Annotated in this window: 53 protein-coding genes, 10 tRNA genes and 1 riboswitch (2 of these 64 only partly in view); of the genes, 53 read left to right on the forward strand and 10 right to left on the reverse strand. The window is 42.7% G+C overall.

Features of this window, described 5'->3' with window-relative positions; genetic code table 11:
* The 11 genes from IGJ15_RS04600 to IGJ15_RS04650 form a co-directional block, all read left to right on the forward strand.
* Nucleotides 1-56: transfer RNA gene (locus tag IGJ15_RS04600), tRNA-Glu, on the forward strand (it extends 16 nt beyond the left edge of the window).
* Between the two features lie 23 nt (nt 57-79).
* Nucleotides 80-152 (forward strand) — tRNA-Val (locus IGJ15_RS04605).
* A gap of 4 nt (nt 153-156) precedes the next feature.
* Nucleotides 157-230 (forward strand) — tRNA-Asp (locus IGJ15_RS04610).
* Between the two features lie 36 nt (nt 231-266).
* Nucleotides 267-342, forward strand: a tRNA-Phe gene (locus IGJ15_RS04615).
* Between the two features lies 1 nt (nt 343).
* A tRNA-Tyr gene (locus IGJ15_RS04620) sits at nt 344-424 on the forward strand.
* A 5-nt stretch (nt 425-429) separates the two neighbouring features.
* Nucleotides 430-503: transfer RNA gene (locus IGJ15_RS04625), tRNA-Trp, on the forward strand.
* Between the two features lie 28 nt (nt 504-531).
* Nucleotides 532-604 (forward strand) — tRNA-His (locus IGJ15_RS04630).
* 10 nt (nt 605-614) lie between these two features.
* Nucleotides 615-686, forward strand: a tRNA-Gln gene (locus IGJ15_RS04635).
* A gap of 41 nt (nt 687-727) precedes the next feature.
* A tRNA-Cys gene (locus IGJ15_RS04640) sits at nt 728-798 on the forward strand.
* A gap of 27 nt (nt 799-825) precedes the next feature.
* A tRNA-Leu gene (locus IGJ15_RS04645) sits at nt 826-910 on the forward strand.
* Nucleotides 911-1,096: 186 nt separating this feature from the next.
* Entirely contained in the window at nt 1,097-1,549 is a 453-nt protein-coding gene (locus IGJ15_RS04650; RefSeq protein ID WP_015510095.1) for an HIT family protein, read from the forward strand.
* A gap of 84 nt (nt 1,550-1,633) precedes the next feature.
* Here the strand turns inward: IGJ15_RS04650 and IGJ15_RS04655 are convergent, their stop codons facing one another.
* Nucleotides 1,634-3,631 carry a beta-galactosidase gene (locus tag IGJ15_RS04655; protein ID WP_311902651.1) on the reverse strand — a complete coding sequence of 666 codons (1,998 nt, stop codon included), beginning with the start codon at nt 3,629-3,631 and terminating at the stop codon, nt 1,634-1,636.
* 433 nt (nt 3,632-4,064) lie between these two features.
* On the opposite strand from IGJ15_RS04655, the gene arcA reads away from it, so the two are divergent.
* From arcA to IGJ15_RS04705, 10 genes are all read left to right on the forward strand, one after another.
* Complete coding sequence (gene arcA / locus IGJ15_RS04660) at nt 4,065-5,282, forward strand: arginine deiminase (RefSeq protein ID WP_010749205.1); 1,218 nt, start codon at nt 4,065-4,067, stop codon at nt 5,280-5,282.
* Between the two features lie 384 nt (nt 5,283-5,666).
* Nucleotides 5,667-5,978 carry a hypothetical protein gene (locus IGJ15_RS04665; protein WP_231435169.1) on the forward strand — a complete coding sequence of 104 codons (312 nt, stop codon included), beginning with the start codon at nt 5,667-5,669 and terminating at the stop codon, nt 5,976-5,978.
* Nucleotides 5,979-7,970, forward strand: a complete 1,992-nt coding sequence (locus IGJ15_RS04670) for a V-type ATP synthase subunit I (protein ID WP_015510091.1) — start codon at nt 5,979-5,981, stop codon at nt 7,968-7,970.
* Entirely contained in the window at nt 7,954-8,427 is a 474-nt protein-coding gene (locus IGJ15_RS04675; protein WP_430599313.1) for a V-type ATP synthase subunit K, read from the forward strand. The genes IGJ15_RS04670 and IGJ15_RS04675 overlap by 17 nt, the downstream gene beginning before the upstream one ends.
* A 16-nt stretch (nt 8,428-8,443) precedes the next feature.
* Nucleotides 8,444-9,034, forward strand: a complete 591-nt coding sequence (locus IGJ15_RS04680) for a V-type ATP synthase subunit E (RefSeq protein WP_005229237.1) — start codon at nt 8,444-8,446, stop codon at nt 9,032-9,034.
* Between the two features lie 14 nt (nt 9,035-9,048).
* Nucleotides 9,049-10,050 (forward strand): V-type ATP synthase subunit C, encoded by a 1,002-nt coding sequence (locus IGJ15_RS04685; RefSeq protein WP_005229238.1) that lies wholly within the window; start codon nt 9,049-9,051, stop codon nt 10,048-10,050.
* On the forward strand, nt 10,043-10,357 hold the full coding sequence (locus IGJ15_RS04690; protein ID WP_016613063.1) for a V-type ATP synthase subunit F: 315 nt from the start codon (nt 10,043-10,045) through the stop codon (nt 10,355-10,357). Before IGJ15_RS04685 ends, IGJ15_RS04690 begins: the two co-directional genes overlap by 8 nt.
* Nucleotides 10,358-10,388: 31 nt before the next feature.
* Nucleotides 10,389-12,164, forward strand: coding sequence for a V-type ATP synthase subunit A (locus IGJ15_RS04695; RefSeq protein ID WP_231435168.1), 1,776 nt, complete (start codon nt 10,389-10,391; stop codon nt 12,162-12,164).
* Complete coding sequence (locus IGJ15_RS04700; protein ID WP_005237151.1) at nt 12,164-13,552, forward strand: V-type ATP synthase subunit B; 1,389 nt, start codon at nt 12,164-12,166, stop codon at nt 13,550-13,552. Before IGJ15_RS04695 ends, IGJ15_RS04700 begins: the two co-directional genes overlap by 1 nt.
* Nucleotides 13,552-14,196 carry a V-type ATP synthase subunit D gene (locus IGJ15_RS04705; RefSeq protein ID WP_005229243.1) on the forward strand — a complete coding sequence of 215 codons (645 nt, stop codon included), beginning with the start codon at nt 13,552-13,554 and terminating at the stop codon, nt 14,194-14,196. Before IGJ15_RS04700 ends, IGJ15_RS04705 begins: the two co-directional genes overlap by 1 nt.
* Nucleotides 14,197-14,271: 75 nt before the next feature.
* On the opposite strand, the gene IGJ15_RS04710 is transcribed toward IGJ15_RS04705, so the two are convergent.
* The 4 genes from IGJ15_RS04710 to IGJ15_RS04725 all read right to left on the reverse strand — a co-directional run bounded on the left by IGJ15_RS04710 (nt 14,272) and on the right by IGJ15_RS04725 (nt 18,664).
* On the reverse strand, nt 14,272-15,078 hold the full coding sequence (locus tag IGJ15_RS04710; protein WP_005237149.1) for an ABC transporter ATP-binding protein: 807 nt from the start codon (nt 15,076-15,078) through the stop codon (nt 14,272-14,274).
* Nucleotides 15,078-15,998 (reverse strand): ABC transporter permease, encoded by a 921-nt coding sequence (locus IGJ15_RS04715; RefSeq protein WP_005229245.1) that lies wholly within the window; start codon nt 15,996-15,998, stop codon nt 15,078-15,080. The genes IGJ15_RS04710 and IGJ15_RS04715 overlap by 1 nt, the downstream gene beginning before the upstream one ends.
* Before the next feature lie 29 nt (nt 15,999-16,027).
* Nucleotides 16,028-17,005 carry an ABC transporter substrate-binding protein gene (locus IGJ15_RS04720; RefSeq protein WP_151195644.1) on the reverse strand — a complete coding sequence of 326 codons (978 nt, stop codon included), beginning with the start codon at nt 17,003-17,005 and terminating at the stop codon, nt 16,028-16,030.
* A gap of 498 nt (nt 17,006-17,503) precedes the next feature.
* Complete coding sequence (locus IGJ15_RS04725; RefSeq protein WP_074536687.1) at nt 17,504-18,664, reverse strand: hydroxymethylglutaryl-CoA synthase; 1,161 nt, start codon at nt 18,662-18,664, stop codon at nt 17,504-17,506.
* A 192-nt stretch (nt 18,665-18,856) separates the two neighbouring features.
* Here IGJ15_RS04725 and IGJ15_RS04730 point away from each other — a divergent pair, with 192 nt between their 5' ends.
* The 8 genes from IGJ15_RS04730 (at nt 18,857) to IGJ15_RS04765 (ending at nt 28,144) form a co-directional block, all read left to right on the forward strand.
* Entirely contained in the window at nt 18,857-21,331 is a 2,475-nt protein-coding gene (locus IGJ15_RS04730) for a hydroxymethylglutaryl-CoA reductase, degradative (protein WP_231473489.1), read from the forward strand.
* Between the two features lie 298 nt (nt 21,332-21,629).
* On the forward strand, nt 21,630-23,678 hold the full coding sequence (locus IGJ15_RS04735) for a BglG family transcription antiterminator (protein ID WP_231435165.1): 2,049 nt from the start codon (nt 21,630-21,632) through the stop codon (nt 23,676-23,678).
* Nucleotides 23,679-23,688: 10 nt separating this feature from the next.
* On the forward strand, nt 23,689-24,306 hold the full coding sequence (locus IGJ15_RS04740) for a bifunctional 4-hydroxy-2-oxoglutarate aldolase/2-dehydro-3-deoxy-phosphogluconate aldolase (RefSeq protein ID WP_060792350.1): 618 nt from the start codon (nt 23,689-23,691) through the stop codon (nt 24,304-24,306).
* A gap of 12 nt (nt 24,307-24,318) precedes the next feature.
* The gene (locus IGJ15_RS04745; RefSeq protein ID WP_005229265.1) at nt 24,319-24,777 is read left to right on the forward strand and encodes a PTS sugar transporter subunit IIA; all 459 of its coding nucleotides are present in this window, start codon (nt 24,319-24,321) and stop codon (nt 24,775-24,777) included.
* Between the two features lie 19 nt (nt 24,778-24,796).
* Entirely contained in the window at nt 24,797-25,075 is a 279-nt protein-coding gene (locus IGJ15_RS04750) for a PTS sugar transporter subunit IIB (protein ID WP_005229267.1), read from the forward strand.
* A 21-nt stretch (nt 25,076-25,096) separates the two neighbouring features.
* A complete protein-coding gene (locus tag IGJ15_RS04755) occupies nt 25,097-26,452 on the forward strand; it encodes a PTS galactitol transporter subunit IIC (RefSeq protein ID WP_231435164.1) in 1,356 nt (451 codons plus the stop codon).
* A gap of 30 nt (nt 26,453-26,482) precedes the next feature.
* Nucleotides 26,483-27,631, forward strand: coding sequence for a galactonate dehydratase (gene dgoD, locus IGJ15_RS04760; protein ID WP_060792348.1), 1,149 nt, complete (start codon nt 26,483-26,485; stop codon nt 27,629-27,631).
* 66 nt (nt 27,632-27,697) lie between these two features.
* The gene (locus IGJ15_RS04765) at nt 27,698-28,144 is read left to right on the forward strand and encodes a hypothetical protein (protein ID WP_270792503.1); all 447 of its coding nucleotides are present in this window, start codon (nt 27,698-27,700) and stop codon (nt 28,142-28,144) included.
* Between the two features lie 143 nt (nt 28,145-28,287).
* Here IGJ15_RS04765 and IGJ15_RS04770 read toward each other — a convergent pair whose 3' ends face one another.
* From IGJ15_RS04770 to IGJ15_RS04780, 3 genes are all read right to left on the reverse strand, one after another.
* Entirely contained in the window at nt 28,288-29,007 is a 720-nt protein-coding gene (locus IGJ15_RS04770; RefSeq protein ID WP_231435162.1) for a hypothetical protein, read from the reverse strand.
* A gap of 114 nt (nt 29,008-29,121) precedes the next feature.
* Entirely contained in the window at nt 29,122-29,403 is a 282-nt protein-coding gene (locus tag IGJ15_RS04775; RefSeq protein WP_015510084.1) for a hypothetical protein, read from the reverse strand.
* Nucleotides 29,404-29,429: 26 nt separating this feature from the next.
* On the reverse strand, nt 29,430-30,275 hold the full coding sequence (locus IGJ15_RS04780; protein ID WP_376717225.1) for an aldo/keto reductase: 846 nt from the start codon (nt 30,273-30,275) through the stop codon (nt 29,430-29,432).
* A 163-nt stretch (nt 30,276-30,438) separates the two neighbouring features.
* On the opposite strand from IGJ15_RS04780, the gene IGJ15_RS04785 reads away from it, so the two are divergent.
* Complete coding sequence (locus IGJ15_RS04785) at nt 30,439-31,443, forward strand: nucleoid-associated protein (protein WP_231435160.1); 1,005 nt, start codon at nt 30,439-30,441, stop codon at nt 31,441-31,443.
* 195 nt (nt 31,444-31,638) lie between these two features.
* On the opposite strand, the gene IGJ15_RS04790 is transcribed toward IGJ15_RS04785, so the two are convergent.
* Nucleotides 31,639-31,998, reverse strand: a complete 360-nt coding sequence (locus tag IGJ15_RS04790) for a YxeA family protein (RefSeq protein ID WP_231435159.1) — start codon at nt 31,996-31,998, stop codon at nt 31,639-31,641.
* A gap of 246 nt (nt 31,999-32,244) precedes the next feature.
* On the opposite strand from IGJ15_RS04790, the gene tuf reads away from it, so the two are divergent.
* The 14 genes from tuf to IGJ15_RS04860 all read left to right on the forward strand — a co-directional run bounded on the left by tuf (nt 32,245) and on the right by IGJ15_RS04860 (nt 46,334).
* Entirely contained in the window at nt 32,245-33,432 is a 1,188-nt protein-coding gene (tuf, locus tag IGJ15_RS04795; protein ID WP_231435158.1) for an elongation factor Tu, read from the forward strand.
* 216 nt (nt 33,433-33,648) lie between these two features.
* Nucleotides 33,649-34,278 carry a lysozyme family protein gene (locus IGJ15_RS04800; RefSeq protein ID WP_231435157.1) on the forward strand — a complete coding sequence of 210 codons (630 nt, stop codon included), beginning with the start codon at nt 33,649-33,651 and terminating at the stop codon, nt 34,276-34,278.
* A gap of 158 nt (nt 34,279-34,436) precedes the next feature.
* Nucleotides 34,437-36,275, forward strand: coding sequence for a DNA primase (gene dnaG / locus IGJ15_RS04805; protein WP_015510081.1), 1,839 nt, complete (start codon nt 34,437-34,439; stop codon nt 36,273-36,275).
* A gap of 23 nt (nt 36,276-36,298) precedes the next feature.
* On the forward strand, nt 36,299-37,405 hold the full coding sequence (gene rpoD / locus IGJ15_RS04810; protein ID WP_005229298.1) for an RNA polymerase sigma factor RpoD: 1,107 nt from the start codon (nt 36,299-36,301) through the stop codon (nt 37,403-37,405).
* A 308-nt stretch (nt 37,406-37,713) separates the two neighbouring features.
* On the forward strand, nt 37,714-39,609 hold the full coding sequence (locus IGJ15_RS04815; RefSeq protein ID WP_231435156.1) for a cell division site-positioning protein MapZ family protein: 1,896 nt from the start codon (nt 37,714-37,716) through the stop codon (nt 39,607-39,609).
* A gap of 118 nt (nt 39,610-39,727) precedes the next feature.
* Nucleotides 39,728-40,435: an AzlC family ABC transporter permease gene (locus tag IGJ15_RS04820; protein WP_231435155.1), complete on the forward strand. Its 708-nt coding sequence runs from the start codon at nt 39,728-39,730 to the stop codon at nt 40,433-40,435.
* Nucleotides 40,428-40,745: an AzlD domain-containing protein gene (locus tag IGJ15_RS04825; RefSeq protein ID WP_010749225.1), complete on the forward strand. Its 318-nt coding sequence runs from the start codon at nt 40,428-40,430 to the stop codon at nt 40,743-40,745. Before IGJ15_RS04820 ends, IGJ15_RS04825 begins: the two co-directional genes overlap by 8 nt.
* A gap of 34 nt (nt 40,746-40,779) precedes the next feature.
* Complete coding sequence (locus tag IGJ15_RS04830; protein WP_231435154.1) at nt 40,780-41,643, forward strand: CvfB family protein; 864 nt, start codon at nt 40,780-40,782, stop codon at nt 41,641-41,643.
* A 109-nt stretch (nt 41,644-41,752) separates the two neighbouring features.
* Nucleotides 41,753-42,202: a Fur family transcriptional regulator gene (locus IGJ15_RS04835; RefSeq protein ID WP_010749227.1), complete on the forward strand. Its 450-nt coding sequence runs from the start codon at nt 41,753-41,755 to the stop codon at nt 42,200-42,202.
* A gap of 233 nt (nt 42,203-42,435) precedes the next feature.
* Nucleotides 42,436-43,326 carry a site-specific tyrosine recombinase XerD gene (gene xerD, locus IGJ15_RS04840; RefSeq protein WP_128488653.1) on the forward strand — a complete coding sequence of 297 codons (891 nt, stop codon included), beginning with the start codon at nt 42,436-42,438 and terminating at the stop codon, nt 43,324-43,326.
* A 14-nt stretch (nt 43,327-43,340) separates the two neighbouring features.
* Nucleotides 43,341-44,090, forward strand: a complete 750-nt coding sequence (locus tag IGJ15_RS04845) for a segregation/condensation protein A (RefSeq protein WP_005229314.1) — start codon at nt 43,341-43,343, stop codon at nt 44,088-44,090.
* A complete protein-coding gene (gene scpB, locus IGJ15_RS04850) occupies nt 44,083-44,667 on the forward strand; it encodes an SMC-Scp complex subunit ScpB (protein WP_005229316.1) in 585 nt (194 codons plus the stop codon). Before IGJ15_RS04845 ends, scpB begins: the two co-directional genes overlap by 8 nt.
* Before the next feature lie 2 nt (nt 44,668-44,669).
* On the forward strand, nt 44,670-45,386 hold the full coding sequence (locus IGJ15_RS04855; RefSeq protein WP_010749231.1) for a pseudouridine synthase: 717 nt from the start codon (nt 44,670-44,672) through the stop codon (nt 45,384-45,386).
* A 79-nt stretch (nt 45,387-45,465) separates the two neighbouring features.
* Nucleotides 45,466-45,590: riboswitch (FMN riboswitch) on the forward strand.
* A gap of 150 nt (nt 45,591-45,740) precedes the next feature.
* The gene (locus IGJ15_RS04860; RefSeq protein ID WP_010749232.1) at nt 45,741-46,334 is read left to right on the forward strand and encodes an ECF transporter S component; all 594 of its coding nucleotides are present in this window, start codon (nt 45,741-45,743) and stop codon (nt 46,332-46,334) included.
* A gap of 59 nt (nt 46,335-46,393) precedes the next feature.
* Here the strand turns inward: IGJ15_RS04860 and IGJ15_RS04865 are convergent, their stop codons facing one another.
* The gene (locus IGJ15_RS04865; RefSeq protein ID WP_231435153.1) at nt 46,394-46,609 is read right to left on the reverse strand and encodes a ferredoxin; all 216 of its coding nucleotides are present in this window, start codon (nt 46,607-46,609) and stop codon (nt 46,394-46,396) included.
* A gap of 26 nt (nt 46,610-46,635) precedes the next feature.
* Between IGJ15_RS04865 and IGJ15_RS04870 the strand changes: the two genes are divergently transcribed.
* The 9 genes from IGJ15_RS04870 to ilvB form a co-directional block, all read left to right on the forward strand.
* Nucleotides 46,636-47,631, forward strand: a complete 996-nt coding sequence (locus tag IGJ15_RS04870) for a helix-turn-helix domain-containing protein (protein ID WP_194194029.1) — start codon at nt 46,636-46,638, stop codon at nt 47,629-47,631.
* Nucleotides 47,625-49,007, forward strand: a complete 1,383-nt coding sequence (locus IGJ15_RS04875; RefSeq protein WP_010749234.1) for a RecQ family ATP-dependent DNA helicase — start codon at nt 47,625-47,627, stop codon at nt 49,005-49,007. The genes IGJ15_RS04870 and IGJ15_RS04875 overlap by 7 nt, the downstream gene beginning before the upstream one ends.
* 72 nt (nt 49,008-49,079) lie before the next feature.
* Nucleotides 49,080-49,697 carry a LysM peptidoglycan-binding domain-containing protein gene (locus tag IGJ15_RS04880; protein ID WP_010749235.1) on the forward strand — a complete coding sequence of 206 codons (618 nt, stop codon included), beginning with the start codon at nt 49,080-49,082 and terminating at the stop codon, nt 49,695-49,697.
* A 105-nt stretch (nt 49,698-49,802) separates the two neighbouring features.
* Nucleotides 49,803-50,474 (forward strand): (d)CMP kinase, encoded by a 672-nt coding sequence (cmk, locus tag IGJ15_RS04885; RefSeq protein WP_010749236.1) that lies wholly within the window; start codon nt 49,803-49,805, stop codon nt 50,472-50,474.
* Nucleotides 50,475-50,686: 212 nt separating this feature from the next.
* Nucleotides 50,687-51,901, forward strand: a complete 1,215-nt coding sequence (gene rpsA / locus IGJ15_RS04890) for a 30S ribosomal protein S1 (protein ID WP_005229333.1) — start codon at nt 50,687-50,689, stop codon at nt 51,899-51,901.
* Between the two features lie 163 nt (nt 51,902-52,064).
* Nucleotides 52,065-53,378 carry a ribosome biogenesis GTPase Der gene (gene der, locus IGJ15_RS04895; RefSeq protein WP_128488657.1) on the forward strand — a complete coding sequence of 438 codons (1,314 nt, stop codon included), beginning with the start codon at nt 52,065-52,067 and terminating at the stop codon, nt 53,376-53,378.
* A gap of 235 nt (nt 53,379-53,613) precedes the next feature.
* Nucleotides 53,614-53,889, forward strand: coding sequence for an HU family DNA-binding protein (locus IGJ15_RS04900; RefSeq protein WP_003126821.1), 276 nt, complete (start codon nt 53,614-53,616; stop codon nt 53,887-53,889).
* 568 nt (nt 53,890-54,457) lie between these two features.
* Nucleotides 54,458-56,146, forward strand: a complete 1,689-nt coding sequence (gene ilvD / locus IGJ15_RS04905; protein WP_010749291.1) for a dihydroxy-acid dehydratase — start codon at nt 54,458-54,460, stop codon at nt 56,144-56,146.
* A 2-nt stretch (nt 56,147-56,148) separates the two neighbouring features.
* Nucleotides 56,149-57,671, forward strand: partial view of a biosynthetic-type acetolactate synthase large subunit gene (ilvB, locus tag IGJ15_RS04910; RefSeq protein ID WP_430599319.1) — the 5' portion only. 178 nt of this gene lie beyond the right edge of the window; only the first 1,523 of its 1,701 coding nucleotides appear in the window; its start codon is at nt 56,149-56,151; the stop codon falls past the right edge of the window.

Here is a 57,671-nt window from a genome sequence, read left to right on the forward strand (position 1 = left end):
GGTTAAGACACCGCCCTTTCACGGCGGTAACACGGGTTCGAATCCCGTACGGATCATTACAATTTAATGAACAACCTTCGGGGGTTTAGCTCAGCTGGGAGAGCATCTGCCTTACAAGCAGAGGGTCAGCGGTTCGATCCCGTTAACCCCCATTACGGTTTGGTAGTTCAGTTGGTTAGAATGCCTGCCTGTCACGCAGGAGGTCGCGGGTTCGAGTCCCGTCCAGACCGTTTCATTATTTTTGTAAAACTTATATTTTCTTATATGGCTCGGTAGCTCAGTTGGTAGAGCAATGGATTGAAGCTCCATGTGTCGGCAGTTCGATTCTGTCCCGCGCCACCATGGAGGAGTAGCGAAGTGGCTAAACGCGACGGACTGTAAATCCGTTCCTTAGGGTTCAGTGGTTCGAATCCACTCTCCTCCATTCATAGGGGCATAGTTTAAAGGTAGAACAGCGGTCTCCAAAACCGTTAGTGTGGGTTCAATTCCTGCTGCCCCTGCCATTATATATTTCAACAGTTTCTTATCACGGCGGGTGTGGCGAAGTGGTTAACGCACCGGATTGTGGCTCCGGCATTCGTGGGTTCGATTCCCATCACTCGCCCTTTCATTTTTGGGGTATAGCCAAGCGGTAAGGCAACGGACTTTGACTCCGTCATGCGTTGGTTCGAATCCAGCTACCCCAGTACAATCTTCACTTGATTGTAGATTGCAACAATAGTATAATGGCGGTATAGCCAAGTGGTAAGGCAGAGGTCTGCAAAACCTTCATCACCGGTTCAAATCCGGTTACCGCCTTAGTACTAAATACTAACCTTTCAACATGCCGGCGTGGCGGAATTGGCAGACGCGCTGGACTCAAAATCCAGTGCCCGTTGAGGGCGTGCCGGTTCGACCCCGGCCGCCGGTATCATTGATGTATCAGTCTTTTATAAGATTGATACATTTTTTTTGTTTATAAAAGTCTAAAAATACGATTTTGAAGGACCACTCATATAGCAAAGATTTTTTGTTTTGTTACTATTGAAAGCCTTCCCTTAATCTTGTATAGTTTTTACATGAATAGCTGCAAGGAACAGGAAAGAGGGGGATCAAATTGAAATGGTATGAGAATAGAATCAAATCAGCGATAGATGGGACAAATCCAATGGTGATCAAAGAATTGTCTGGCAGTTTTGCTGTTTATGGCGATGTCCAATTTCTTCCCGGATACTGTGTATTATTACCTAAAAGAGAGGTGGCTTCTTTAAATGATCTAGATTTAAGCGAGCGACAGATTTTCTTAACTGATATGACTCTTTTAGGAGATGCTATAATACAAGCTTGTTCTCCATTGAGAATCAATTATGAACTATTGGGAAATACTGATAACTTTCTTCATGCACATTTGTTTCCCCGTTATGAATGGGAAACCGACGAAGCGAAAAAAATGCCTGTTTGGTTGTACGACAAATCCCATTGGACTAATCCAGAGTATCACTATTCAGAAAAAAGAGATGGAGAGCGAAGACAAAAGATAGCCTCTTATTTAGAAAATGCCTATCGCTAGTCTAATGACTCTCCCTGAATCTAGTAACGTCTATTAAAGAACCTCCATGAGGCGATCGCTTCATGGAGGTTCTTTTTCCTTAGATCAATCAACATACTTAAGAACTGCGACTTCTTTTGGTTTCAGAACTACCAACTGTCTGGTTTCTTTGATTAGAAGGTCTGCTCCAGGGGCTTTCAGCTTCACTTTGGTTGTCTGCTCCGTATGGTTTAAGAGAAAGACGAGTGTATAGCCAGCACCTTTGCGACAGGTAACGGAGACTTCAGTAGGAGCAGCCAAGAAGTGCTGGGCATGAGTCGCTAATTTATGATTTTCCAGAATGGTCGCTAAAAATGTAGTTAGCCCTTCAAGAGACAATTCTGTTCCCACGTAATACGCATACCCATCGTCGATCTGATTCATAGTAATGGCTGGCTTATCGGACAAATAACCGGATTGGAAGGTTGCCAAAGCTTTCGCACCATTTAGATGAATGACTTCCTCCCATAGAGAATTGTCGTACCGACGACCTTGGAAGTCAATTTGGTGATGGATAGCTGCTTTCATTGGGTAAAACTCTTCTACAATGATCCCTAAGGTGTCCCTAAACAGTCCTGGATAGCCCCCAAGATAGACTTGGTCATATTCATTGACGATCCCACTAAAGAAATTCGTCAAGAAGATGCCACCTTGTCGCACGTAATCATTGATTTTCTTACCGAAGGCTTCTGGTGCTGAATAGAGATTTGGGGCGATCACTAAAGGATAGCCGTCTAGGGATTCGGAAGGATGGACAAAGTTTACGCTCAGATTTAACGCCCTTAGCGCGCCATACAGGCTGCGTAACTGATGAATGTACTTTAAGGTGCTTGGTTTGGCATCCAATTCCAGCGCCCACCAATTTTCCCAGTCAAAGACAACCGCGACATCAGCCAAGAAGCGCGTCCCAACAATTTCCGACAGTTGCGAAAATTCGTTGCCTAATTGCGCACATTCACGAAAGATACGGCTTGAATGAGGATCTCCGTGAGGCACCATCGCACTATGAAATTTTTCCGCACCGCCACGAGACTGCCGCCATTGGAAGAACATGATGCCATCAGCGCCATGAGCGAGCGCTTCATAACTCCAAAGACGCAGCTGGTTGGGTGTCTTGGCACCATTGATTTGCCGCCAATTAACGGCGCTGGTGGCTTGTTCCATGATCAAAAAAGGTTTTTTCTTTAAACTACGAGTTAGATCGTTAGCAAGAAATTGCGGGTAAGGGATCTTTTCAAAGGGATTCGGGTACGAATTCCAGCTGACTACATCCATTTCGGGTGCCCATTTAAACCCATCCACGTATTTGTGCAAGCCCATAAGATTGGTCATGTAAGGGATGCCTTGTGAATATTTTGCGATCGCCGCCTTTTCGAGTTGATAGAGCTCCAGATTCATGTCGGAAAGAAAACGGCGATAGTCTAACTGCTGCGCAGGATTTTTGAAGGTCGGCATCGCTTCAGGTAGAAAAATTTCGTCCCAGCTACCATAGGATTGACTCCAAAACTTAGTTGACCACGCATCATTCAATCCAGCGATGGTCTGATATTTCTCTGCTAACCATGTCTGAAATCTTTTCCGACAATGATCGCAATAACACTCGTGGATGTGACAGGTATATTCGTTATTGATATGCCACATGACTAGCCCTGGATGATTGGCATAACGGTTTGCGACTGCTTCTGACAAATCGGTGGCATATTGACGATAGATAGGGGAAGTCGGACAGTAGTGCTGGCGCGACCCATGAACCAGTCGATTGCCATGAATGGTCACAGGCAGCATCTCAGGATGTTTTTGAACAAGCCAAGCGGGAGGAGATGCCGTTCCATTGGCTAGGTCGATCATGATATTGTTTTCATATAAAAGATCCATCAACCAGTCTAGAAAGTCAAAATCATAGGTGGATTCATCTGGCTGCAGATTGACCCAGCCAAAAATATTGATACTCACATAGTTCACACCTGCTTCTTTCATTAAGCGCATATCTTCAAGAATGACTTCTTTAGACCATTGTTCAGGATTGTAGTCGGCACCATAGTAAAGTTGACGTTGCGTTTTCATCAAATCGCTCCTTTATAGACGTTTCTTTAGCATCAAGATACTTGAATCATAGCAAATATTTATCTGTTTGATAGCGGTACCATTTGAAAATCATGAAATGATCCAAAAAAACAAAGATAGTTCAATCTGGTTTCGCAGCTAGGTCTATTGTCCATCAGTTCTTTTGCCTTGCTGTTTTTTTAACAAAAATATACAATTGAAAAAGGCGGTAAATTACAGTATCTAGAATTTATAATCTTAGATAGTTGTTTTTTTATCGGAGGTTTCTTTTTGCTGAAATGCATGTTTATAACTATATGATCCAGAAAAACTTTGAATCACGAGTAGAAAAAACACGATGAGTCAAAGAAATGAATAATTATGTGTTGAGGAATCATAAAAAATGAATGACATAAGTTATTCAAAAAAATTGCCAAGAAGGAGAGACAAGTTCATGAACCAGCCAATACAGATTTTTTCTGAGATTGCCCCTTTAAAACGGGTGCTGCTGCATCGTCCAGGCGCAGAATTAGAAAACTTGATGCCGGATTATCTTGATCGATTGTTATTTGATGATATTCCTTTTTTAACCCAAGCGCAAAAAGAACATGATTTTTTTGCGGATACGTTAAGAAGCAAAGGGGTGGAAGTCCTTTATTTGGAGGATCTAGCTGCTGAAACATTGACAACAACTGGTGCCAAAGAGGCCTTTTTAGAAGACTATTTAAATGAAACAACGATCCTTGATGAAGAGATTCGCAACGAAGTGCGCAACTTTTTCCTGTCGATTAAAGACAATCGCGCCTTTATCGATCATACGATGGCGGGCTTGAAAAAAAGTGAGGTAGAAATTTCAAAAGCCAGTAACTTAACGGCAATCGTTGAAACAGAATATCCTTTCTTGATCGATCCAATGCCAAACTTGTATTTCACGCGAGATCCGTTTGCTACGATTGGTCACAGTGTTTCCTTGAATAGAATGTATTCTGCAACAAGAAGACGGGAAACCCTCTACGGAAAACAAATTTTTACGCACCATCCGATGTTTGCCCGCAATGAGACGAACTTTTTGTATCATCGGGACGAAACGACGCGGATGGAAGGCGGCGATCAGCTGATTTTATCTGATAAAATCGTGGCGATCGGGATCTCTCAACGAACAGAAGTTGCCTCAATTGAAAAAATTGCCGAAACGATTTTTGCCACAGAACCGAGTTTCGAACATATCTTGGCATTTAATATCGGCGAGGAACGAAAATTTATGCATTTAGATACGGTCTTCACGATGGTGGATCATGATAAGTTCACAATCCATCCAGAAATCGAGGGAGAACTTTCGCTGTATTCAATCACTAAACATAAGGACGGTGTGCGAGTATATGAGGAAAAAGATACGTTGGAAAACATTCTTTGCCGTTATTTAGATTTGCCTGAAGTACACTTGATCCGCTGTGGTGGCGACGATTTAGCAGCGGCAGCTAGAGAGCAATGGAATGATGGGTCTAATACCTTGGCGATTGCACCTGGAGAAGTCGTGGTCTATGACCGCAACACCATTACCAATGGGCTGTTAAAAGAGGCAGGAGTCATTTTGAATGAAATCTCGGGCAGCGAATTGGTTCGCGGACGTGGGGGTCCTCGCTGTATGAGTATGCCGTTTATACGTGAGTAGGTCGATGCTTTGTTATTTTAAATACTTGTTTTTTCTTTAGAAGCATTTAAGTTAAGAAAAAGACGAGAAAAAACTAAAAGAAAGATTTGAAACATTATTTTGTTTCTAATCTTTCTTTTTTGTCATCATTTAACCCCCAATAAAATGAAAAGGATTTCTTTTTGTGAAAATGTGTAATTTTTGTGACTTTTATATGTAAAGACTATAAAAAAACGCTAGGAACCTTGTTCTATCGCAAAATTTATGTTACGGTTATATTAGAAAACGGAAATAGGTGAAGGTATTTGCCACTTATTGATTTTTGACACCCTACGATCAGCGAATGCCATATGCTTGATTTGTAGTGGTTTTTTTTGCGGAAAAAAAGTGAAAGCAGGTGAGAAAATGATAGTAGATGCCATTCGATTATTACAAGAAGCAGAGCAATTTGCGGAAAATAAAAATAAAGAAGCAGAAGCAGAAAAAAAACAATTGGCACAAGCAAGAGAAGAACGGTTGAAGGCGTTTAAAAAAGAGTTGGCAGAAAAAGAAGCCCAACAAAAAGAAGCAATCAACCAAAAAATCGCAGCTGAGTTGGTACAGTCTAAGGAACCACTCTTGGCTAAGACCAAAGCAGAAGTGGAAACACTGCGAACGATCCCTAATGAATTGAAAGAAGAAGCATTAGCAATAATAATAAATAAGGTTGTGACATAAATGGCAATTGCAAAAATGCAAAAGTTCAGTCTGTTGACCTTTTACGATCAGAAAGAAGCTGTTTTAGAGCAGCTGCAAGACTTTCAAGGCGTAGAACTGCTTTCTTCGGAAAAATATTATGATTCTGAAGAAACGACGGGTGTTTTGACACCGGTTCGCGAGGAACAGTCTGAAGAAGAAATGGAGAACCAGTTTGGTCAAGTCAACTGGAGCTTAAATTTTTTAGAAGAATATGTACCCAAAAAAGGAATGCTGGCACAACTGCGGCAACCAATCAAAAAATATACCCTTCAAGAATTAGCTGAAACAGCCCACACCTATCCTTGGCAAGAATTATGCCAAACCCTTCGTAAACAAGACAAACGTCTTCGCTTGATTGATCAAGAAAAACGCGATGTATTAGCACAAGAAGCAGAACTGTCGATCTGGAAGTATTTCAAAGAACGACCAGCTGTTTTAAAAGAATTAAAAAAATCAGGTGGCTTGTTAGGATCGATTCCTACTTCTGAAATGGCTGACTTTACGACCAACAGTGAAAAGCTGCCGCTTGTCTATGTCGAAACCATTTATCAATCACAAACGACAACTTACTTATTGGTACTTTTCCATAAAGATGTAAAAGAAAAAGTAACTACTCTTCTAAAGAAAGCAGCCTTCGAGCAATACATCTACCCTTATGAGGGCATTCCAGAAGAAGATCTGCAAACGATGAAAGAAAAATCCCAACGTCTAATTGATGAAGAAAAAGAAATCAAAGCTTCTCTTGGTGCGATGACAAAAGAGCAAGAAACCTTGCGAATCGTTGCCGAGTATTTAGATGGAGCGATCACTCGCTTAAAAAGCAGTAAAATGCTTTTGCGTTCGACTCATGCGGTCTCGATTTCTGGCTGGGTTCCTGTTGATGGGGCGGCCGAATTAGAAAAACGTATCAAAAAAGGGACCACGGATAACTATTACCTCGAATACCAAGAAGTGACGGAAAAAGAGCTGGCTGATGTGCCGATTTTATTAGAAAACGCACGTTGGATCAAGCCTTTTGAAGGACTTGTTCGGATGTACAGCTTGCCGCAATATGACGAGTTAGATCCGACACCATTTATGGCGCCTTTTTACATGGTGGCATTCGGGATGATGGTTGCCGATTTTGGCTATGGATTGCTCTTGTTTCTGGCGACATTTCTGGGGAAAAAGCTGTTCCACCTCAGCAAAGGCCTGGAACAAAATTTGACCCTCTTTCAGTTGTGCTCGATCCCTACGATTATTTGGGGCTTGATCTATGGCAACTTCTTTGGATTTGAATTCTCATTCCAACTGTTGTCTGCCCAGGATGATGTCAATCAGATCTTAGTCTTATCCGTGATCTTTGGGTACATTCAGATCATGTTTGGCTTGGCGCTGAAATTCTATATTTTATGGAAGAAAAAAGACCAGAAACTGGCTGCGATGTTCCAAGCCGGTTCGTGGATCGTCTTTTTGATCAGTGTCGTTTTTGTCGCCGCAGGAATGCTGCTTTTCCCTGACACCCCGTTACAAACGATTGGGATCGTAATGATCGCTGCCAGTCTTTTAGCAGTGGCAATCGGAGGCAGTTTAGAAGGAAAAACGTTGGCAGGAAAAATCGGTTCTGGATTGTACGGATTGATGGATGTGACCAATTATGTTGGTGACTTGATCAGTTACACCCGTCTGATGGCGTTAGGGGTTGCCGGCGGAAGTATCGCCTCAGCCTTCAACTTGATCATTAGCTACTTGCCGCCAGCAGCCCGGTTCACCGTCGGTATCTTATTATTTGTGGCGCTACATGGCCTGAATATTTTCTTAAGTTACCTTAGTGCGTATGTTCATGGTATCCGCTTGCAGTATTTAGAGTATTTCGGAAAATTCTTTACGGGGGGCGGACGTGCCTTTGACCCGTTCAAATCAAATGAAAATTATGTAGAGATCATCTCAGAAGAAAAGTTACAGGAGGATAATAATGGAAAATTGGATTAGTTTCTTTTACGTAAATGGTGGAATTGTTTTTGCAGCTTTAGGTGTAGCGACCGCAACGATTTGTGGTGGTATCGGATCAACGATCGGTGTGGGGATGACCAGTGAAGCAGCATCAGGCTTGATCTCAGAGCAGCCAGAGAAATTCGGGCAAGCGTTGATTTTGGAATTGCTTTCTAGTACCCAGGGGCTATACGGCTTTGTAATCTCCTTTATGATTTTTGGTCAGATCAGTGGTTCGATCTCATTCGATCGCGGGTTGTATTTGTTTATCGCTTCATTACCGATCGCGTTAACAGCAATTATCGCCGGTAAGTGGCAAGGACGTGCCGCAAGTGCTGCGATGCAGATTTTAGCAAAAAAACCAGAACATGTGACCAAAGGAATTATCTTGGTAGCGATGATGGAAACGTATTGTATTTTAGGGTTCGTTATTTCCTTCTTGCTTGTCTTGAATTAAGAGGAGGGAAAAGTGAATGTCTGATATTACACGTTTAACTGACAAAATAACCGCTGATGCGGAAAAGAAATACCAGCTTCAAATCAAAGAAGCACAAAAAGAAAGTGAAAACCAAGAAAATTTAAAACGAGCACAGTTAGAAAAAGAGCTTAATGAACGGTTAGCTTTTTATGAAAAAGAAAAACGTGCTGCGATGTATTTGGAAATCTCAGATGTGCATATCCAATCAAGAAACAAGGTCTTGGCAGCAAAGCAGTCCGTCTTAGATGAGCTGTTTTCTGAGGCTCTGACCCGTTTGAACACGATGGATCAGGCAGCATTTTATACGTTTATCGCGAAAGGCTTGGCGAATGCACGGTTAACTGGTGAGGTCGAGTTGCTTTTAGGCGAGAAGTCCCGTCATTTCGTTGATGAGGAATTCCTTACTAAGTTGCAAGCATCGGTCCCAGAAGTTCAGCTGAAACTGGTAAATAAAACGATCCCTCGCAAGGGTGGCTTTTTGTTGCGACAAGAAGCAATTGAGTTGAATTTTACCTTTGATGCGCTACTAGAAGCCAACAAAGAAGAGTTAAGCAATACGTTACTGCAATTGATTTTTGAACAGTAAGCAGGTGCAAACAGATGAATGACATCAAATATAATACGTTGAATACGAGAATTCGGACGTATGAATCGCAATTATTCGATCGTAGTCGCTATGAGCGAATGCTCTCAGCTGCCAGCGCAGAGGAAATCTATGGGATGCTGCAAGAAACGGTTTATGGTGACTTCATCAATGAAGATGATCGTGTACACGACTTTGAACAAGTCCTGATGGCTGAGTTGAAACGGGTATACGAAACGATGTATCAGTTGACACCAGAAAAAGCGATCGTTGATTTCTTTGCTTTGAAATATGACTATCAAAATCTGAAAGTTTTAGTAAAAGCGGCATATATGCAAGAAGATTTTTCGGCGTATCTCGTCCCAATCGGCACCCAGCCACTTTCCGTCCTTAAAGATCTGGTCAAGACCAGAAAAAGTACTCAGGTCGCGCAAGAGATGGTTGCCTGTGTGGAAGAAGTCTTTTCTTATATTGAGAACTATCATGAAGTCCAGTCCATCGATATCATCTTTGACAACCATTATTGGGAGCAATTATGGACGATCGGTAAAGAATACCAAGACGAGTTGCTGCAAAGCTTGATTCGCCGTCAAATCGATATCTTCAATATTTCAACAACGTTGCGCAGTTACGCGATGAAACGCAAGCGCGGCTTTATCAGCGCAGTTTTAGCCGACCATGGGAATTTACCTGCAAGTGAGTTGTTAGCAGAAATCACGACTTCTCTTGAGGCGTTTGTGGGATACTTGCAAGGAACCCCTTATAAAGAGCTGATCAATCATAGTTATGAAGAATTGGTAGAAAAGAAGACCTTGAATACCTTTGATATACGTAAAGACAATTTTCTAATGGCGAAGCTCAAAGAACAAAAAATCGTGCCTTTTGGGCCGTCAGCATTGGCAGGGTATCTGTATGCCAAGGAAATTGAAAGCAAGAATTTGCGTATTCTCTTGATTGGTAAAATCAATAAGGTGCCAGAAGAGATTTTAAGAAGTCGGGTGCGTGATAGTTATGCATAAAAAAATAGCAATGATGGGTGGTAAGAACTCGATCTTGCCTTTCAAAGGGCTGGGGATCGATATCTTTCCAGTCAGCGATTTGGATGAAGCCGCCCAACAATTAGAAGAGATAGCTGAAGCGTATGGTGTGATCTTTTTGACCGAGCGGTTGATCGAACAATTAGAACCGATCGTTCGTCGTTACGAAGAAGTACCGACACCAGCGATCATTCCGATTCCAAGTAGTACGGGTAGTTTAGGGATCGGCATGGCACGCATTCAGCAAAATGTGGAAAAAGCGGTAGGAATGAATATATTAGATTCATAACAGACAAGTCAGCCAGCTAGGAGGAATAAATGTGGCATTTGGCACAATTGAAAAAGTATCGGGACCACTGGTCACCGCCTCAGGATTAAGTGGCGCAAAAATCCACGAAATCTGCAAAGTCAGTGACAAGGGCCTTATCGGTGAGATCATTGAGATCAAAAAAGGGCTGGTTTCGATCCAAGTATACGAAGAAACAGCGGGGATCGGACCAGGCGAGCCCGTAGAAACGACAGGCGCACCATTGTCTGTCGAACTAGCACCAGGTTTGTTGACTCAGATGTTTGATGGGATCCAACGACCATTAGATACATTTATGTCGCAAACAGAGAGTGATTTTTTGGAGCGGGGGGTCACCATCGATCCACTGAATCGCCAAAAGAAATGGACCTTCGTCCCACAAGTACAAGTCGGCGATACTGTACAAGCCGGTGATATTTTAGGTTCAGTACAAGAAACTTCGGTGATCGAGCATAAGATCATGGTGCCACCAAACTATGAAGGAACCGTCAAAGAAATCATGGTGGGAAATTTTGCGATTACTGAAGTCATCTGTGTTCTAGAAACCATCGAGGGTGAAAAATCCTTGACAATGGTACAGAAATGGCCGGTTCGTCAACCACGTCCCGTTACTGCTAAATTAAATCCAGGCGAACCGCTAGTCACTGGACAGCGAGTCATCGACACCTATTTTCCAGTGGCAAAAGGCGGATCAGCTGCTGTTCCTGGACCTTTTGGTGCTGGAAAAACAGTCGTTCAGCATCAGATCGCTAAATGGTCAGATGTGGATATCGTGGTCTATGTCGGTTGCGGTGAGCGGGGCAACGAAATGCGGGATGTCATGAACGAATTTCCTGAGTTGATCGATCCGAATACCGGCAAGTCGATCATGGAACGAACGGTATTGATCGCCAATACGTCGAATATGCCAGTTGCTGCTCGGGAAGCCTCGATCTATACAGGAATCACGATCGCGGAATATTACCGCGACATGGGCTATAGTGTTGCCATCATGGCAGATTCAACTTCTCGTTGGGCAGAAGCACTGCGGGAAATGAGTGGCCGATTGCAAGAGATCCCAGGAGATGAAGGCTATCCGGCTTACCTTGGAAGTCGAATTGCGGAATACTATGAGCGAGCAGGGCGTTTCCATTCATTAGGCACGCAGCCTCGAGAAGGAAGCATTACCGCAATTGGTGCGGTTTCACCTGCTGGAGGAGACATCTCAGAACCGGTCACTCAAAATACCTTGCGAATCGTGAAAGTCTTTTGGGCATTGGATAGCATGCTGGCGCAAAAACGGCATTTTCCATCCATCAACTGGATGAATTCCTATTCCCTTTATGAGGATCAAATCAATTCTTATTTGGATCAATTATTAGGTGATCGCTGGTCGGAGCTAGTCAATGAATCAATGGCGATTCTCCAAGAGGAAAGCCGATTAGAAGAAATCGTTCAGCTGGTAGGGATGGATTCTCTTTCCCAAAAAGACCGCTTGACGATGATGACTGCTCGTTCTTTAAGACAAGACTACTTGCAGCAAAACGCCTTTGATGACGTTGACACGTATACATCTCGTAATAAGCAGTTCAAAATGCTGGAAAACATTCTCTACTTTAATGAACAAGCACAGCGTGCATTGCAGCTAGGTGCTTACTTAGATGAGATCGCCAAAGGAACGGTTGATCTGCGTGAGCGCATCGCCCGCAGCAAATACATTCCTGAAGAAGAATTGACTCGCTTGGATACGATCAAGCATGACATCAAAGAAATGTTACAACGAATCATTGAAACTGGAGGTGTTCATTGATGTTAAAAGAATATCGTACAGTTTCCGAAATTGCTGGCCCCTTAATGGTGGTCGAAAATGTTCGAGGCGTGAAATTTGACGAACTCGTTGAGGTCCGCATGGACACAGGTGAGATCCGTCAAGGACAAGTACTGGAAGTCAGTGATGACAATGCTGTTGTCCAAGTCTTTGAAGGTACCAGTAATTTGAGTGCAGAAGAAAGCAAAGCAAGGTTTCTAGGGACTGGTTTGACCCTAGGGGTTTCTCTAGATATGATGGGTCGGGTGTTTGACGGTTTAGGAAAACCAAAAGATAACGGCCCGAGAATCTTGCCAGAAAAACGCATCGATGTAAACGGTGAAGCCATCAATCCGATGGCGCGAGACTTCCCAGATGAATTTATCCAAACGGGGATCTCAACGATCGATCATTTAAATACATTAGTTCGTGGACAAAAACTACCAATCTTTTCTGCGTCTGGTTTGCCTCATAAAGAGATCGCTGCTCAAATCGCACGACAAGCAACAGTACCTAGCCAAGAAGGCAATTTCGCGATCGTCTTCGCAGCAATTGGGATCCCTTTTGAAGAAGCTGAATTTTTCGTGGATGAATTCCGCAAAACCGGTGCGTTAGATCGTTCTGTTTTGTTTATGAACCTTGCCAATGATCCAGCAATCGAACGGATCGCTACACCTAAGATGGCATTGACCGCAGCAGAGTATTTGGCTTTTGAAAAAGGCATGCACGTCTTAGTGATCATGACCGATATGACGAATTACTGTGAAGCGTTGCGAGAAATCTCCGCTGCCCGCCGAGAAGTTCCAGGACGTCGCGGCTATCCAGGGTATCTGTACACCAATTTAGCGACGCTGTATGAACGGGCAGGACGTTTAATGGGCAAAGAAGGATCGGTCACACAAATACCGATCTTAACGATGCCAGATGGCGATAAAACCCACCCGATTCCTGATTTGACCGGCTATATCACGGAAGGACAAATTATTTTGTCGCGGGACCTTTACAAGCGCAATATCAACCCGCCAGTGGATATTTTACCAAGTCTTTCACGGTTGAAGGACAAAGGAACGGGAGAAGGTAAGACCCGTGCCGATCATGCGGCAACGATGAATCAAATCTATGCCGCCTATTCCGATGGGAAAGCTGCCAAAGAGCTATCGATCGTTTTAGGGGAGTCTGCCTTATCTGATCTTGATAAAAAGTACGCGCGCTTTGCTGATCTTTTCGAAAAAGAGTACGTCAATCAAGGATTTGAAACCAATCGGACGATTGAAGAAACGTTAGATTTAGGCTGGAAGTTATTAGCTACCTTGCCAAAACAAGAGTTGAGCCGTATCAAAGAAGAATTTATCGACGCCTATTACCCAACGGACGAGGATGTGAGTTCTTAATGGCGATCTTAAATGTCAATCCGACGCGGATGGAACTAAGTCGTTTGAAAAAACGGCTCACGACGGCAACCCGTGGTCACAAATTATTGAAAGACAAGCAAGATGAGCTGGTGCGCCAGTTCATTCAGCTAGTAAAGAAAAATCAGGAACTTCGTAAAAAGATGGAGACCGCATTGCAAGCAGGAATGGAAGAGTATGTGCTAGCTTCTAGTAGTATTCCCGATGTCGTTTTGCAAGAAGCATTTATGATCCCTTTGAATAAAGTGACCTTAGATGTGCAAAGCCGAACCATCATGAATATGGATGTGCCAGTGTTGAACCCTGTTTACGAAGAAGAAAGCTCGGATGATGATTTTTCCTACGGTTTTGTGAGTACCACCAGTGAGCTGGATCTCTCGTTGTCCCATCTGGATCAAATGCTGCCAGTGATGCTGCAGTTGGCCGAGATCGAGAAAACCTGTCAACTGATGGCCAATGAGATCGAACGGACGAGGCGAAGAGTCAATGCGTTAGAGTATATGACGATTCCCAAGCTGACAGAAACCATTCAATACATCGAAAGCAATCTGGCAGAAGACGAACGAGCAACATTGACTCGCTTGATGAAGGTAACGGACATCATTGCAGAAAACGAAGCGAAGTAAGGCTTTTGCAAGCAGTGTGATTACAGCAAAAAGGCACGTAGAAAGGAGATTCCTTCTACGTGCCTTTTTTGCTTATTAAGAGCGTAAGAGCAGTTGGTCATCTTTCAACTCAGCACCACTATTTTGATGGAACATTTCCATCAATTCAGGGACCGTCAAATGCTGCTTTTGCTCACCGGCAATGTCTACGACGATCTTGCCTTGATGAAGCATGATCAGGCGATTGCCGTAACGAATGGCATCTTCCATGTCATGAGTGACCATGAAAGCCGTCAACTGTTGGGACCGAATCAACTGATCAGTCAATGCCATGACCGTCAATGAGGTCTTAGGATCAAGGGCCGCGGTATGTTCATCTAATAAAATCAATTTAGGCTGTTGCAATGTCGCCATCAAGAGGGTAATCGCTTGACGCTGTCCGCCTGATAACAAACCGATCTCGGCAGAAAGTCGATTTTCTAAGCCTAAGTTTAGGCTGGCTAACTTCTCTTGGAAAAACGCGCGGTTTTTCGCTTTGACGCCTGTCGCAAATCCGCGGACTTGGCCGCGCTTGTAAGCCAATGCTAAATTTTCTTCAACGGTCAAACGAACCGCGGTCCCCATACGTGGATCTTGAAAGACTCGGCTAATATCCTTTGACCGTTTTGTCACGGATAAACGGGTAATGTCTTTCCCATCTAAGGTGATTTTTCCTTGTTCTGTTGGGATCGTTCCTGCAATACTGTTTAAGAGGGTCGATTTTCCAGCACCATTGCCACCGATGATCGTAATAAAATCTCCGGCGTTCATCGTCAGGTCAATGCCTCGCAAGACATGGTTTTCATTGATTGTTCCTTTTTCAAAGGTTTGGTGTAGATTCTCGATTGTTAAGACTGAAGTCATTAGGATTGGCCTCCTTTGGTTTTTGGCAGCATCTTTTTAAGTCCTAGTTTTGAACGAAGCTGCGGTAAGGAGAGGCAGATGACTAAGACGATTGCAGATGCCAATTTGATATCGTTGGCCTCGACATTGAATTCGAATACGACGGCCAAGATAAAGCGATAAACGATTGCCCCGATCACGATGGTGATCAATCGCAAAAGCAAAGATTTATTGGCAAATAAAACTTCTGCAATAATGATTGATGCTAAACCGATCACGATCGTACCGATCCCTGAGTTCAAATCAGCGAAGCCGTTGTTTTGGGCTAAGAGGGCACCAGAGAGGGCGATACAGCCGTTAGAGATCATATAGCCGATAATCTTCATGTTATCAGTGTTGATGCCGTTGGCCTCGCTCATAGCTAAATTGTCGCCCGTCGCTCGCAACGCTAAGCCGATCTCTGTACGGAAAAAGAGGAACAAGCACAAAATGACGATTGCCGCGAAGAGAAAGCCTGCAAGAATCACGGCATTGTTTTTGGTCAGTCCCATGGCTTGAAATTGGGTGAAGACCGTGTCTTGCCCCAGCAAGGCGATGTTGGGAGCACCCATCACACGATTTGTGATGGAATACAGTCCAGTCATCGTGATGATCCCCGCCAATAAGGCAGGGATTTTTAGTTTTGTGTGCAGCAGACCAGATACTAAGCCGGCTACCATGCCGCCGCCAAAGCCCATCAGACTCGCTAAAATAGGCGAGAGACCATTCGTAATACTGATTGCTGCGATCCCAGCGCCTAAGGGGAAACTCCCTTCTGCAGTTAAATCAGCGATATCTAAAATACGGAAGGTTAAAAATACACCAATCGCCAGCAATGCCCAAAGGATCCCTTGAGAGGTGGCAGATTGTAGTAAGAGCAAGAATGTGTCGACTAAATTCATATGATTTCCTCAAATCTAAGTTAGTATGGTTATTCTGGTGCAGTGATGCTGGTAGGATCAATCCCTAAAGCAGCAGCCATCTCTTCATTGACGACTAACTCTAAATTATCCGCTGTTTCAACGGGCGTCGTTGCTGGCTCTGCATCGCCATCCAAAATTTTCGCTGCTAGTTTCCCTGTTTGAATGCCAAGGGATTTATAATCAATACCGTAAGTTGCTAGGGCACCATCATCGACTTGTTCTACGGAACCAGCGACGATCGGTGTTTTGGTTTCTTTGGCAACTTCGCCGACGATTGCAGCAGCAGAGGCAAAGGTATTATCTGTTGGAACATAAATGCCGTCAACATCTTTTGCAAGGCTGGTGGTTACTTGTTGCACATCATTGGTTGTATTGGCGGTCAATACTTTTACATCAACGCCCGCAGCTTTTAAGGCTTCTTCTGCCAAGTCAGCTTGGATTTTTGAATTGGCTTCACCTGCGTTATACATAATGCCGATCGTTTTGGCATCAGGCACGATGCTTAACAGCAAGTTGATCTGTTGCTCAATCGGCACCATGTCTGAAGTACCGGTGATGTTGCGACCAGGTTCTTCATTTGAATCGGCCAATTTCGCTCCAACTAAGTCAGTGACTGCGGTAACTACGATTGGGGTATCGGTGGTTTCATTTGCTAAAGATACAGCAGCAGGGGTGGCAATACCTAATAAAAGATCTGGTGAGGCATTCACTAGGCGTTCGCTCATACTTTTTAAATTATCTTGGCTGTTTTGCGCATTTTGGTATTCGATCGTCAGGTTTTCACCTTCTGTGTAGCCCGCTTCTGCTAAGCCTTCTTTGAACCCTTCATAGGCGGCATTCAAGGAGCCGTGTTCCACGAGTTGTAAAACACCGACTGTTTTTGTTCCATCGTTTTCCTCCGAAGCATTGTTTGATTCGCCACAAGCTGCTAATGCCAGCAAGGAAGCCGTAAGTAACCCAGTTGTGATCCATTTTTTCATTTTCATTGTAACTCCTCCTATAAACGTTTCTTTTTTAATTGGGGTTTACCTGAACAAAAAAATCCATTCAGACAATCGTCTAAATGGATTCGATCCTATACCAAGCGTAAACGTATATTGGCAACCATTTAGAAGATTTTCTACATGGCTGCAAGTTCAAGTTAAAATGCTTTAGCCATCATAGATACAAACAAAACTCGTTTTTGGTTTGCATCCATAATGTGATATGAATACAAACTATCTAAAGTAGCTAAAGTAAAAGGTATTCAGTTGTGGGGATACGGTCGTGTTTAACATAAAAAGTTCCTCCAAACTTGAATTGATTTTAGTATAGACAAAAAAAAGCGGACTGTCAAATGTTTTTCCTGAATTATCTGAAAATTTTTGAATAACACGCAGAAAATATTTGGAAAACAAGTTTTGTTTCAATCATTTTCAAAGAAAGAAAAAAACTTTGTTCCTTCAAGCTTTTTAGCTAAAAAAGAAGCAAAGTTTTTTTCAGGGTCATTCGTTTTCTTCTTTATAATAACGAATGGTATTTTTGATTTCACGAATACTATAAAGCAGATCATCTTCGAAGGATTGATCTTGATCGATATCGATCGTCTCATTGAACATCGCTTCGTATTCAGCGATCGTTAGCTTTTGACGGTCATCGAGCAACGCTTGGTGTGCCGCTTGCGCCAACTGTTTTTCATAGCCAGGTACCAACAAGCCGCTGAAAAATTCAGCAACCGCTCCTGATCCGTAGCTAAATAATCCGATTCGATCATTTGCTTGGAGGCTAGAGGAATTTTCCAATAAAGAGATCAAGCCCAGATACAGTGAACCCGTATACAAGTTGCCGGTACGACGGCTGTAAACGATCGATTCTTCATAGCGAGCCATCAGGCGTTTTTGTTCTGTTTCATCTTCTTCGGCAAAAACAGCCAACAAGGCTTTTTTACCCATTTTTGTATAAGGGATATGGAAGCTCAAAGCCGCATAATCTTTTGCTGTCCGCTGATTTTTTTCGCAATGGGCTTGCCAAACTTGTTTGAAAGAATCGATATAAACGGCATTTGACAAATGACCATCTACCATTGGATATTGATGTCCTACTGGACGCCAAAAATCATAAATATCTTGCGTCAACATCAAATTATCATTTTCAAGCTGCAAAATTGCTGGATCCGCCGAGATCAACATAGCAACAGCGCCCACACCTTGAGTCGGCTCGCCACCAGAAGCTAAGCCATAACGGGCGATATCTGAAGCCACGACCAAAACTTTGCTTTGTGGATTGGCTTGTACATGGGCTTTGGCAAATTGTAAGCCCGCCGTTGCGCCGTAACACGCCTCTTTGATTTCAAAGGACCGTGCAAATGGCTGGATACCTAATAGGCGATGCAAAACCACTGCCGAAGCTTTTGATTCATCGATGCCAGATTCTGTTCCGACGATCACCATATCAATTGCTTGTAAATCTTCTTTCGTAAGGATATCTTTTGCCGCGTGCATGGCAAAGGTGACGATATCTTGTGTTTTTTTATTGACCGCCATTTGATCTTGACCGATCCCGATCGTAAATTTATTCGGGTCTACCTCTCGGGCGTGAGCTAGATCAACCATATCTATAAAATAGGGGGGGACAAAAAAATTTATTTTATCAATACCAACGTTCATTCCGTCGCTCCTTTATGTTCTACATACTTAGTAGGCTACACGTTCTAAGGTATCATATTTTTTGAAAAAAATGAAAAAGAATTGATTAGAATTTAAACTTTATTAAAGAAAGTAGAAAAGGGTGCGACAACCGAATGTGGGGTATTCTTTTTTGGAGGATTTAATGATATATTTCAAGAGGAGGTGACGTACGTGGAAGAAGTTGTCATTATCGACGCACTAAGAACGCCAATTGGCAAATACTATGGGTCATTAAAAGAATATACAGCGGTAGAATTAGGAACAGTCGCTGCAAAAGCCTTGTTGGCAAGAAACCAACAAGCAAAAGAACATATCGCACAAGTGATTATCGGAAATGTGCTACAAGCAGGCAGTGGTCAAAATCCAGGACGCCAAGTTTCCTTGCAAAGTGGGCTTTCCTCAGATATTCCAGCCTCAACGATCAACGAAGTATGTGGTTCGGGAATGAAAGCGATTCTAATGGGGATGGAGCAAATTCAATTGAACAAGGCATCCGTCGTATTGACTGGTGGGATTGAAAGTATGACGAATGCGCCGCTCTTTAGTTATTATAACAAGGCGGAAGATCAGTATTCAGCTCCGGTGTCAACAATGATGCATGACGGATTAACAGATGCATTCAGTAGCAAGCCGATGGGACTGACGGCTGAGACGGTAGCAGAAAGATACGGGATCACTCGCAAAGAGCAAGATGAGTTTGCCTACCACTCCCAAATGAAAGCTGCCAAAGCGCAAGCAGCAAAGAAATTTGATCAAGAGATCGTGCCGTTGACTGAAAAATCGGCGACCGTTCTTCAGGACGAAGGCATTCGCGCCGCTACGACAGTCGAAAAATTAGCTGAATTAAAAACAGTTTTCAAAAAAGACGGTACGGTGACTGCTGGGAACGCCTCAACCATCAATGATGGGGCGGCCATGGTCTTGATCGCGTCAAAAAGCTATTGTGAAGAGCATCAGATTCCTTATCTGGCAGTGATCAAAGAGATCGTCGAAGTCGGTTTCGCCCCAGAGATCATGGGAATCTCACCAATCAAAGCAATCGATACGTTACTGAAAAAGCAAGCACTGACGATTGAAGATATCGGTATTTTTGAGATCAATGAAGCCTTTGCAGCTTCTTCGATCGTAGTAGAACGTGAACTTGGTTTGGATCCGAAGAAAGTCAACCGATACGGCGGGGGCATTTCACTGGGACATGCCATTGGAGCGACTGGCGCGCGGATCGCAACGACCGTCGCTTATCAGCTAAAAGACACCCAAGAGCGCTATGGAATCGCCTCTTTGTGTGTCGGTGGCGGATTAGGGCTAGCGATGCTGTTAGAAAATCCTTCGGCGACAGCAAGTCAAACGAATTTTGATGAAGAGTCGGCATCAGAAAAAACAGAAAAAAAAAAGTTCTACGCCCTCGCGCCTAATGAACGATTAGCCTTTCTTGAAGCACAAGGAGCGATCACAGCAGCAGAATCCTTGGTTTTTCAAGAAATGACGCTAAACAAGGAAACTGCTAATCACTTGATCGAAAACCAAATCAGTGAAGTAGAGATCCCGTTAGGCGTAGGGCTGAACCTGCAAGTGAATGGCAAAGCATACAATGTCCCGTTAGCCACAGAAGAACCCTCGGTGATCGCAGCGATGAGCAATGGAGCAAAAATGGCTGGGCCCATTACGACGACCAGTCAAGAACGTTTGCTTCGAGGCCAGATCGTCTTTATGGATGTTCAGGATCCGGAAGCGATTTTGGCAAAAGTTGAATCCGAGCAAGCAACGATCTTTGCAGTGGCGAATGAGACGTATCCTTCCATCGTGAAACGCGGCGGTGGATTGCGAAGAGTGATCGGTCGGAACTTCTCGCCAGCAGAATCTGACTTAGCAACCGCTTATGTGTCGATCGATTTAATGGTTGATGTCAAAGATGCGATGGGCGCCAATATCATCAATTCGATTTTAGAAGGAGTGGCAGAGCTTTTTCGCAAATGGTTCCCAGAAGTAGAAATTCTCTTTAGTATTTTAAGCAATCTCGCTACGGAATCGTTAGTAACAGCCACTTGCTCGGTGCCTTTTGACAAATTGTGCAAGAACGGGAATGGCAGACAAGTTGCCGAAAAAATTGTTCATGCAGCTGATTTTGCCAAGATCGATCCATATCGTGCCGCTACCCATAACAAAGGGATCATGAATGGCGTTGAAGCGCTGATTTTGGCTACCGGAAACGACACTCGCGCCGTTTCTGCCGCTTGTCATGGCTATGCTGCCCGTAATGGCCGCATGCAAGGGTTGACTTCCTGGGCAATCGTAGAAGACCGTTTGATTGGTAGTATCACACTGCCGTTGGCGATCGCCACAGTCGGGGGTGCCACAAAAGTATTGCCAAAAGCCCAAGCGGCGTTGGCATTGACTGGTGTTGAAACGGCGAGTGAGTTAGCTTCGCTGGCGGCAAGTGTCGGGTTGGTTCAGAATCTGGCAGCGTTGCGGGCATTGGTTTCAGAAGGTATCCAGCAAGGCCATATGAGCATGCAAGCTCGTTCATTAGCTATTTCAGTTGGGGCAAAAGGAACCGAGATTGAACAGCTGGCAGCTAAGCTACGAGCTGCGACTCAAATGAACCAAGAGCAAGCCCGTAAATTTTTAACCGAAATACGCAATTAAAAAAGGTTCTCTAGTTTTTAAAACTTTTTATCCTAAACAATAAATGGAAAGGTCGAATCCCCTTATTAAAGGGAGTTCGTCCTTTTTTTGTTTTGGAGATAATAATGCAATAGATAAAAAATCTTGCTGTACTTTTGCTGATAGAGGACTTTTTTTATTTGTCGGTTCCAAGCAGCGATTTATCAAACATAGTTTTACTAGGACAAAAAGAAAAAACAACTATGACAAAAAACGCTTTCAATTATACATCTTTTTACGAAGAATCAAAGCTATAATGATTTCATCAGGAGGGAATCAAATGAATGAACGGATCCGAAGAATTCTCACACGATTGGTAAAAAAACCCGAGACAAAGATGGCAGAGTTAACCACATCACTTTCTTTAACAAGAAGACAGATTAATTATTCCATTAAGCAATTTAATGAGGAGTTACTTGAAAACGGTTTGCCTCAAATCAGGCGTAACCATATGGGAGATTTTATTATTCCTTTAGAAGTGTTACGAATGATTTCTCTTGAACAAAATAAAGAAGATTCTTCTGCCATGGTTACTATTTTCTCTGAATATGAGCGGATTGCCATCATGTTAAGTTATTTATGTACTAATACCGATTACATTGGTATGGATCATTTTACACAGCTCTTATCGGTAAGTCGCAATACGATTCAAGAAGATTTAAAGAAAGCGAAGCAGTTTGTTAGCAAATACGCCCTGTCCATTCACTATGATCGTCAAAGCGGTTATCAACTGCAAGGATTGGAAAGGAGAATCTTACAACTGCTCTCTGATTTAATTAATCAGCATTCATTATTTCGTCTTGATGATATTAAAGGAAAATTGGCACCGACTATTCCCGAAGAAGAGGTTGTTCATTTGATACACAACATGGAGCAATTGCTTCATTTAAGGTACTCAGATGAATCTATTGATTATCTGCAATCAGCTGTAAGAATGACCTTGCAACGTGCAACTTCACCGATTGCTTCAAAAGATGAAATGGTACAAATAGAGATTCGAAAAACTCCAGAATATAAAGTTCTGACTATTTTGCTTCAAGATACACCTTGGTCCAGCATGTCTCCTAACTATCTTTCTTGGCTAGCTCTGCTATTTTTAACATCTAATATTTTTGAACGTAAGACGACTCAAGTATTTGATTCAGATAGTGAATTAAGATGTTTGATCAGTGAAATGGTTACAAGTTTTCAAAACCAAACACTAATTATGATTGAAGATAGAGAGGCATTTGAACGTCGGATTTTGGGCCATCTGCGTCCAGCGTGTTTTCGTATAAAATACAATTTGAGCTTGGGCATGTACTCCCTTGATAGCTTAGTTCAAGATAGCAACCATGCAATTTTGAAGGATCTTATGAAGGAGCTGATTGTTCCCACAGAAAACTGGTTAGGCCGAGCGTTTCCAAATGATGAGTTGGCACTTCTATCTTATTACTTTGGTTTTCAATTAATGAGTCCTCGTCAAATAGCAGCGCAATTACCAAGGGCAGTAGTTGTCTGTGCAAATGGGGTTATGGTTTCAAAACTGATGCGAGAAAATTTAAAAAAACTATTTCCCGAGTTACATTTTTTAGCTTCATTTTCAGTAAGAGATTTTTATAAATTTGGAACGGATTATGACTTGGTTTTTACAACTACTGCATTAAACAGTGAATTACCGCAATTTATTATTGATCCTATCATGACTTATAAGCAGCAGATCAGTCTGCGATACCGTGTGTTAAAAGAGTTAGGATTAAATGAAGTAGACCGCTCAGTTGATGAGTTGTTTTCGGTGATTCGCACATATGCTCAAGTAAATGATACGAAGCAACTAAGGGAAGAGTTAGAGTACTTTTTATTGAAGCAAAAGCAAGATTCACCTTCAGAAAATTTTAAAGCGTTACCATCATTGACTGATTATTTAAAACCCGATTTTATAAGAAGAACGTCAGAGAAGCTAACTTGGCAACAAGCAGTGAAATTTGCTTGCCATCCTTTGTTAGAAAATCAGATGATTACAGAGCTGTTTATTCAAGATTGTTTGGATCAAATCGAAGAACAAGGATACGCTGGGTATTTAGGGAGTCAAACGTGTATCCCGCATACAGCACCACAAAATGGCGTGTTAAAAGATGGGATAAGTCTATTGATTGCTGCTGAGCCAATCGCTTTTCCAAACGGTAAAAAAATCCATTTTATTTATCCATTATCGTTTTATGATTTGACGAAACATTTGAAAGCTGTGAATCAGTTAGCAGATATTAGTAATGATTCTACGTTTTTAAATCGTTTGAAGGAAAGCTCAGATACGAAAACAGCTTATCAGCTAATTAGACAAGTGACTTAGGAGGAAAACGATGAAAGTAGAAGATTACCCACGCTTTACAATTATTATGAGGGGTTACACATATGAACAAGCTTATGCAGTTTTAACGGCAATGAGTGGGCTTGAGAAAGAGTTTGCAGTTGAAATCACATTAAACACTTTAGGGGCTCTAGAACATATCAACAAGTTAAGCAAATTATTTGGTGAAACTATTCTCATTGGGGCAGGAACAGTAAGAACGTTACCTGACGCCCAAAAAGCCGTCGCAGCTGGGGCTCGTTTTTTATTAGGTCCCCATCGTTTTACGAAGCAAATAATGGATTTTGCAAGGAAAGAGCAAGTGCTCTCAGTACCGGCGGCAATGAGCCCTTCTGAGATCAATGAGATGTTTACAGATGGAGCGGATATCGTTAAAGTTTTCCCCGCTGCAGTTGTGACACCACGCTTTTTCACAGATGTGCAAGCTCCATTGGGCAAGCTACCTTTGATGGGTGTTGGTGGAATTTCGATTTCTAACGCCAAGGAATATTTTGACCATGGAGCGAGTTATCTTGGTTTAGGTTCCAATCTTTTTCAATCGCAAGACTTGCAAGCTGCTGACCCAGCAAAACTAGCGCTATCACTACAGAAATTAGCGACAGAGATTTAAGGAGGAAAACAAATGGAATTGCAACTGAACGAAGAACTAGTATTTCGAAATATAAAAGCAGGCAGTGATAAAGAAGTCCTTGCTTTTTTAGCGAATGAACTATACCAACGAGGCTATGTCAAAGAAGATTATATCGAAGCAATACAGTTACGCGAGTCCGAATATCCAACCGGTTTACCTTCGACACAGCCCGGCGTAGCAATTCCTCATGCAAATTTTGATTTGGTCAATCAAACAACTTTGGCGATTGCAACCTTAGAAACAGCTGTAGGGTTTCGCAATATGGAAGATAATCAAGTCATTTTACCTACTAAAATCGTTATCATGATGGCCATCGGTGAACCGCACGGCCAAGTGGAGATGTTACAAAAGATTGTCAGTATTATTCAAGATGAGCCACTTCGTGAACAAATGACGGCGGCGAATTCGGATCTAAAATTGCTGACATTATTAAAAAAGGCGATAGCCTAAAAAATAGGAGGAAATGAAAATGAAAAGAATTTTAATTGCTTGTGGGAATGGGATTGCGACTTCAACCGTAGTAGCATCAAAAGTGAAGGATTATCTGAATGAACATGGAGTTGAGGCTTCCACAACCCAAACCAAACTGATGGAAGTACCTAGTAAAGTTCAAGACTATGACTTGTTAGTGACAACTGGTCAATTTGAAGGTCAGACTGGTGAAGTTCCTGTGGTAAAGGGAATGCCTATTTTAACGGGAATTGGTTCTGAACAAACTATGGAAGAAATTTTGAATTATTTAAAATAAAAAATTTAAGGAGAAAAAAGAATGAATTATGTAATGAATGTATTCAATTTCTTTATTGACGCTGGTCCTACAGTGATGCTTCCTGTCATTATTACAATTATCGGCATGATTTTCGGTTTGAAAATCTCAAGAGCATTTAAGTCTGGGCTAACACTAGGAATCGGATTTGCAGGGATTCGTCTGATTCTGGATTTTATGACAACCAATGTCGGACCAGCAGCCCGTGCTATGGTAGAGCGGACCGGCGTACAGCTGGATGCCTTGGACGTAGGATGGGGCTCAATCGCGGCGGTTACTTGGGCATCTCCAATTATTGCACTGCTTATATTTGCTATATTGATCGTTAATATCATCTTGTTGGTTCTCATAAGAACTCAAACGTTGGATGTTGATATTTGGAATTATCATCATATGGCTATTGTTGGTGTAATGGTTTATTTTGTGACTAAGAACGTAGCGTTAGGTGTGGGCGCATCAGTTGTAATGGCAATTGTCACATTTAAAATGTCTGATTGGTCACAGCCTTTGGTTGAAGATTTTTTTGGAATTCCAGGGGTTTCATTACCCACGGTTTCAGCCTTATCTTCTTTAGTAATTGCATGGCCGTTAAACTGGCTTTTAGACCGCATTCCTCTTTTTCGAAATTCCAAGTTTACCATTAAGGATGCACAAAAATATTTGGGCTTCTTTGGGGACTCTATGATTATGGGCGGTGTCATAGGTATCGCAATCGGCTTTTTAGCTGGCTATGATATCACTCAGATTCTTCAATTAGGGGTTATTATGTCTGCTGTCCTTGTTCTGATACCAAAAATGACCTCTCTTTTTATGGAAGGATTAATGCCTATTTCAGACGCAGCGCAAAAATGGTCTCAAAAGAAATTTAAAGGTCGCCGTTTATTTATTGGACTAGATGCAGCGGTTGTTGTGGGCAATCCAGATGTTATAACAACTGCACTGATTATTATTCCTTTAACAATTGCTATGGCTTTGGTCTTACCCGGAAATCGTGTGTTACCATTTGCCGATTTAGCTGTAGTTCCATTTCGAGTAGCAATGGTTGTTGCATTGACTAGAGGAAACTTGCTGAAAAACATTATTATCGGTTTAGTTGTCACAGCCTCTTTGCTTTGGTGTGGAACAGTCACTTCACCTATTCTAACCGAAATAGCCAAACAGGTAGGGATTGATCTTGGGTCCAGTGCCATGCTTATTTCTTCTTTTGCAGCAACTTCAATGATTCAAAGTTACCTGGTTTTCATTGCATTCACCTATGAACCGATGATTGGTATTCCAGTTCTTCTTCTAGGATTTGGCGGTGTATGGTATTTCTTTGAAGGAATCAAAAAAATTAATCGTGAAGCAGCAATTGAATAAAATATTGTCGAAAAAGAGGAGTAGATTGTTTTGAAAATTTCTAAAATTACAGTATATAAAGTAAAACCCCGCTGGATTTTTGTAAAATTGTCAACAGATGAAGGAATCGATGGCTGGGGAGAGATGATTTCTGGAACAAAAACCGAAACAGTTGTTGCAGGAGCTTATGAGGTAGGGGAAAGATTTCTGTTAGGACAAAACCCGTTTGAGATTGAGCGATTGTTCCAAGAAATGCACCGATCTTTCTTTCGTGGCGGTCCCATACATGGAACAATCGTTTCTGGTCTAGAGATGGCTTTGTGGGATATTAAAGGAAAAGCATTGAATGTTCCTATCTACGAACTATTAGGCGGTGCTGCTCGTGACAGAATCAAAGTATATTCTTGGATCGGCGGTGATCGTCCGGATGATGTCGCAGAGCAAGCACAAGATCGTGTTGACCGTGGGTTTACTGCAGTTAAAATGAACGCAACAGAGGAACTGCACTATATTGACTCTTATGTAAAGATAGAGGAAGTGGTGGAACGTGTCGCTTCGATTAGGGAACGCTTTGGTAATAAATTGGATATTGGAATTGATTTTCATGGGAGAGTCCACAAGCCGATGGCAAAAGTTTTAGCGAAGGCATTAGAACCTTATCATCCAATGTTTTTAGAAGAAGTTGTTCTTCCTGAGAATGAGGAACATTTTAAAGAAGTTGCCCAGCTTGTGGCAACGCCTTTAGCCACTGGGGAGAGACTGTATACTCGCTGGCAGTTTAAAACACTTTTTCAGCAAGGAGCAATAGATGTGATCCAGCCTGATGTGGCATTATGTGGAGGGATCATGGAAATGCGAAAAATAGCTGCCATGGCTGAAGCTTATGACGTGGCTGTTGCCCCGCACGCACCATATGGTCCCGTTGCTTTAGCAGCAACACTGCAAGTTGATTCTTGTACCCCAAATGTTTTTATTCAAGAGCAAAGCTTAGGAATCCATTACAATAAAGGCTTTGATCTGTTAGATTTTGTGAAAAACAAAGAAGTATTTCAGTATAAGGATGGCTATGTAGAATTACCAAGTAAGCCCGGTTTAGGGTTGGAGATGGATGAAGATAGAGTTAGAGATATTTCACAAGAAGGGTTGGTTTGGACCAATCCTAAATGGAAGAACTATGATGGCACTATTGCAGAATGGTAGTCTGAAAGGAAGTTATTCATGGCGGAAGCAATTATGATCAACTTATTTTTACTCGTTCTGTTAGTGATGCAACTCAAAGAGCAGCGCAAAATTCTTTTGCAGGCAAAAGCGAGCTTTATAAAAAAGGCAACTGCTTTCATTCTGTCTGCGCTTCTTTTCGTCATTTTTTTGCCAGATCAGTTGAGTGACCAGTTGAAATTGTTTGCACTGATCGGCTTAGTCTGTTTAGTTGGTTTTTCAAAAGAAGGCTTAGGAGCAGATCAGCTGATCAAACTGGGTGTTTTAAAAGGTGAATATGATCAATATACCGCAATAGAGATTGAACAAACAGTAAATAATCAAACTTTTGTAACCTTTTATAAAAGCAAAAATAGCCGCTTCTCGCTTTTATTTTCAGAGTCACCGCAAATCTTGGCAGAGTACTTCAGTTTATTGAAGAAGGAAGAGAAGCTAGTGTTTAAGGAAGAAGGATTGACGCAAAAGAAGCAAAGGAATACTAAAGTATCCCATTAATTTCGTTTGTGGAGAAGGACAAATTTAATAAATTGTGGTAATCCTTACTGATTTTAAGCAAAGAGTAAAAATCAATCAGCTATATTTTTATTCACATCGTCGGGTTATAAAAAACTGGGAGAATGAACCATTCTCCCAGTTTTTTATCGTTTCGAAATCGCCGTGTGGGCATACGCCTCGATCAATGGAATGACTTCTAATTTTACTTTGTATTTGCGCTCTAGCGCAGTTTCGATGGTAAAAGTATCACTTTCTGTTTCAGAAATCGTTGCTAGAACACGATCTTCTTTCGGGGAAGCTTCGATCACGATCGTTTCTCCTGAAGATTGTTTGGCAGAAAATTTAGGGAATGCTGCGATTTTTTCAGCAAATGCTGAAAAAGTCATTGTGTTGTCAGCAGTATCAGCCATTGTTTCAGTTGCTTTTTCTACTTCTTTAGTTGATGCAGAGGTAGTCGGTGCAGCCGCTTCAGCTGGTGTTGATTCTTCCTTCACTTTCGCTGGTTCTTTTGCAGGAGCGGGTGCCGTACTTTCTTGCGGATTGGTCGGCAACCAGTAAGCAGCGATCTCATCGACTAAGTTATCGCTGAAACGATCAAGCAAACCAGCTTCTAAGCGTTGGATTCGTTTCACGACGATCTTGAAGTTCTCATCTAAAGGAACAGCGATTTTTTGTTCTTTTGGCGTTTCCTTCAACAATTCAATCAATAATTCCTCTTGGTTTTTAGGATTGATATACACAGTCGTCGGAAGGTCAAACTTATCTGCTGTTTTGCGCTCGATCGCTGTAAACAACTGTTGTCGAGCTGTTTCATAAGACGGGCGGAATTGTTGTTTCAATTTTGCTAATTGTTTCTTTTTCATAATCTTCTCCTCTCGATCACTATCGATTATAAGGAAAATTTGCAGAAAAGAACAGTGATTCTCATGAAAAAATACAAAAAAATTTATATACTTCCTGAAAAAACACCAACGCTGCTAAAAAAGCGGCGCTGGTGTTTCTACTAGATCATTGATTTGATGGTACTTGGGCATCAGGACCAAAAGGTCATTTTCTCCAGTTGCGACTAAGTAGTTTTCCCAAAGAAAAAAGCGTGGTTCCCCAGTAAGTTTCTCGGTCAGCATCTGCTGATAGTCGCTGGTCGTCCATTGACGTGCTGGAAAGTGTTGGACTTTGTCTGGCCAAACGAGAAAAACAAAATCAGCATGTAAGGCTTTTTGAACAGCAGGGGAGAGATGATTCAAATCAGTTTTTTTCATAGGCTTCTCCTTTATAGAGAGTGAAATTAAAACCCTGTCGTATCTGGATTGGTCGCTTTCCCAACCACACCATCTAATTGATCGATCGTTTTCATGTCCTCTTCAGATAGCTCAAAATCAAAGACGTGAATGTTTTCTTCGATCCGACTTGGTGTGACTGATTTTGGTAATGGCAAGAAACCATGTTGTAAAGACCAGCGTAATGCAACTTGAGCGATTGATTTTTGATGCTTTTCAGCTAATGTTTTCATTTCTGGTACATCAAAGATCTTCCCAGTACCTAATGGGCTGTATGCTTCAAGCAATACATCGTGTTCTTGGGAATAAGTCACGACTTCTTCTTGTAACTCGCCAGGTGCAAGGAAAATTTGATTGACCATTGGGAAGATAGTCGCTGTTTTTTTCAATTCTTCAAAATGATGTGGTAAGAAGTTGCTGACGCCGATCGCTTTGATTTTGCCTGCTTGATACAACTCTTCAAAAGCACGCCATGTTTCTGCGTTCGCTGTTTGCCAATTGTCGCGAAAAGCCACTGGATTTGGCCAATGGATCAAGAAAAGATCGATATAGTCTGTTTGTAATTTTTCTAAAGATTCTTCAAAAGAGGACATCACAAGATCATAAGAATGGTTCGCATTCCATAATTTTGTAGTCAAGAAAAGCTCTTCGCGGGGAATGCCGCTTTCTTTGATCGCTTGACCAACACTGGCTTCGTTTTTATAGCCTTGTGCTGTATCAATATGGCGGTAACCTACTTCTAGTGCTTTTTTGACTGATGCTACGGCAACGTCGCCGTCTGGTGTTTGCCATGTGCCAAAGCCTAGCTCAGGGATGGTCACATTGTTTGATAACGTATAGCTGTTCATGTTCATTCCTCCGTTTTCTGTGATACTTCTAGTTTAGCAGACGAGGCAGGAATTTCCAATGATTGCACCTTTTAAAAAGAAAGCGAATGTTGAAGGAAAATGCCGATTCGCTCTTGTCAGTTCGCCTATTTATTTTGTACACTAGACAAATGGATAAGGAGCGTAACCAATGGATATTTATTTGAAACATGCGATTTTACACATTGTGGACCGTCAAACAGGCGATCCAGTTTTTTCTCAAGTTGAACTTGATTTAACAACGGAATACATTCGTGATTATTTGACGAAGAAAATACAGAAACTTGCTACACCGCAAACCAAAACAGGTCGTTTACTCGAAACTTCAACGATCGCTCAATTGGTCAAACAAGCACCAGACGACTTTATCGCAGCCAGTGAATCGATCGTGCAACGCTGGTATGAAGCGTACAAGGAAAGTGAAGATGCGCCAAGTGCGGATGCGTTTGTCGTCTTATATGAATTAGATACAAGAATGCAGCTGGCTTTTTTGAAGGTCAATTATCAAGATGGCTATACGCATTTTATTGATAATGGGGAGGCTGGGATCGAAAATAATTTGATTTTGCATCGTGCCTTACTAGCAGGTAAAACCCAAAAGGCAGATGAAGGGATCACGATCGATGTGGAGAGCTTAGACTTTGAACTGATTGAAAAGAAATATAGCTTTTCAGGTGAAAAATACGCCTACTTTTCAACAAAAGTCATTGATGCCGAACCGATCCCATCTTTAGAAGAAAATGTCAAAGTCATCAAAAAAGTAGCCGAAAAAATTGGTCAGAAATTTGAAACACCCACCTATAACGTTGTTGCCGATTTGAAAGAAGCGGTCTACGACACGATCGAAGAGTCTGGTCATATCGATGTGAGTGAAGTGGCGCAAAAAGTCTTTAAAGACAATATTACTGCTCAGCTTTCATTTCAAGAAGAAGTGGTTGAAAAAGGATTCGTCAATCAAGCACCGATGATGCGGGATGTTCGTGAGATCTCGGAGAAAAAATTTGGTAAGCAAAAACTAAAATTATCGAATGGAATCGAATTGATCGTTCCTTTGGATGTTTACCGAGATCCGAATTTGATCGAATTTATCAATAATCCCGATGGCACGATTTCCGTAACGATCAAAAATGTAGAAGAAGTGATTAATCGGATGTAACAAGAGCTGTTTCTAAGCAGACGATGGCAGAACAAGTACAAAAAAGCGGCTCTTTGTCAATAATGAAAATGGAGCTGAAGAATCAATTCTGATTCATCAGGCCCATAAATTATAGAGCACAAAAAGCAGGGCGTCCTCATTTAGAAAGAGGACGCCCTGCTTTTTTACAGACGCTTGCTTGATCGACAGCAGCAATTATTGAGGGGTCAACTTTTCAAGAGCCGCTTGAGGAACGTCTTCTTCAGAAACTTCTTCCCAGCTTATAACGCCTTTGTTTGGATTGACCAATAGTTTCAAATAGGCGCCTTCTTTCAAAGGAGCGGAACGGTGTTCATTCATTTTGACCGTTTTGACGTCACCAGAGGCGCTGTAGGCTGTTTGTGTATAACGATAGATGTTTTCAACGACCCCCTCTTCACTGACTTCGGTATCGTGTTCCCCCGCATCGTTGATAACTGTATAGTAGTCACTTCCACCATAGTAATAGTCATAAGTAAGGAAGCAGCCGCCAAGAAAAATTGCTGTAAAAACCAGCGCTGCAATGATTTTCTTCACATTTCTCACCTCATCTTCTATTATTCATAAAAACTAGGCTTGCGTCCAATGGATCACAAAAAGCAAAGAAATTCTTAGGGATTAGCTGCCGAGTCCTCTTGCTTGACTTTGACTAATTTTGACCTATAATAAGGGTAGATTTAAACTTACAAAAAATAAGTTAATCCTTATCTCTTTGGAAGCGTAAATCGCAAAAATATGATTCGAGTCAACCAACGACTCAACTTTCTCTAGGAGGGAAACAATATGGCAAAACAACATTATGATCGTAGCAAACCCCATGTTAATATCGGAACGATAGGACACGTCGACCATGGGAAAACAACCTTGACTGCTGCTATTACCACAGTTCTTGGGAAAAAAGGACTTGCCAATCCGCAAGATTACGCAAGTATCGACGCGGCTCCTGAGGAACGCGAACGTGGTATCACCATCAATACTGCTCATGTGGAATATGAAACGGAAAAACGGCACTATGCCCATATCGATGCACCGGGACACGCGGATTATGTGAAAAATATGATTACAGGGGCTGCTCAAATGGACGGTGCAATCTTGGTCGTATCAGCGACAGATGGCCCAATGCCACAAACACGGGAGCATATTTTGCTTTCTCGTCAAGTGGGTGTGAAACATTTGATCGTCTTTTTGAATAAGACGGACCTTGTCGATGATGACGAGTTGATCGATTTAGTTGAAATGGAAGTCAGAGAATTGCTGACTGAATATGATTTTCCTGGCGACGACATTCCTGTGATCAAGGGCTCTGCGTTAAAAGCCTTGGAAGGGGACCCAGATGCTGAAGCAGCGATCTTAACGCTGATGGATACAGTAGATGAATATATCCCAACGCCTGAACGTGATACAGACAAACCATTATTGTTACCAATCGAAGATGTCTTTTCGATTACAGGACGGGGAACCGTTGCTTCTGGTCGGATTGATCGTGGCATGGTAAAAGTCGGGGATGAAGTAGAGATCGTCGGAATCAAACCTGAAACACAAAAAGCAATTGTCACTGGGGTAGAAATGTTTCGCAAAACGATGGACTTTGGCGAAGCTGGCGATAACGTAGGGGTATTGTTACGGGGGATCACCCGTGATGAAATTGAACGTGGCCAAGTGTTAGCAAAACCAGGTTCCATCACACCACATACGAAATTCCAAGCAGAAGTCTATGTGTTGACGAAGGAAGAAGGCGGTCGCCATACCCCATTCTTTAATAACTATCGCCCACAATTTTACTTCCGTACAACGGACGTAACTGGGAATATCGTTTTACCAGAAGGAACGGAAATGGTGATGCCTGGTGACAACGTAACGATCGATGTGGAATTGATCCATCCGATCGCTGTAGAAAATGGAACGACCTTCTCCATTCGTGAAGGTGGACGAACAGTTGGTTCTGGTATCGTGACCACGATCGAAAAATAAAAAATAGTGAAACAGTGCTTCCATTATCTGAAGGAGCACTGTTTCCTTTTTTCATGTCAAACCATCAACAATCCCTCCATCAGCTTAGGATTGCTTGTTTTTTTCTAAATAATCTTGTGATTTTATTAAGGATTTTTTAGGAGAGAAAAAATTCTAGTCAGCCTGTTCATTTCATAGTACGATAGATTCTGACTTAGAAAAGATGGGATGTATTTGATGAGAAAAATTCGACGTTTCCTAGGATTTGTACTGAAGCTTGCGCTCTTGCTGCTGCTGATCGGAGCAGGGGTTTGGGGCTATCGAAATTACACGGCATTGAAAGCTGTCTATGCGTATGAAGAGGAAATCGCACAGCAGACACAAGCCCACGACATCTCTGAATATCAGTCTTTAGCAATGAGTATCATGCTGACGGAGTCAAAAGGACAAGGCAATGACCCGATGCAAAGTTCTGAAAGTGTATATGGAAAACAAAATCAATTTGATACGCCAGAACAAAGCATCGAACAAGGGGTTTCTTATTTAGCCGAGTTGATCGAAAAAGCCGAGCAAATGAACTGTGATCTTTGGACCGCAGTCCAGGCTTATAATTTTGGGACAGATTATATTGATTATGTCGCTGAACGGGGTGGCATGAACACCTTAGAATTAGCAGAAACATATTCCAGAGAGGTTTTATCCCCGTTGTTAGGCAATGATACAGAACAAACCTATCGTTATTGGGGCATCCAATCCGTTTTTTATAATGGTGGTCACTTGTATCATAACGGCGGCAATTTATTCTACGCTGATTTAATAAAAATGAATCAATGGAAGATCAATGTTACGGCGCGTTTCTTTTCATAAGCGTTGTAAAATAAGTGAAACAAAAAAGCTTGAAATACAAATAAAATATGGTAAAATCATTATGAGTGATTCTGTCTAATTATTCTTCGCACTGATATCTATTAGTGCGTTTTTTTACCTAGTAAACCGATGAATACTTACCAAATGGAGGTGAGTGGATGGCACGAATTCCTCAAACGGTCATTGACGACATTCGCGAACGTAGCAATATCGTCGATATCGTGGGACAGTATGTCCAGTTAAAGAAGTCTGGAAAAAATTATTTTGGTTTGTGTCCGTTCCATAATGAAAAATCACCTTCTTTTTCCGTTGCAGAGGACAAACAAATTTTTCATTGCTTTGGTTGTGGTCGTGGTGGAAATGTGTATGGTTTCTTACAGGAGCTTGAAGGGATCAGTTTTCCAGAAGCAGTCGTCAAAGTAGCAGAAATGAACGATATTCCTCTTGATCCGCAATATCAGCAGTCTGAAGGCATCAATGAAGCGACCTCACAAACGAGTCAATTGATTGCGTTACATGAAAAAGCCGCCGAAGTCTATCATCACATGTTGGTGAATACGGCTGCTGGACAAGAAGCGCTTGATTATTTATTAGATCGTGGCTTGACGATGGCACTGATCGAAGAGTTCAATATTGGCTTTGCACCGAATGAACGCTCGTTTTTGGAGAAAGTTTTTTTGAATGAAAAAGCCAAAGCAGAGTTTTTTCCTGATACAGGACTCTTTGTTCAGCGCAACGATGGCTCACTGGCGGATCGCTTTTACCAGCGAATCATGTTTCCGATCCGCAATCCTCAGGGAAAAACGATTGGTTTTTCTGGTCGTTGGTTAGCAAGCGAAAAAGTCGGTGATCAAGACCAACCAAAATATTTAAATAGTCCTGAAACGATTCTTTTCAATAAACGCGAGGTTCTTTTCAACTTTGACAAAGCGCGACGAGCGATGCGTAAAGATGGCCAAGTGTATTTATTTGAAGGATTTATGGACGTGATCGCCGCTTGGCAAGCAGGGATCGAAAATGGGATCGCCTCGATGGGGACCAGCCTGACCAATCAGCAGATCGCCCACATCGAGCGAGTGGCACAAGAAGTGATTCTTTGTTACGATGGAGATAGTGCAGGGGTTGAAGCCACGAACCGTGGGATCGATCTTTTGCAAAACAATAGCCGCTTGAAATTATCTGTGGTTCGAGTGCCGGAACGGATGGACCCAGATGACTATTTGCGCAAATATGGGACAGAAGCTTTTTATAAATTAGCTGTACATGGGAAAGAAACCGTCTTTGCTTTCAAAATGGATTACCATCGAGCGAATCGAAATTTGGCCAATGAGAAAGAGCAGCTAGATTATGTCCAAGTAGTATTAAAAGAATTACAGCGGGTGGATTCTTTGCTGGAGCAAGACCGTTATTTGACTCAGTTGTCCACAGAGTTCAACTTGAGCCGTGAGACCTTGCAGCAGCAGCTCAAGCAAAACCGGCAAGAGCAGCAGCCGCGGCAAGATGCACCGCCGCCAGCGCCAACAACCAATAATCCTATGGTCTTTACGCCGCCAACGCGGCAACAGCCCAAAACACAGGTAGAAAAAGCACAAGAATTATTATTGTACCGTTTGTTTCATGACAGTACGTTAAACCATCGCTTTCGAGCGAGTGGCATATCCTTTATCCATGATCGTTACCAACAGCTTTATCTGCTGTTTGATGCGTATATGGAAACAGAAGAACACTTTGTTTTAGCAAAGTTCTTAGATTTTTTAAAAGAAGATTCAATGAAAAAAATGGTGATCGATATTGCAGATCTTAAAGCTTCTGAGGAAGGGACTGAACAAGAATTTCAGGACATTCTGCAGGTATTTCAAAAGTCGGGCATTGCTGAAGAAATCAATCAAAAACGAATCCAGCAGCAAGAAGCAAGACAAAAAGGAAACCAGCAATTAGAACTTGAACTTGCGATCGAAATCATTGATTTGACCAAACGGTTGAAACAAGCTAAATAGCGAACTGAAAGGGGCTTTCTTTCATGGCAGAAGAAACAAAAAAAACGTATGACAAAGCAGTTGCCGAATACATCCGAGAAAACAAAACAAAGGGGCAAGTTGTTTACGATGACATTACGAATCGTTTAGCAACGCCGTATACTTTGGATGCTGATGCAATGGACAAATTAATTCAAAAACTGGAGGATTCAGGCATCAGTGTCGTGGATGAAAATGGAGAGCCTTCAGTCCATAGTCTAAAGAGCAATGAAAAACGACAAGAAACACAACCTCAAGAAGATCTGTCTGCACCAACTGGTGTGAAAATCAATGACCCCGTTCGGATGTACTTGAAAGAAATCGGTCGTGTGCCGTTATTGACCGCAGAAGAAGAAGTGGCGCTCGCACTGAAAATCGAAGAAGGCGATCAAGAGGCAAAACAGCGTTTGGCAGAAGCCAACCTACGTTTGGTCGTTAGTATTGCCAAACGTTATGTGGGTCGAGGAATGCAATTCCTTGATTTGATCCAAGAAGGAAACATGGGCTTGATGAAAGCCGTTGAGAAATTCGACTACCGCAAAGGGTTCAAATTCTCGACCTATGCGACCTGGTGGATCCGTCAAGCGATCACCCGTGCGATCGCTGACCAAGCGCGAACCATTCGTATTCCTGTGCATATGGTGGAAACCATCAACAAATTGATCCGTATTCAACGGCAATTGCTGCAAGACTTAGGGCGCGAACCGACACCAGAAGAAATCGGCGCAGAAATGGATCTGCCGACGGAAAAAGTTCGTGAAATCTTGAAGATCGCTCAAGAACCTGTTTCATTAGAAACACCGATCGGTGAAGAAGACGATTCTCATCTAGGTGATTTTATTGAAGACCAAGATGCCACAAGTCCAGCAGAGCATGCGGCTTATGAGCTGTTGAAAGAGCAGCTAGAAGATGTACTGGATACGTTGACTGACCGTGAAGAAAACGTGCTGCGCTTGCGTTTCGGAATCGATGATGGTCGTACTCGGACATTAGAAGAAGTCGGCAAAGTCTTTGGGGTAACGAGAGAACGGATTCGTCAGATCGAAGCAAAAGCATTACGGAAACTACGCCATCCATCTCGTTCAAAACAATTGAAAGATTTCTTAGAATAATCAAGGTTTATCGACTTTCCAAAGGAACCCTTTGGAAAGTCTTTTTTATTCAGATTCTGTCCTCTCGACACAAGATTGGTAAAGAACTTAATAAAAACGTAACCAAGCAAGTGTTGGCTAATTGCCAAGAATGTGATAAATTTAATTTTGTGCATCTGCATCAAAACGTAACAAACAACGAAGTGTCAAAAAAGACCCATTATTTGCTGGTCTAAAAAAAGAAGCAGTAGGTACAGCAAGCGTCTGATGAAAGAGGCGACTGCTTCATAAAAGGAAATGCAAAAAACAAAAGGAGTCAGTTTGAATCAATGAAGAAGACATGTCCTGAATGTGGATTTCAAGCAATAGAAGAAACACCCGTTTGTCCCAATTGCGGGTTCCAATGGAACCAGGCAAAGGAGAATGAACTGGAACCAACATCTGACTCTTCCGTTACGCCAGAAGAGCCACAGAATAAAAATGATGATATTCGCTGGTCAGACTTTAAAAACGTCCCGATCGGAAAAATGGAGGAGCACTTAGGTGATCGGCCATCCTCAAATGAAGAAACGATCGACCTCGCGCAGCAAGGGACTTTTTCCGATGAGCAACATGTAACCCCCACATCAGCCTCTAAGAAAGAAGCTGAGGAAAAAACGGAAGTAGAAAGTTCTAGCGCAACGCAAGAGCATGCGACATCAGCCAGTGAGGAAGCAAGTGAAACCGATGCATTAAGTACGGAGGAACAGCATGACGCTGATATTTTGGCTGCTTATATCCGCCAACACAAACTTGATGAAGAAGAAAAAGCCGCTGCTCTAGAAGCAGAAGCCGCCACTGATGATTTGTCTGCTACTGAAGAAGAAAGTCAGGAACAAGCCAGTGAGGAACCTCTACTGATAAGCGAAGATGAACCAGTGACGGATCCAGTCATTGAAGAAGCGAAGAAGCAGCCAGAACCAGTGATCGATCCAATTCCTGAGCCGATCACCGCAGCGGATGAAGCACCGAAAAAGGCGACTACTGAAGAAAAAACGTCGACGCCTAGCGAAAAAAAGAAGAGTCCTCGCAAAGCACTCTATATTACAGCGGCTTGTTTATTAGTGGCAGCTGGTGGCGGTTGGGCGTATTACTATCAACAGCAGCAACAAGAAACAGCCCGAGAAACGCAACTGGCGCAGGAAAACCGTACACTCGATCAAATTGAAAATGAGCTGAATGATTTTTATACAAATGATGAACGAGTGTTCATTAAAAACGACAAAACATCAGAACAGCTGACGGCTGTGACGAATCAGTTGGCAGAGTTTCAAGACCATGAACGGTACGATGCCTTGTCACAAGAAGCTGCGACGATCGCTGACAAACTAGCAACTTTGACCGAGATCAACAGCTATTTTAGCAGTCCTGCCGTTGTGGAAGATCAATTGGAAGAAGTCTCATTGAAAGAAGCGGCTGCCGTCACAATGGCGAAGCGTGAGAACGGGGATGCCTTTGATGAGTTGATCAATCAAGCCATCGACATGGGACAAAAAGAGTTCAGTGCGATCGAGGAAGTTCAAAATGCGGTGAAGAGCATGGTGGCTTTAAGTGGTGATGGTGAAGCACCTGCAAGTGTCACCCGTGAGAACTACAATGCCTTGATGAAAAAAGTCCAAGCTTTACCGATCGATTCATTGGTGGAAAGTCTCACTGCTGATCTGCGCAAAGTCGATACTGCGTTGACGAAGCGTGAAACCGCTACGCAAGAAGCAGCGGCACAACAACAAGCGGCCCAAGAAGCAGCACAAGCGGCGGCTTCTGAGAACACCGCTTCCGCTTCAAGCGGCGGTTCTACAAGCGCTGCGACGCCTGCACAAAGCACGTCTGAAGAAGAGTATGTGCTTTCGCCAAATACGCCAACAAATACCAATAATCAGCCAATTATTCCAGCCCGTCAAAGTGATTTGAATGATGTAAACAATAGCGCTTGGGTGTGGGCAGATGGTGTCCAAGAAAAAATCATTGCCACAGCGATTGCCCGTGGTTACGTGGTTGATGGTGGTTATACTTTTGAACGCGTGCGGATCGTCAACGGCGAAGGCTATTACAATTTTTATGCGACAAATGCCCAAGGCAGCTTGCTTAAAGGAACGGATGATTCAGCGTTCCCGCTATACTTATTTACGGTAAACGCCAAAACTGGCTATTTCAGAGGCAATGGGAACGATCACACCGTTCGCTAAGTCTCCTGAGTCACTAGAAAACTTTCAGAGTTATTACATGCACATGTGAAAAATACTTGTTTCCCCTCCCTGTTTTCGATATGATGAAAGATAATCGTTCAAACAGGGAGGTTTTTTTGTGCAGAAAATAGAAAGATATGATCGCTTTGAAGATGGGGTCATTGCTTGTGTACCAACGATTCTTGGGTACTTAGGGATTGGTTTTGCGATGGGGGTCGTAGGAAAAGGTGTTGGGTTGTCGATTCTTGAAATTATTTTAATGTCTATTATTGTCTATGCAGGCAGTGCTCAATTTATTATTTGTGCATTACTCGCGATTCAAGCACCTTTCATGACGATCGTCGCAACCGTCTTTTTAGTGAATTTACGACATTTCTTAATGAGCTTATCAGTGGCTTCCTATTTTAAAAAGACTCCTTTGCTTTCTGCTATTGGGATTGGGACGCTTTTGACTGATGAGTCCTATGGCGTTTTGACGACGGCACTGCAACAAGACAAACCAGTCACAGCGAAATGGACCCATGGGTTGAACGTGATGGCGTATTTGAGTTGGATCTTCGCAACCTTTTTGGGCGGACTATTAGGCTCGTTTATTCCAGATCCAGAAGCGTTAGGCTTAGATTTTGCCTTGGTAGCCATGTTTGTTGGTCTTTTTTTATTTCAAGTAGAGCGACCCCTCAAGAAGAAAACCCAGCAAACGCTCTTCGTACTCGGGGCAGTTGTGGGGACATTGATTTTATTTATGCGTTTTTCTACTGCTGAGATCGCGGTAATTGCTGCGACCTTGGCAGGATGTTTGGTTGGGACGGTGACACATCATGACTAATTTTGTTATACTAATGCTAGCATGTGGGTTGGTTACTTGGATTCCGCGGATCGTTCCTTTTTTATTTTCTAAAAAGCTCGTATTTCCGAAACCTTTCACCATCTTTTTGAGTTACTTGCCGTTGTGTATTTTGGCGGCATTGTTGGTTCAAAATTTGCTGATCTTTCGAGAAGGGCAATTTCCCATCTTGAAAGTCAAAGAAACTGTTGCCTGTATCCCAGCATTGTTGGTGGGGTATTATACAAAAGATTTGATGAAGATCGTTATCACAGGCGTTATTGCTATGGCACTGCTGCGTTTCTTTTTCTAGCAACGGGCAGTTTTTATGAAGAAGGAGAGAATAGATGAAAGACTTATTAGCATCCGTATTTAGCGGATTGATCATTGATGAAAATGAACAGAATTATTTTGTTCAAAAAGGCGGGGTTACCTTCCGACTAGCCAAGGAAGAAGGCGAACATCATTTAGGTGAAGCCGTCGAAGGGTTTGGCTATCAAAACCAAAAGCAAGAAAATGTACTCACTACGAATATTCCGAAAAGCCGCAAAGGGCATTATGCCTTTGGTACAGTCACAGGAAGCCGTCGCGACTTAGGCGTTTTCGTCGATATCGGTTTAAAAGACAAGGACATGGTGGTTTCATTAGATGAATTGCCAACAATGCGGGAACTTTGGCCCAAAAAAGGCGATCGTTTGATGGTCAGCTTGCGCGTCGACGACAAAGAGCGTATATGGGCTTCGTTAGCAGATGAGAAAATCTTCAAGGCACTGAGTAAGAATGGTACGGAACAGATGAAGAATCAAGATGTTACAGGTACCGTGTATCGCTTAAAACTAGCGGGAACCTACTTGTTGACGGATGATTTTTATATTGGCTTTGTCCACCCATCAGAGCGCTATCAAGAGCCGCGTCTTGGGGAAGTTGTCAAAGGACGAGTGATTGGGGTTCGTCCAGATGGCGTCTTGAACCTTTCGTTGAAACCAAGAGCCCACGAGGCGATTTCAAATGATGCCGCCATGGTCCTAACCTTTTTAGAACGAGCACCAGAAAATAAAATTCCTTTCACCGATAAATCAGCACCAGAAGAGATTTTACAAACATTTGGTATTAGTAAAGGCCAATTTAAACGGGCGTTAGGAACCTTGATGAAACAGCGTTTGGTTGAGCAAAAAGACGGCTTTACGATTCTTGTTAAAAAACCTAATTGAGAATACTTGTTTCTTTTGCTGTTCTAATTTATAATGATTACAATGTTTGTCTTGGGTGATTCTCACTCAAATTAGAATCGTTATAAATTAGCGGCATACGGAGGCAACTATGAACACAACAGCAGCGTTAAAAAAGACCAAGAAACAATTGCACGAGTCGGGGTTCAAATTAACTCCTCAGCGAGAAGCGACGTTGTTGGTCTTATTAGAAAATGAGAAAGATCATTTATCCGCCGAAGAGATTTTCTTCTTTGTGCGCAAAAAAAATTCTGAGATTGGCTTAGCAACCGTCTATCGAACATTGGAGATTTTGACGGATTTGAAAATCGTCGATAAAGTCAGCTTTAATGACGGTGTCGCTCGTTATGACCTACGTAAAGAAGGCGCCAAACATTTCCATCATCATTTGTTGTGTTTGGAATGCGGCAATATCGAAGAGGTTGAAGAGGATCTGTTGGGCAGTGTCGAAGAGATCGTCGAACAAAAGTACCATTTTTTAGTGAAGGATCATCGGTTGACATTTCATGGTGTCTGCCAAAAATGCCAAAACAAAGCCTAGTGTCTGTAGCTGGGCAATTTGAAAAGATTTTTTTATCACCCGAATGATAGTCAGATGGTTTCAATAGGAAGAGAGCTATTTTTTCCGATTTGAAAGAAACCAAAAAATCTGCTATGATTCGGGTGTTTCCTTTGGCAAAAGATACGGGTAGATGCCTCTTTTTTGTTGGCAAGCTACTATCTAAACGAGCCAGAATTTGATATGATAAAAAAGCTGAAAGTAGAGGAAGCCCCATGAACGAACAAATTATTGATTATCTTCATTATTTGACCATTGAGCGCGGGCTATCCCAAAATACCCGTGCCAGCTACCAGCGGGATCTGCAACAGTATCTTGCATTTTTACAAAAAAAACAAGTGACGCAGTGGCAACAGATCGACCGAGTGATCGTTTTGTCTTTTTTGCAAAGTCTGCAAGAGGCGGGAAAATCCTCGGCAACCGTGATTCGGATGGTTTCCAGTTTGCGAAGATTCCATCAATATTTGCGTCAAGAACGGTTGACAGATCATGATCCGATGCAGCATATTGATTCGCCGAAAAAACAGCAGAAGCTACCTGATACTTTGAGTTTGCAGGAAGTGGAGCGCTTGATCGAAACACCAGATACTCGAGCGGTGTTGGGTATTCGTGATCGAGCGATTTTGGAAGTGATGTATGCGACAGGCTTGCGCGTCAGCGAGTTGATCGGTTTGAAATTGAATGATTTGCATTTAAGTATGGGCTTGTTGCAAACAACCGGGAAAGGCGACAAAGAACGGATCGTCCCACTAGGGGATTTAGCGATTCAATGGATCGAAACATATCTCAGCGATGCACGTCCGTATTTGACGAGAAAAACACCGGATGAAAGCCACCTGTTTGTAAACAACCATGGCAGGCAGCTGTCTCGTCAAGGAATCTGGAAAAATTTAAAAGCCTTGGTTCGACAAGCTGGGATCACCAAAAATGTGACTCCCCATACGCTGCGCCATAGTTTTGCGACTCATCTATTAGAAAACGGCGCAGATCTGCGAACGGTTCAAGAGCTGTTAGGACACGCAGATATCTCGACCACTCAGATTTACACGCATATAACGAAGAAACGGATGACGGAAGTGTACAAGCAGCACTTTCCGCGCGCCTAGAAATCGAGGATGGAATGGAAGAAATCAAAATAAAATTAGCTGTCTTTGAAGGACCGTTGGATTTGCTGCTTCATTTGATCAAAAAACTGGAAATCGATGTTTATGACATTCCAGTTGCAACCATCACCGAACAATACATGCAGTATATCCATGCCATGAAAATTTTAGAATTAGAAGTCGCTGGTGAATATTTAGTCATGGCGGCAACTCTGATGGCGATCAAAAGCCAGATGCTGTTACCGAAACAAGAGCTGATTGCTGAAGTGGAAGAGTACGAAGAAGATCCACGGGATATGCTGGTGGCACAGCTGCTAGAATACCGCAAATTTAAGTATGCAGCCGAACAGCTTTCCGAAAAAGCGGAAGAGCGCAGTTTGTATTATACGAAAGATCCGATGGATGTCGATGAATACAAAGAGGAAGAAGATCAGTTAAGAGCCAATCAATTCAATACGATCGATCTCTTTTTGGCTTTTCAAAAAATGATCGAGAAAAAGAAAAATCGCCAAGTGCTAGAAACCAAAATTTCTCCTGATGAAAGCACCATCGATGAAAAGATGGCGGCGATTCAGCTGGAGATGCAGCATGTCAGTGCCAAAAAAGGCCGCAGCTTTGATTCGTTTTTTACGACCTACAATAAAACAGAAGTTGTGGTAACTTTTATGGCACTATTAGAATTAATGAAAAAAGGAACGATTCGAGTAGAGCAAACAGACAATTATGCGTCGATTCTGCTCTATCCAACAGGTAAAGAAGATGAGTAAATATAGTGAATTAGAAGCGATCTTATTCGTCGTCGGTGATGAGGGGATCGGACTTGAAGAATTGAGTTACTTAGTCAAAAGCAATACTGCCAGTGTCTATCAGCATTTGCAGGAACTAAATCAGCAATATGAAGAAAATGAACATACTGCGTTGCATATTCTTGAAGTGGGCAATCATTTCATTTTGACCACCAAGAAACAATTTGCCCCTTTATTGAAGAAATATGCTGAATCACCGATGGGCAGCTCGTTGTCTCAGGCCGCTTTAGAAACGTTGTCGATCATTGCTTACAAGCAACCGATCACTCGGATGGAAGTAGAAGAGATCCGCGGCGTCCAATCCAGCGGTTCGGTTCAAAAATTGGTGGCAAAACGACTGATTGAAGAAAAAGGCCGCGTTGACGGACCAGGACGAGCGATCCTATATGGTACGACGGAATACTTTATGGATTATTTTGGCTTAAAAAGTTTGGCTGAATTACCCGATATCCAATCCATGGAAGATGAACTTGAAGAAGATGCACCGTTTGATCTTTTTTACGACCGCTACAAACAAGCAGAAACAGAAGGAGAATGAAGATGGAACGTTTGCAAAAAGTGATTGCCCATGCTGGCATCACCTCAAGAAGAAAAGCTGAAGGATTGATAACCGAAGGCCGAGTGCGCGTCAACGGGCAAGTGATCAAAGAATTAGGGGTCCAAGTTAGCTCAAAAGATGTCGTTGAAGTCGATGGTGTACCGATCGAACAAGAACAACACGTCTATTATCTATTCTACAAACCTCGTGGCGTGATCTCAGCTGTAACGGATGATAAAAAACGCAAAGTCGTTTTGGATTATTTTGCTGAAGTCCCTGAACGGGTGTATCCCGTCGGGCGCTTGGACTATGATACCTCTGGTTTGTTATTGCTGACAAATGATGGGGAATTGTCACAGACACTGATGCATCCGAAACACGAAGTCGACAAAGTGTACGTTGCCAAAGTCAAAGGGATTGCGGATAAAAAGCAGCTGCTCCCATTGACAAAAGGGATTCGGATCGAAGGCCGTAAGACGGCACCTGCTCGCTTTGAGATCTTGTCGACAGACCAAACGACGCAATCTAGTATTGTGCAATTGACGATCCACGAAGGACGCAACCATCAAGTCAAAAATATGTTAAAAGCAGTTGGTTTGCCTGTGCAAAAATTAAAACGGGAAAATTATGGTCCGTTAGATTTGAAAGGTCTTCGTCCAGGGGAATACCGAGAGCTGACGAAGAAGGAAGTCAGCCAGCTGAAAAACAGTGCAAAATAATTGAAAAGTATCTGAAAACGTAACTATTGTTAATTTTTAGATTTTGTGTATAATAGAACATGTAATAAATAGAATAAAGGTTCGTCTTCAGGGGCAGGGTGCAATTCCCGACCGGTGGTTATAGTCCACGACCTATTTCTTCGGAAATAGCTGAATCGGTGAAATTCCGATACCGACAGTACAGTCTGGATAAAGAAGATAGAGCGTATTTGATTTGCTTATGGCTATTTCGAATGCCCTCTTTTTTCCCTGTGGAAAAAAGAGGGCATTTTTTGTCTGGCGCCGACAAGAAAGCCGAGGAAATTTAATAGGTTCGTTTGAAGAGGAATCCTGAACTTAGGAGGATTTATACTGATGAACAACAAAACAAGAAAAATGGTGACGATCGCCATGTGTGCTGCTATGGGAACAATTTTGCAATTTATCGCTTTTCCGATTTTCCCAGCATTCAGCTTTTTAAAGATCGATTTTAGTGATATTCCCGTGATGATCATGATGTTTTTATTTGGTCCTTGGAGCGGGGTATTGACTGCTTTCATTCGTTCGGTGCTGCATTTGTTCTTATCTGGTTTTTCACCTGCTGATATGGTGGGGGATACGGCAAGCTTTTTAGCATCATGTGCCTTTACTTTGCCAATGTACTACTTTTTCCGCAAAGGTATTCACACCAAAAACAAAATGGTTGGTGTCATCAGCGGTATCTTGTCGGTAACGATTTTTATGAGTGTGGCGAACCTATTTGTGATCACACCGCTTTACCTGCGCTTTTTCGGGGTCACAGCCGATCAATTTTTAGGAATGTCTTTGCCGCAATATGTGGCGATCGGGATCTTACCTTTCAATTTGGTCAAAGGCGCAATCGTCAGTGCCGTCTTTTTAGCACTTCACGCCAAACTGCTGCCATGGTTGGCTCGTAAGCAGCCCCATCATTCTGCTATAGGAAAATAAAAAAATGAGCCGACTTGCTGTTGCAGACGAAAGGTCTGTCAATGGCAAGTCGGCTTTTTTTATTTTTCCATGATAATCGCACGGGTAGGGCATTTGCGATAAGCAGTTTTGACTTTTTCTTGTTGATCTTCTATGATAAACTGTTGCCGAGCATTCGGTTCTTGGGCAAATAAAACGATCCCGTCTTCATCATAATCGAAGATCTCGGGGGCATAGATCGCACATAGGCCACAAGCAATGCAGCGCTGAGGAATAATTTTACAGCGTTGTGACATTTTTTAGTCCTTTCTGGAGGGGAAATATGGATTCTTTTATTTTAGCGCTGTTTTCTGATACTGACAAGCTGCGCCCATCGACACTTTATCAAATTCTCATTGGTAAGCGTACTAGCTCTGTCTTGAGTTATGCCTTTTTTTATGATCGCTTAGGTCTCTTTCAAGCGTTGCCCCAGTTCAATGAGAAAGCGTATCAACAGACGCTCGCGGACTTGATCCAACGAGGGGCTCTAAGTCGAGATTCAGATGGTCTGCTGCTCAAAACGACCGCTATAAACAGCCAGCAGCCAGGTGAACGATTGTTGCGGTATGCGAATTACTTTCGTTATGGACGAACGACGGAGGAGGCTTGGCGTTTTGTTCGGCTGCTGGTTCAAGCAGCTGCGTATCAAGGCGTGACCAATCAGTATATTCCCGTTGAAAACACGCCACTCTATACAGAACCTGTCCGTCAGCTGATCCGTCACGATCCTGACATCAAAAAGTGCCTGTATCAAGAGCTATCAGCAATTTTTGACCAGCTTCCCGCAGAAGTGGCAGATTTTTTAGCGGGCACCTTATCGGGTCCAGATATTCTAGGGCAGGCGTTTTTTCAGCTTTTACCAGAAAATGTTCAAAGTAAGCCTTGGGACACTCTTTATGTAGGAGCTTCGATCCATCAATTTTTAACCTTGATCGAAAAAACGCCCCTGACGATCCTGTTTCGAGGATTGTCGCCTTTTCTAAAGAGAAATTTAAACCAAAGCATGGTGGAAAGCCGATCATTGTTTTTGCGAGGCGATTCTGTCGAGCAGATTATGGAAAAAAGAAGGATCAAACGAGGAACTGTTAATGATCATTTGATTGAGTGGGCATTGCTTGATCCAACGTTTCCTTTTCAGCGCTTTGATACAGCGTTGTTGAAAAAGCTGCCAGAAGCTTCTTGGAAAAATAGCTATCAAGAATTACAGGCGCTTCTTACGACTGATTTTTTGACGATTCGTTTGTTACAGATTGCTCAGAAGCGGGGGATTCGATGTTAGAAGATGCACTGAATCAGTATTTTGGTTTCAAAACATTCCGCCAAGGACAAAAAGAAGTCATCGAAAGTGTTTTAGCACAGCAAGATACGTTAGCGATTCTGCCTACTGGGAATGGCAAAAGTCTGTGCTATCAGCTGCCAGGGTACCTAGTAGACGGGATCGTGATCATTATCTCGCCGTTAGTCTCTTTGATGGAAGATCAAGTCTACGGCTTACAAAAGCAAGGGGAAAAACGCGCGATTGCGTTTAATAGTCAATTGGACCTTGCTGATCGCCAGTATGTGATGCAGCATTTGCAGAAGTACAAGTTTTTGTTTTTAAGTCCAGAAATGATCGTACAAGAAGCTGTTTTGCATCAATTGGAACAGGTTAAGATCGCCATGCTCGTGGTGGATGAAGCCCATTGTGTTTCGCAATGGGGCATTGATTTTCGACCAGAGTACTTGCAGCTTGGTGAAGTAAAGAAACGCTTGAAGGCACCCGTTACGTTAGCATTGACGGCTACAGCAACAGCACAAGTGGAAGCAGACATACGGCAAGTATTATTAGCAAAGAACGCCAATGTCTACCGTTATTCGATGAACCGCAGCAATATCGGCTTGTTCGTAGAGCAAACGACAGACAAAGATGCGGCATTAGCAGACTATCTCAGCCGCTTAGGCGGGGCTGGGATCATCTACTGTTCCACAAGAAGCAAAGTCGAAGAAGTCTATAACAAACTGCGTCAGCGCTATTTGGTAGGCTATTATCATGGTGGTCTCGCGAGTGATCAAAGAAAAACGTTGCAGCAGCAGTTTTCTCAGAATAAATTAAAATTACTCGTTGCTACCAATGCGTTTGGGATGGGGATCAATAAGGAAGATATTCGCTTTGTGATCCATTATGATCTACCTGATTCATTAGAGAATTACAGTCAAGAAATCGGGCGAGCTGGTCGTGACGGCAAACAAAGCAATGCGATTTTGCTTTATCAGGAACATGATGAGCAGATCCATTACTTCTTTCAGCGAGAAAACAAAGAAGAACGCCTTGCTTTAGAACGAATGGTTCAGGAGAAGAGGAAAGAACCCTTGACACCGTTGCAAGAAAAGTGGCAGCAAAAAATGAAAGAGTTGGGAACTTCCTTTTGGCTGGAAACATTAAAACGCAATGAACAGCAAAAACAAGAACAATTACAGAAAATGTTGGCTTATATTCATTTTACAGGTTGTCGCCGACAATTTTTACTGGCGCATTTCGGAGAGGAAGCCCAGGAGAATCCTTATTGTTGCGACAATGACGGGATCGAAATAGCGGGTGAAGAACAGCTGCCCGAGAAAAAGGAAGCCCATCATTGGCAGGAACGTTTAATAAAAATTTTTAAAGATATAAATTGAATCGTATTTTGTAGGACAGTTTTTATTTACCTATGGTATAATACATCGGAAGGAAACTAGGAGGGAATACGAGTGAGCAAGAAAGACAATGACTACAATTCAGAAAATCAAGAACCGTGGGAACAACCAATCTATGATACAGAATACGATGATTCTGCATCAAGATCCCAACAAAGAAAACAAAAGCGTGGGAATTCACTCTTTTTGACGATCGTTTTAGTTTTGCTTTTCTTGATCGTGGCAATTCCGGTTGGTGCCGGTATTTGGGTATTGAACCATAACAATGATGCCCCAACCACAGCAAGTTCGAGCAGTACTGTAGAAAGTACGACAGAGTCTTCAACAACCGAATCATCAACGACGGAATCATCCACTACGGAATCGACAAGTGAAACGAGTTCGTCAACAAGTGAATCAAGTTCTTCTAGCAGTTTTTCTGCGCCAGCTTCATCAACACCTTCAAGCAGTGAGCCGGCACAAGAACAAAACAATGCTGGACAAGATACTACCCAAAATAACCAAGGGCAAGGCGCTGCTGGTAATGAACAGTATACCACTGTGCAAGCAGGTGAAGGTCCTGAACAAGTGGCAGCTCGTACAGGTATCTCAGTTGAAACCCTATATCAATTAAATGGGATTGATCCGAACAACTACATGCTTTACCCTGGCGACACGTTAAGAGTTAAATAAAAAACCGCTTTGGCGGTTTTTTTTCTTGAAAGAGAGAAGCCAAGGTGGACGATAAGCAGAAACGATGAAGGAATACACATCGTTGGGAAACGAGGAGTAAGAAAAATGAAAAAAATCAACATCGCTATTGATGGTCCTGCGTCATCTGGGAAAAGCACAGTGGCAAAAATCATCGCGAATGACCTGGGATTTATTTATACGGATACCGGTGCCATGTATCGAAGCATCACGTATTTAGCTTTAAAAACGGGCTGTTCACTTGAAGATGAAGCGGCGATCGCTGCTTTGATCGATCAATACCCCATCACTTTTGAACCGACTGAACACGGTCAAGAGGTCTTTGCGGGAGGAGAGCAAGTCACAGAAGCGATCCGTCAGCCAGAAGTAACCAACGCAGTTTCGAAGGTGTCGGCATACCCTGCGATCCGCGAAAAACTCGTCCAACAACAGCAGATGATCGCTAAAGATGGCGGTGTCGTGATGGATGGCCGCGATATTGGTACGGCGGTTTTACCACAAGCAGAAGTCAAAATTTTTCTGGTAGCAAGTGTGGAAGAACGCGCACAGCGCCGTTTTAAAGAAAATCAGCAAAAAGGGATCAAAACCGATTATGAGACGTTGAAAGAAGAGATCCAGCAAAGAGATTATCTGGATTCTCACAGAGAAGTCTCCCCTTTGAAACAAGCGGAGGATGCGGTTCGAATCGATACGTCTGGTTTAACGATCGAGCAAGTCGTCGAAGCAATCAAAAAAACCATCAAAGAAAAAATTGATTAACAAAAACAATGGGTGTTCCCCATTGTTTTTTTATTTTTCGAAACCAAAAGATGAAAGTGAGTAAGAAAACAGAGGTGAAAAGACTTTTTTAACGAAAAAACCGTAGTTTTTTAGGAAAATAAGAGAAATCGCTTTATTTTTTTTTCATTCTATTTTAAACTAAAAGATGTAGTGCAATTATTGCAGAATTGTTGGTTAGGAGGACATGAGAGATGACAGAATTTGAAAATAATCAGGTTGAGAGTGGAAATGAATCAATGGAAGCCGCTTTAGACAATTTCCAAGAAGTAAAAGTTGGAGATATCGTTAAAGGTGAGGTATTGGCCATTGAGGATAAACAAGCGATCGTAGGGATCGAAGGCGCCGGCGTTGAAGGCGTTGTTCCTGCAAAAGAATTATCAACTTTACCTGTTGAAGACATCAACGAAGCAGTCAAAGTTGGGGATGTCTTAGAATTGGTTGTGATTTCAGCAATTGGTAAAGACAAAGAAAACGGCAGCTATCTCCTTTCTAAACGTCGCTTAGACGCGAAAAAAGTTTGGGAAGATATCGAAAAAGATTTCCAAGAAGGAAAAATCATTGAAGCACCAGTCACCAACGTCGTTAAGGGCGGGTTAGTGGTTGATGTAGGTGTTCGTGGGTTTGTCCCAGCATCAATGGTCGAAGACCATTTTGTTGCGGATTTCGAAGATTACAAAGGGAAAACATTGACCTTCAAAATCGTTGAGATCGAGCCTTCAGAAAACCGTTTGATCCTTTCTCATAAAGCAGTTGTCGAAGCAGAAAAAGCAAAACAAAAAGAAGCTTTATTAGCTGATTTATATGAAGGACAAGAAGTAGAAGGAAAAGTAGCGCGTTTGACCGACTTTGGTGCCTTCGTAGACCTTGGCGGCATCGATGGACTTGTCCATGTCTCTGAAATTTCTCATGGACATGTTGGCAAACCGAGTGATGTTTTATCTGTTGGCGATACCGTCAATGTGCGTATCTTATCTGTTGATGCAGACAAAGAACGTGTGTCACTTTCGATCAAAGACACATTGCCTGGACCTTGGACCAATATTGAAGAGCAAGCGGCTGTTGGCAGTGTCTTGACGGGGACTGTTAAACGCTTGACAAGCTTCGGTGCGTTTGTGGAAGTCTTCCCAGGTGTTGAAGGGCTGATCCATATTTCACAAATCTCCCATAAACACATTGCGACACCACATGAAGTCTTACAAGAAGGTGATGAAGTGCAAGTGAAAGTGCTTGAAGTGAACCCTTCAGAACACCGAATCGCATTAAGTATCAAAGCATTAGAAAAAGCCGAAAACACCAATGAAACACAAGAGGTTTCAGAGGATGATTATCAATTGCCAGAAGAATCAACTGGTTTTACTATGGGTGATATCTTAGGCGATGCCTTAAAAGACAGCGACGAAGAGTAATTGTATGCCATCAGCTTATAACGATTCGATGTTTGAATTTGTTATAAGCTGGTTTTTTGTTTGTCAGGAAAGCTTGCAACTTTCCATGGCTTTAGGTAAACTAAGTAAGATTGAATACAAGAAGCAGCGTACAAGGACTGCTTTTTTAAATGGAGGGTAAAAAATGTCAAATCCAACAATAGCGATCGTTGGACGTCCGAATGTGGGGAAATCGACCATTTTCAACCGGATAGCTGGAGAACGAATTTCGATCGTTGAGGATACTCCAGGAGTGACCAGAGATCGTATTTATGCCACTGGTGAATGGCTAGGCCGTGAGTTTAGCGTGATCGATACAGGTGGGATCGATTTAAGTGATGAGCCGTTTATGGATCAAATCAAGCATCAAGCAGAAATCGCCATCGATGAAGCAGATGTCATTGTTTTTATTACGAGTGCTCGTGAAGGAGTAACCGATGCTGATGAGCTTGTGGCTCGTTTGCTGTACAAAAGCAATAAACCCGTGATTTTAGCCGTCAACAAAGTTGATAATCCCGAGATGCGTACCGACATCTATGAATTTTATGGTTTGGGTCTAGGCGATCCATACCCAATCTCAGGAAGTCATGGATTAGGGATCGGGGATGTCCTTGATGAAGCTGTCAAACACTTCACCAATGAAGCAGAAGAAGAAGAAGATGATTCCATCATCAAGTTTAGTTTGATTGGTCGACCAAATGTCGGTAAATCCTCTTTGATCAATGCAATTCTTGGGGAAGAGCGAGTGATCGTTTCTGATATCGAAGGAACGACTCGTGATGCGATCGATACCCATTTTACCAGCGAAAGCGGTCAAGAATTTACCATGATTGATACGGCAGGGATGCGTAAAAAAGGGAAGGTCTACGAGTCTACTGAAAAATACAGTGTGATGCGGGCGATGCGGGCCATTGAACGCTCAGACGTCGTCTTGATGGTCTTGAACGCCGAAGAAGGGATTCGCGAGCAAGACAAACGGATCGCTGGCTATGCCCATGAAGCAGGCCGTGGAATCATTATTGTTGTCAATAAATGGGATACATTGAAAAAAGAAACGAATACGATGCGTGATTTTGAAGAAGAAATCAGAGATGAATTCCAATATTTGGATTACGCGCCAATCATTTTTGTTTCCGCAGTGACGAAACAGCGCTTGAATAAGCTGCCGCAATTGATTGAAGAAGTCAGCATGAATCAAAACATGCGTATTCCATCTGCGTTGTTGAATGACGTCATTATGGACGCTGTGGCGATCAACCCAACCCCAACAGACAAAGGCAAACGTTTGAAGATTTTTTATGCGACGCAAGTAGCTGTCAAACCGCCAACTTTTGTTATTTTTGTCAACGAAGAAGAACTGATGCATTTCTCTTATGCACGTTTCTTAGAAAATCAAATCCGCAAGGCATTCACTTTTGAAGGAACGCCGATTCGGATCATTCCTCGCAGAAGAAAATAGAGATTTTATCATACTTTGTTTCTTTTTACAAAGAAATCTGTCCTTTTCTAGAAAAATGGGAAAAAACCAAAAAAAAAACCCCCTAAAAACGTTAAAATCCTTGATATTACAAGGTTCTTATGATAACGTTATATCAGAATATTGATGGTAATCAATATTTGACAAAAACCTTGGACCACTCAAGATTTTTGTTGATGCATGACATCAAAAAAAATATCAGGAGGTGAAACCATCCATGGCAAATAAAGCAGAATTAATCGAAAAAGTTGCAGCAGCTACTGACTTAACTAAGAAAGACGCAACTGCAGCAGTAGACGCTGTATTCTCAACAATTCAAGACGCTTTAGCTAACGGTGAAAAAGTTCAATTGATCGGCTTTGGTAACTTTGAAGTTCGTTCTCGTGCAGAACGCAAAGGACGCAACCCACAAACTGGTGAAGAAATCAAGATCCCTGCTAGCAAAGTACCTGCATTCAAACCAGGTAAAGCTCTTAAAGACGCAGTGAAATAATTGAGTCTTGTAGAAACCCTTGAGTAATCAAGGGTTTTTTCTTTTGTCTAACTAGGAACTGCCACCATGCAGGCGGATCGAATGGGAAAAGAAACGGTTATTATTGTCAGAAAATTCAAAAATATTTTTTGTTTTTCTTTTGATCTAAAAAAAACAAGGGTTGCGGGCACACCCTAAATTCTCAAGCAAGAATAAAGGTGATTTAAAAGTCATTTTTATCAAAAGAAGCAAGCGATTAAATGACATCTAATGTGAGGAAGGGTTCCTTGAAATTGTCATTATTGAAAAAAAATTCAGAAAATTCGTTGACAAGTGTTTTTGCAAAGGGTATATTGGTAAACAATTACAAGAACGTTACTATTTCTAATGAAGGAGCCATTTTCTATGCGCAATTTTAATCAATATTTATTAGTCATTATTATTGATACCAGGACTTAGAACACGGAAGCAAAAATTATCCGTTTGTTTGAGTCCTATTTGCGTAAGTAAAATGGGATTCTGGCAAAGCATCCCAGTTTTTTATAACCGGGATGCTTTTTTTTATTCCAAAATGCAGGAGATGATGAGTGTGAGAAGTGATCAGATTAAAAAAGGGATCGATGCAGCGCCAGCTAGGAGTCTGCTCTATGCCACAGGACAAGTAAAAAATATCCATGACATGAACAAGCCATTTATTGCGATATGTAATTCCTATATCGATATTGTGCCTGGACATGTGCATTTACGGGAGTTAGCAGATATCGCTAAGGAAGCGATTCGTGAAGCTGGCGGCATCCCTTTTGAGTTCAATACGATCGGTGTGGATGATGGCATTGCGATGGGCCATATTGGCATGCGTTATTCGCTACCCAGCCGAGAATTGATCGCTGATTCCGCAGAAACCGTGATCAATGCTCACTGGTTTGACGGCGTATTTTATATCCCGAATTGCGACAAGATCACTCCTGGCATGATTTTAGCAGCGATGCGGACGAACGTACCGGGGATCTTTTGTTCTGGCGGTCCGATGAAAGCCGGTATTGATCCACGGGGCCACCAGATAACCTTGTCTTCCATGTTTGAAGCCGTGGGGACTTACAAGACTGGCAACATGACGAAAGAAGACTTTGAATTTATGGAGCAAAATGCCTGTCCGACTTGCGGTTCCTGTGCAGGGATGTTTACTGCCAATTCAATGAACTGTCTCTTAGAGATCTTAGGATTGGCAATGCCAGGCAATGGTACGATTCTTGCCGTGTCTGAAGAACGACGAGAACTAGTTAGACAAGCCGCCTTTAAGTTGATGGATCTTGTTGAAAAACAAGTGAAACCTCGAGACATCGTGACCAAAGAAGCTATTGATGATGCCTTCGCTTTAGACATGGCGATGGGGGGTTCCACCAACACAGTGCTGCATACCTTAGCGATCGCCAATGAAGCTGAGATCGATTATGACTTAAGACGGGTCAATGAAATCGCTAAAAGAGTGCCTTATCTCTCAAAAATCGCGCCATCATCAGCCTATTCGATGCACGATGTTCATGAAGCTGGCGGCGTTTCGGCAATCATAAGGGAGCTTTGTGATATCGAGGGAGCGATTCATCCTGATCGACCGACTGTCACAGGCAAGACGTTACGAGAAAATGTCGCTGAAGCGAAGATCCACAACGAAGAAGTTATTCATCCCAAAGAAAACCCGTATAGTCCTGTGGGTGGTCTATCGATCTTGTACGGTAATATCGCCCCAGAAGGCAGTGTCATCAAGGTCGGTGGGGTCGATCCAAGTGTCCAAGTGTTCAAAGGCAAAGCGATCTGTTTTGATTCACATGATGAAGCAGTTGCTGCCATCGACAATCATACCGTACAAAAAGGACATGTTGTAGTGATCCGCTATGAGGGACCAAAAGGAGGACCAGGTATGCCAGAAATGTTGGCGCCTACCTCAAGTATCGTTGGACGTGGGTTAGGCAAAGATGTCGCCTTGATCACCGATGGCCGCTTTTCAGGAGCGACCCGAGGAATCGCCGTGGGCCATATTTCGCCAGAAGCCGCTGCAGGGGGTCCATTAGGCCTTGTCAACGATGGCGATGAAATCATTATAGATTTACCAAATCGAACGCTGAATCTGCAAGTATCCGATGAAGAGCTTGCCGAGCGCGCGCAAGAACGACCGAAGTTTCGTTCAAAAGTGAAAAAAGGATGGCTTGCACGTTATACCGCTTTAGTGACTTCTGCCAATACGGGCGGGATTATGCGAGTACCTGATGAGGAGGAGTAGCAATGGAAAATATCGAGTATCAAGCATCGCATCTAAGGACTGGCGCACAAGTATTAGTGGACAGCTTACAAGAGCAAGGCGTCGAAATGATCTTTGGCTATCCGGGCGGCGCCGTCCTGCCGTTATATGATCAATTATATGATGCAGCGATTCCGAATATTTTGACGCGTCACGAGCAAGGCGCGATCCACGCCGCTGAAGGCTATGCCAAAGCTACTGGCAATGTTGGGGTCGTTTTAGTGACGAGCGGACCAGGTGCTACAAATGTCGTCACGGGCATTGCCGATGCTATAAGTGATTCCGTACCATTGGTAGTTATCACGGGACAAGTGGCGGTACCAGGAATTGGCAAAGATGCCTTCCAAGAGGCGGATATTCTGGGTATCACGTTGCCGATCACGAAGCACAACTACCAAGTCCGCTGTGTCGATGAGCTGCCAAAAGTGATCGCTGAAGCCTTTCATATCGCTTCCACAGGGCGAAAAGGACCGGTTGTCATCGACCTTCCGAAAGATATTACCTTACAAGAAACCGCTGAAACCTGCTCGTTGCCAATCACAAGGAAAAGCTATCAACCAACGGCAGAGCCTTCCCGTCTGCAAATCGAAAAACTGATGCAAGTCTTGGAAAAAGCTCAGCGACCAGTGGTATTGGCGGGTGCAGGCGTGATCGCTGCCGAAGCTGCGGCTGAACTAAATGCATTTATTGCCAAGTACAAGTTGCCGACAGTGACAACGTTGCTTGGCTTAGGCTTACTGCCAAGTGATCATCAATTTTTCTTAGGCATGGGCGGTATGCATGGCACCTATGCGGCGAACATGGCTTTATCAGAAGCCGATTTGATTATCAATATCGGCTCTCGCTTCGATGATCGCTTAGCAACGGCCGGCAGTCAGTTCGGCAAGCAGGCCATCGTTGCTCATATCGATATTGACCCAGTGGAGATCGGCAAGATCGTAGAAACAAAGATCCCAATCGTCGGCGATGCCAAGGCTGCTTTGCAGCAAATGCTGCGGTACCCACCAACAAGAGGAACCTGGACGACTTGGTTGGATCTATGCCAAAAACGGAAAAAGGAAAAACCTTATCGCTATGATCGCACTCAGACACAAGAAATCAAACCACAAAAAGTCATCGAAGAAGTAGGGCGTTTGACCAAAGGAGAGGCTTACGTCATCACCGATGTTGGTCAGCATCAAATGTGGGTCGCGCAGTATTATCCTTTTCGCTTTCCCAAACAATTGATCACCAGTGGCGGACTAGGGACGATGGGCTATGGCATCCCTGCAGGAATCGGCGTTCAATTTGCTCATCCAGAAAAAATGGTCGTGGTGTTCGTTGGCGATGGTGGATTTCAAATGACGAACCAAGAATTTGCGATTTTGAATGAGTATGGCTTGAATGTCAAATTTGTGTTATTGAACAACTGCTCTTTAGGAATGGTTCGCCAATGGCAAGAAACATTCCATGGCAAGCGGCGCTCTGCCTCCGTTTTTGCGCAGCAGCCTGATTTTGTCAAACTGGC

Source organism: Enterococcus sp. AZ079 (genome assembly GCF_050547255.1).
Classification (GTDB): domain Bacteria; phylum Bacillota; class Bacilli; order Lactobacillales; family Enterococcaceae; genus Enterococcus_D; species Enterococcus_D casseliflavus.

Excerpts from the sequence above, each read along its gene's own strand:
- IGJ15_RS04735 (WP_231435165.1), top strand. The coding sequence starts at position 21,630 with ATGAATGAACGGATCCGAAGAATTCTCACACGATTGGTAAAAAAACCC.
- IGJ15_RS04875 (WP_010749234.1), top strand. The coding sequence starts at position 47,625 with ATGTTAGAAGATGCACTGAATCAGTATTTTGGTTTCAAAACATTCCGC.
- tuf (WP_231435158.1), top strand. The coding sequence starts at position 32,245 with ATGGCAAAACAACATTATGATCGTAGCAAACCCCATGTTAATATCGGA.
- IGJ15_RS04705 (WP_005229243.1), top strand. The coding sequence starts at position 13,552 with ATGGCGATCTTAAATGTCAATCCGACGCGGATGGAACTAAGTCGTTTG.
- rpoD (WP_005229298.1), top strand. The coding sequence starts at position 36,299 with ATGGCAGAAGAAACAAAAAAAACGTATGACAAAGCAGTTGCCGAATAC.
- IGJ15_RS04780 (WP_376717225.1), bottom strand. The coding sequence starts at position 30,275 with ATGAACATGAACAGCTATACGTTATCAAACAATGTGACCATCCCTGAG.
- IGJ15_RS04655 (WP_311902651.1), bottom strand. The coding sequence starts at position 3,631 with ATGAAAACGCAACGTCAACTTTACTATGGTGCCGACTACAATCCTGAA.
- IGJ15_RS04715 (WP_005229245.1), bottom strand. The coding sequence starts at position 15,998 with ATGAATTTAGTCGACACATTCTTGCTCTTACTACAATCTGCCACCTCT.
- IGJ15_RS04830 (WP_231435154.1), top strand. The coding sequence starts at position 40,780 with ATGAAAGACTTATTAGCATCCGTATTTAGCGGATTGATCATTGATGAA.
- IGJ15_RS04665 (WP_231435169.1), top strand. The coding sequence starts at position 5,667 with ATGATAGTAGATGCCATTCGATTATTACAAGAAGCAGAGCAATTTGCG.
- IGJ15_RS04825 (WP_010749225.1), top strand. The coding sequence starts at position 40,428 with ATGACTAATTTTGTTATACTAATGCTAGCATGTGGGTTGGTTACTTGG.
- arcA (WP_010749205.1), top strand. The coding sequence starts at position 4,065 with ATGAACCAGCCAATACAGATTTTTTCTGAGATTGCCCCTTTAAAACGG.
- IGJ15_RS04800 (WP_231435157.1), top strand. The coding sequence starts at position 33,649 with ATGAGAAAAATTCGACGTTTCCTAGGATTTGTACTGAAGCTTGCGCTC.
- IGJ15_RS04785 (WP_231435160.1), top strand. The coding sequence starts at position 30,439 with ATGGATATTTATTTGAAACATGCGATTTTACACATTGTGGACCGTCAA.
- IGJ15_RS04865 (WP_231435153.1), bottom strand. The coding sequence starts at position 46,609 with ATGTCACAACGCTGTAAAATTATTCCTCAGCGCTGCATTGCTTGTGGC.
- IGJ15_RS04750 (WP_005229267.1), top strand. The coding sequence starts at position 24,797 with ATGAAAAGAATTTTAATTGCTTGTGGGAATGGGATTGCGACTTCAACC.
- dnaG (WP_015510081.1), top strand. The coding sequence starts at position 34,437 with ATGGCACGAATTCCTCAAACGGTCATTGACGACATTCGCGAACGTAGC.
- IGJ15_RS04675 (WP_430599313.1), top strand. The coding sequence starts at position 7,954 with ATGGAAAATTGGATTAGTTTCTTTTACGTAAATGGTGGAATTGTTTTT.
- IGJ15_RS04710 (WP_005237149.1), bottom strand. The coding sequence starts at position 15,078 with ATGACTTCAGTCTTAACAATCGAGAATCTACACCAAACCTTTGAAAAA.
- IGJ15_RS04775 (WP_015510084.1), bottom strand. The coding sequence starts at position 29,403 with ATGAAAAAAACTGATTTGAATCATCTCTCCCCTGCTGTTCAAAAAGCC.
- IGJ15_RS04755 (WP_231435164.1), top strand. The coding sequence starts at position 25,097 with ATGAATTATGTAATGAATGTATTCAATTTCTTTATTGACGCTGGTCCT.
- IGJ15_RS04835 (WP_010749227.1), top strand. The coding sequence starts at position 41,753 with ATGAACACAACAGCAGCGTTAAAAAAGACCAAGAAACAATTGCACGAG.
- IGJ15_RS04860 (WP_010749232.1), top strand. The coding sequence starts at position 45,741 with ATGAACAACAAAACAAGAAAAATGGTGACGATCGCCATGTGTGCTGCT.
- scpB (WP_005229316.1), top strand. The coding sequence starts at position 44,083 with ATGAGTAAATATAGTGAATTAGAAGCGATCTTATTCGTCGTCGGTGAT.
- IGJ15_RS04765 (WP_270792503.1), top strand. The coding sequence starts at position 27,698 with ATGCAACTCAAAGAGCAGCGCAAAATTCTTTTGCAGGCAAAAGCGAGC.
- xerD (WP_128488653.1), top strand. The coding sequence starts at position 42,436 with ATGAACGAACAAATTATTGATTATCTTCATTATTTGACCATTGAGCGC.
- IGJ15_RS04770 (WP_231435162.1), bottom strand. The coding sequence starts at position 29,007 with ATGAAAAAGAAACAATTAGCAAAATTGAAACAACAATTCCGCCCGTCT.
- IGJ15_RS04855 (WP_010749231.1), top strand. The coding sequence starts at position 44,670 with ATGGAACGTTTGCAAAAAGTGATTGCCCATGCTGGCATCACCTCAAGA.
- IGJ15_RS04745 (WP_005229265.1), top strand. The coding sequence starts at position 24,319 with ATGGAATTGCAACTGAACGAAGAACTAGTATTTCGAAATATAAAAGCA.
- IGJ15_RS04700 (WP_005237151.1), top strand. The coding sequence starts at position 12,164 with ATGTTAAAAGAATATCGTACAGTTTCCGAAATTGCTGGCCCCTTAATG.
- der (WP_128488657.1), top strand. The coding sequence starts at position 52,065 with ATGTCAAATCCAACAATAGCGATCGTTGGACGTCCGAATGTGGGGAAA.
- IGJ15_RS04690 (WP_016613063.1), top strand. The coding sequence starts at position 10,043 with ATGCATAAAAAAATAGCAATGATGGGTGGTAAGAACTCGATCTTGCCT.
- IGJ15_RS04845 (WP_005229314.1), top strand. The coding sequence starts at position 43,341 with ATGGAAGAAATCAAAATAAAATTAGCTGTCTTTGAAGGACCGTTGGAT.
- IGJ15_RS04670 (WP_015510091.1), top strand. The coding sequence starts at position 5,979 with ATGGCAATTGCAAAAATGCAAAAGTTCAGTCTGTTGACCTTTTACGAT.
- IGJ15_RS04680 (WP_005229237.1), top strand. The coding sequence starts at position 8,444 with ATGTCTGATATTACACGTTTAACTGACAAAATAACCGCTGATGCGGAA.
- cmk (WP_010749236.1), top strand. The coding sequence starts at position 49,803 with ATGAAAAAAATCAACATCGCTATTGATGGTCCTGCGTCATCTGGGAAA.
- IGJ15_RS04725 (WP_074536687.1), bottom strand. The coding sequence starts at position 18,664 with ATGAACGTTGGTATTGATAAAATAAATTTTTTTGTCCCCCCCTATTTT.
- rpsA (WP_005229333.1), top strand. The coding sequence starts at position 50,687 with ATGACAGAATTTGAAAATAATCAGGTTGAGAGTGGAAATGAATCAATG.
- IGJ15_RS04685 (WP_005229238.1), top strand. The coding sequence starts at position 9,049 with ATGAATGACATCAAATATAATACGTTGAATACGAGAATTCGGACGTAT.
- IGJ15_RS04815 (WP_231435156.1), top strand. The coding sequence starts at position 37,714 with ATGAAGAAGACATGTCCTGAATGTGGATTTCAAGCAATAGAAGAAACA.
- IGJ15_RS04870 (WP_194194029.1), top strand. The coding sequence starts at position 46,636 with ATGGATTCTTTTATTTTAGCGCTGTTTTCTGATACTGACAAGCTGCGC.
- IGJ15_RS04720 (WP_151195644.1), bottom strand. The coding sequence starts at position 17,005 with ATGAAAATGAAAAAATGGATCACAACTGGGTTACTTACGGCTTCCTTG.
- IGJ15_RS04900 (WP_003126821.1), top strand. The coding sequence starts at position 53,614 with ATGGCAAATAAAGCAGAATTAATCGAAAAAGTTGCAGCAGCTACTGAC.
- IGJ15_RS04740 (WP_060792350.1), top strand. The coding sequence starts at position 23,689 with ATGAAAGTAGAAGATTACCCACGCTTTACAATTATTATGAGGGGTTAC.